The organism is Streptomyces sp. NPDC048506, assembly GCF_040651315.1.
Classification (GTDB): domain Bacteria; phylum Actinomycetota; class Actinomycetes; order Streptomycetales; family Streptomycetaceae; genus Streptomyces.
Genome location: NZ_JBEZIX010000002.1, coordinates 211,674 through 267,654 on the forward strand (window position 1 = coordinate 211,674; position 55,981 = coordinate 267,654).

53 protein-coding genes and 1 tRNA gene (1 of these 54 running past the window's edge) are annotated in these 55,981 nt (G+C 70.8%); 26 read left to right on the plus strand and 28 right to left on the minus strand.

Features of this window, described 5'->3' with window-relative positions; genetic code table 11:
- Positions 1–110: 110 nt before the first annotated feature.
- A complete protein-coding gene (locus tag AB0C96_RS02365; RefSeq protein WP_362912790.1) occupies positions 111–1,022 on the plus strand; it encodes an ABC transporter ATP-binding protein in 912 nt (303 codons plus the stop codon).
- A 79-nt stretch (positions 1,023–1,101) separates the two neighbouring features.
- Entirely contained in the window at positions 1,102–1,821 is a 720-nt protein-coding gene (locus AB0C96_RS02370) for an ABC transporter permease subunit (protein ID WP_362912914.1), read from the plus strand.
- A gap of 59 nt (positions 1,822–1,880) precedes the next feature.
- Here AB0C96_RS02370 and mltG read toward each other — a convergent pair whose 3' ends face one another.
- The 4 genes from mltG to AB0C96_RS02390 form a co-directional block, all read right to left on the minus strand.
- Positions 1,881–2,687, minus strand: a complete 807-nt coding sequence (gene mltG, locus AB0C96_RS02375) for an endolytic transglycosylase MltG (RefSeq protein ID WP_362912792.1) — start codon at positions 2,685–2,687, stop codon at positions 1,881–1,883.
- A gap of 310 nt (positions 2,688–2,997) precedes the next feature.
- Positions 2,998–4,377 (minus strand): diaminopimelate decarboxylase, encoded by a 1,380-nt coding sequence (gene lysA, locus AB0C96_RS02380; RefSeq protein ID WP_362912794.1) that lies wholly within the window; start codon positions 4,375–4,377, stop codon positions 2,998–3,000.
- A 15-nt stretch (positions 4,378–4,392) separates the two neighbouring features.
- Positions 4,393–4,728 carry an SAV_915 family protein gene (locus tag AB0C96_RS02385; protein WP_362912796.1) on the minus strand — a complete coding sequence of 112 codons (336 nt, stop codon included), beginning with the start codon at positions 4,726–4,728 and terminating at the stop codon, positions 4,393–4,395.
- Positions 4,729–5,113: 385 nt separating this feature from the next.
- Positions 5,114–6,631 carry an MFS transporter gene (locus AB0C96_RS02390; protein ID WP_362912798.1) on the minus strand — a complete coding sequence of 506 codons (1,518 nt, stop codon included), beginning with the start codon at positions 6,629–6,631 and terminating at the stop codon, positions 5,114–5,116.
- Between the two features lie 183 nt (positions 6,632–6,814).
- Between AB0C96_RS02390 and AB0C96_RS02395 the strand changes: the two genes are divergently transcribed.
- Together AB0C96_RS02395 and AB0C96_RS02400 are read left to right on the plus strand one after the other, a co-directional pair.
- Positions 6,815–7,846 (plus strand): Lrp/AsnC family transcriptional regulator, encoded by a 1,032-nt coding sequence (locus AB0C96_RS02395; RefSeq protein WP_362912800.1) that lies wholly within the window; start codon positions 6,815–6,817, stop codon positions 7,844–7,846.
- A gap of 20 nt (positions 7,847–7,866) precedes the next feature.
- Entirely contained in the window at positions 7,867–8,676 is an 810-nt protein-coding gene (locus AB0C96_RS02400; RefSeq protein ID WP_362912916.1) for a rhomboid-like protein, read from the plus strand.
- On the opposite strand, the gene AB0C96_RS02405 is transcribed toward AB0C96_RS02400, so the two are convergent.
- The 9 genes from AB0C96_RS02405 to AB0C96_RS02445 all read right to left on the minus strand — a co-directional run bounded on the left by AB0C96_RS02405 (position 8,664) and on the right by AB0C96_RS02445 (position 19,194).
- Positions 8,664–9,494 (minus strand): HAD family hydrolase, encoded by an 831-nt coding sequence (locus tag AB0C96_RS02405; RefSeq protein WP_362912802.1) that lies wholly within the window; start codon positions 9,492–9,494, stop codon positions 8,664–8,666. The two genes, AB0C96_RS02400 and AB0C96_RS02405, sit on opposite strands and share 13 nt — an antisense overlap.
- A complete protein-coding gene (gene serS, locus AB0C96_RS02410) occupies positions 9,491–10,780 on the minus strand; it encodes a serine--tRNA ligase (protein WP_362912804.1) in 1,290 nt (429 codons plus the stop codon). The genes AB0C96_RS02405 and serS overlap by 4 nt, the downstream gene beginning before the upstream one ends.
- A gap of 649 nt (positions 10,781–11,429) precedes the next feature.
- Entirely contained in the window at positions 11,430–12,356 is a 927-nt protein-coding gene (pheA, locus tag AB0C96_RS02415; RefSeq protein ID WP_362912806.1) for a prephenate dehydratase, read from the minus strand.
- A gap of 280 nt (positions 12,357–12,636) precedes the next feature.
- A complete protein-coding gene (efeB, locus tag AB0C96_RS02420; protein WP_362912808.1) occupies positions 12,637–13,938 on the minus strand; it encodes an iron uptake transporter deferrochelatase/peroxidase subunit in 1,302 nt (433 codons plus the stop codon).
- The gene (locus tag AB0C96_RS02425) at positions 13,938–16,133 is read right to left on the minus strand and encodes a copper resistance protein CopC (protein WP_362912810.1); all 2,196 of its coding nucleotides are present in this window, start codon (positions 16,131–16,133) and stop codon (positions 13,938–13,940) included. Before AB0C96_RS02425 ends, efeB begins: the two co-directional genes overlap by 1 nt.
- A gap of 108 nt (positions 16,134–16,241) precedes the next feature.
- Entirely contained in the window at positions 16,242–16,694 is a 453-nt protein-coding gene (locus AB0C96_RS02430) for a copper chaperone PCu(A)C (RefSeq protein WP_362912812.1), read from the minus strand.
- Positions 16,691–17,335 carry an SCO family protein gene (locus tag AB0C96_RS02435; protein WP_362912814.1) on the minus strand — a complete coding sequence of 215 codons (645 nt, stop codon included), beginning with the start codon at positions 17,333–17,335 and terminating at the stop codon, positions 16,691–16,693. Before AB0C96_RS02435 ends, AB0C96_RS02430 begins: the two co-directional genes overlap by 4 nt.
- A 129-nt stretch (positions 17,336–17,464) precedes the next feature.
- The gene (locus tag AB0C96_RS02440; protein WP_362912816.1) at positions 17,465–18,229 is read right to left on the minus strand and encodes a YcnI family protein; all 765 of its coding nucleotides are present in this window, start codon (positions 18,227–18,229) and stop codon (positions 17,465–17,467) included.
- Between the two features lie 122 nt (positions 18,230–18,351).
- Positions 18,352–19,194 (minus strand): hypothetical protein, encoded by an 843-nt coding sequence (locus AB0C96_RS02445; protein ID WP_362912818.1) that lies wholly within the window; start codon positions 19,192–19,194, stop codon positions 18,352–18,354.
- A gap of 247 nt (positions 19,195–19,441) precedes the next feature.
- Here AB0C96_RS02445 and AB0C96_RS02450 point away from each other — a divergent pair, with 247 nt between their 5' ends.
- Complete coding sequence (locus tag AB0C96_RS02450) at positions 19,442–19,933, plus strand: ATP-binding protein (protein WP_362912820.1); 492 nt, start codon at positions 19,442–19,444, stop codon at positions 19,931–19,933.
- Positions 19,934–20,026: 93 nt separating this feature from the next.
- Here AB0C96_RS02450 and AB0C96_RS02455 read toward each other — a convergent pair whose 3' ends face one another.
- The gene (locus AB0C96_RS02455; protein ID WP_362912822.1) at positions 20,027–21,361 is read right to left on the minus strand and encodes a tyrosine-type recombinase/integrase; all 1,335 of its coding nucleotides are present in this window, start codon (positions 21,359–21,361) and stop codon (positions 20,027–20,029) included.
- On the minus strand, positions 21,354–21,671 hold the full coding sequence (locus AB0C96_RS02460; RefSeq protein ID WP_362912824.1) for a helix-turn-helix transcriptional regulator: 318 nt from the start codon (positions 21,669–21,671) through the stop codon (positions 21,354–21,356). The genes AB0C96_RS02455 and AB0C96_RS02460 overlap by 8 nt, the downstream gene beginning before the upstream one ends.
- Before the next feature lie 422 nt (positions 21,672–22,093).
- Here AB0C96_RS02460 and AB0C96_RS02465 point away from each other — a divergent pair, with 422 nt between their 5' ends.
- From AB0C96_RS02465 to AB0C96_RS02480, 4 genes are all read left to right on the plus strand, one after another.
- A complete protein-coding gene (locus AB0C96_RS02465; RefSeq protein ID WP_362912826.1) occupies positions 22,094–22,324 on the plus strand; it encodes a helix-turn-helix domain-containing protein in 231 nt (76 codons plus the stop codon).
- Between the two features lie 652 nt (positions 22,325–22,976).
- A complete protein-coding gene (locus AB0C96_RS02470; RefSeq protein ID WP_362912828.1) occupies positions 22,977–24,164 on the plus strand; it encodes a DUF3631 domain-containing protein in 1,188 nt (395 codons plus the stop codon).
- A gap of 187 nt (positions 24,165–24,351) precedes the next feature.
- A complete protein-coding gene (locus AB0C96_RS02475) occupies positions 24,352–25,080 on the plus strand; it encodes a hypothetical protein (protein WP_362912830.1) in 729 nt (242 codons plus the stop codon).
- A complete protein-coding gene (locus AB0C96_RS02480) occupies positions 25,070–26,764 on the plus strand; it encodes a mobilization protein (protein WP_362912832.1) in 1,695 nt (564 codons plus the stop codon). The genes AB0C96_RS02475 and AB0C96_RS02480 overlap by 11 nt, the downstream gene beginning before the upstream one ends.
- Positions 26,765–26,783: 19 nt before the next feature.
- Here the strand turns inward: AB0C96_RS02480 and AB0C96_RS02485 are convergent, their stop codons facing one another.
- The 5 genes from AB0C96_RS02485 to AB0C96_RS02505 are packed head-to-tail and all read right to left on the minus strand — an operon-like array spanning position 26,784 to position 31,303.
- Positions 26,784–27,308: an ATP-binding protein gene (locus AB0C96_RS02485; protein WP_362912834.1), complete on the minus strand. Its 525-nt coding sequence runs from the start codon at positions 27,306–27,308 to the stop codon at positions 26,784–26,786.
- 38 nt (positions 27,309–27,346) lie between these two features.
- Positions 27,347–28,222, minus strand: coding sequence for a glycosyltransferase family 2 protein (locus tag AB0C96_RS02490; protein WP_362912836.1), 876 nt, complete (start codon positions 28,220–28,222; stop codon positions 27,347–27,349).
- Positions 28,216–29,451, minus strand: a complete 1,236-nt coding sequence (locus tag AB0C96_RS02495) for a hypothetical protein (RefSeq protein WP_362912838.1) — start codon at positions 29,449–29,451, stop codon at positions 28,216–28,218. Before AB0C96_RS02495 ends, AB0C96_RS02490 begins: the two co-directional genes overlap by 7 nt.
- A complete protein-coding gene (locus tag AB0C96_RS02500) occupies positions 29,448–30,152 on the minus strand; it encodes a hypothetical protein (protein ID WP_362912840.1) in 705 nt (234 codons plus the stop codon). The genes AB0C96_RS02495 and AB0C96_RS02500 overlap by 4 nt, the downstream gene beginning before the upstream one ends.
- Positions 30,149–31,303 (minus strand): glycosyltransferase, encoded by a 1,155-nt coding sequence (locus AB0C96_RS02505; RefSeq protein ID WP_362912842.1) that lies wholly within the window; start codon positions 31,301–31,303, stop codon positions 30,149–30,151. Before AB0C96_RS02505 ends, AB0C96_RS02500 begins: the two co-directional genes overlap by 4 nt.
- 112 nt (positions 31,304–31,415) lie before the next feature.
- Here AB0C96_RS02505 and AB0C96_RS02510 point away from each other — a divergent pair, with 112 nt between their 5' ends.
- The 6 genes from AB0C96_RS02510 (at position 31,416) to AB0C96_RS02535 (ending at position 36,808) form a co-directional block, all read left to right on the plus strand.
- Positions 31,416–32,423 (plus strand): helix-turn-helix transcriptional regulator, encoded by a 1,008-nt coding sequence (locus tag AB0C96_RS02510; RefSeq protein ID WP_362912844.1) that lies wholly within the window; start codon positions 31,416–31,418, stop codon positions 32,421–32,423.
- A complete protein-coding gene (locus tag AB0C96_RS02515; protein WP_362912846.1) occupies positions 32,420–32,989 on the plus strand; it encodes a peptide deformylase in 570 nt (189 codons plus the stop codon). The genes AB0C96_RS02510 and AB0C96_RS02515 overlap by 4 nt, the downstream gene beginning before the upstream one ends.
- A gap of 216 nt (positions 32,990–33,205) precedes the next feature.
- Positions 33,206–33,616: a hypothetical protein gene (locus tag AB0C96_RS02520; protein WP_362912848.1), complete on the plus strand. Its 411-nt coding sequence runs from the start codon at positions 33,206–33,208 to the stop codon at positions 33,614–33,616.
- Entirely contained in the window at positions 33,613–34,170 is a 558-nt protein-coding gene (locus AB0C96_RS02525; protein WP_362912849.1) for a hypothetical protein, read from the plus strand. The genes AB0C96_RS02520 and AB0C96_RS02525 overlap by 4 nt, the downstream gene beginning before the upstream one ends.
- Before the next feature lie 1,084 nt (positions 34,171–35,254).
- The gene (locus AB0C96_RS02530) at positions 35,255–35,668 is read left to right on the plus strand and encodes an SHOCT domain-containing protein (protein WP_362912851.1); all 414 of its coding nucleotides are present in this window, start codon (positions 35,255–35,257) and stop codon (positions 35,666–35,668) included.
- Between the two features lie 477 nt (positions 35,669–36,145).
- Positions 36,146–36,808: a TetR/AcrR family transcriptional regulator gene (locus AB0C96_RS02535; RefSeq protein WP_362912853.1), complete on the plus strand. Its 663-nt coding sequence runs from the start codon at positions 36,146–36,148 to the stop codon at positions 36,806–36,808.
- Here AB0C96_RS02535 and AB0C96_RS02540 read toward each other — a convergent pair.
- Positions 36,798–38,258, minus strand: coding sequence for an aminopeptidase P family protein (locus tag AB0C96_RS02540; protein WP_362912918.1), 1,461 nt, complete (start codon positions 38,256–38,258; stop codon positions 36,798–36,800). The genes AB0C96_RS02535 and AB0C96_RS02540 overlap by 11 nt on opposite strands.
- Before the next feature lie 211 nt (positions 38,259–38,469).
- On the minus strand, positions 38,470–40,089 hold the full coding sequence (locus tag AB0C96_RS02545; protein ID WP_362912855.1) for a PP2C family protein-serine/threonine phosphatase: 1,620 nt from the start codon (positions 40,087–40,089) through the stop codon (positions 38,470–38,472).
- 710 nt (positions 40,090–40,799) lie between these two features.
- Between AB0C96_RS02545 and AB0C96_RS02550 the strand changes: the two genes are divergently transcribed.
- Both AB0C96_RS02550 and AB0C96_RS02555 read left to right on the plus strand, forming a co-directional pair.
- The gene (locus AB0C96_RS02550; RefSeq protein ID WP_362912857.1) at positions 40,800–41,510 is read left to right on the plus strand and encodes a bifunctional DNA primase/polymerase; all 711 of its coding nucleotides are present in this window, start codon (positions 40,800–40,802) and stop codon (positions 41,508–41,510) included.
- A 164-nt stretch (positions 41,511–41,674) separates the two neighbouring features.
- Positions 41,675–42,301 carry a hypothetical protein gene (locus tag AB0C96_RS02555; RefSeq protein WP_362912859.1) on the plus strand — a complete coding sequence of 209 codons (627 nt, stop codon included), beginning with the start codon at positions 41,675–41,677 and terminating at the stop codon, positions 42,299–42,301.
- 251 nt (positions 42,302–42,552) lie between these two features.
- Here AB0C96_RS02555 and AB0C96_RS02560 read toward each other — a convergent pair whose 3' ends face one another.
- The 3 genes from AB0C96_RS02560 to AB0C96_RS02570 form a co-directional block, all read right to left on the minus strand.
- Positions 42,553–43,521 carry a DUF5926 family protein gene (locus tag AB0C96_RS02560; protein ID WP_362912861.1) on the minus strand — a complete coding sequence of 323 codons (969 nt, stop codon included), beginning with the start codon at positions 43,519–43,521 and terminating at the stop codon, positions 42,553–42,555.
- A 208-nt stretch (positions 43,522–43,729) separates the two neighbouring features.
- Positions 43,730–44,368, minus strand: a complete 639-nt coding sequence (locus AB0C96_RS02565; RefSeq protein WP_362912863.1) for an ATP-binding protein — start codon at positions 44,366–44,368, stop codon at positions 43,730–43,732.
- 140 nt (positions 44,369–44,508) lie between these two features.
- Positions 44,509–45,306, minus strand: coding sequence for a glycerophosphodiester phosphodiesterase (locus tag AB0C96_RS02570; protein WP_362912865.1), 798 nt, complete (start codon positions 45,304–45,306; stop codon positions 44,509–44,511).
- A 381-nt stretch (positions 45,307–45,687) separates the two neighbouring features.
- Between AB0C96_RS02570 and AB0C96_RS02575 the strand changes: the two genes are divergently transcribed.
- From AB0C96_RS02575 to AB0C96_RS02590, 4 genes are all read left to right on the plus strand, one after another.
- Complete coding sequence (locus AB0C96_RS02575) at positions 45,688–47,241, plus strand: trypsin-like peptidase domain-containing protein (RefSeq protein WP_362912867.1); 1,554 nt, start codon at positions 45,688–45,690, stop codon at positions 47,239–47,241.
- Between the two features lie 52 nt (positions 47,242–47,293).
- A tRNA-Ser gene (locus AB0C96_RS02580) sits at positions 47,294–47,380 on the plus strand.
- Positions 47,381–47,759: 379 nt separating this feature from the next.
- Positions 47,760–48,368: an NADPH-dependent F420 reductase gene (locus AB0C96_RS02585; protein ID WP_362912869.1), complete on the plus strand. Its 609-nt coding sequence runs from the start codon at positions 47,760–47,762 to the stop codon at positions 48,366–48,368.
- A 138-nt stretch (positions 48,369–48,506) separates the two neighbouring features.
- Positions 48,507–48,740 carry a hypothetical protein gene (locus AB0C96_RS02590; RefSeq protein ID WP_362912871.1) on the plus strand — a complete coding sequence of 78 codons (234 nt, stop codon included), beginning with the start codon at positions 48,507–48,509 and terminating at the stop codon, positions 48,738–48,740.
- A gap of 112 nt (positions 48,741–48,852) precedes the next feature.
- On the opposite strand, the gene AB0C96_RS02595 is transcribed toward AB0C96_RS02590, so the two are convergent.
- Both AB0C96_RS02595 and AB0C96_RS02600 read right to left on the minus strand, forming a co-directional pair.
- The gene (locus AB0C96_RS02595) at positions 48,853–49,134 is read right to left on the minus strand and encodes a transcriptional regulator (RefSeq protein WP_362912873.1); all 282 of its coding nucleotides are present in this window, start codon (positions 49,132–49,134) and stop codon (positions 48,853–48,855) included.
- A gap of 32 nt (positions 49,135–49,166) precedes the next feature.
- Complete coding sequence (locus tag AB0C96_RS02600) at positions 49,167–49,658, minus strand: hypothetical protein (protein ID WP_362912875.1); 492 nt, start codon at positions 49,656–49,658, stop codon at positions 49,167–49,169.
- A gap of 805 nt (positions 49,659–50,463) precedes the next feature.
- Here AB0C96_RS02600 and AB0C96_RS02605 point away from each other — a divergent pair.
- Positions 50,464–50,958 (plus strand): GNAT family N-acetyltransferase, encoded by a 495-nt coding sequence (locus AB0C96_RS02605; RefSeq protein ID WP_362912877.1) that lies wholly within the window; start codon positions 50,464–50,466, stop codon positions 50,956–50,958.
- A 133-nt stretch (positions 50,959–51,091) separates the two neighbouring features.
- On the plus strand, positions 51,092–51,850 hold the full coding sequence (locus tag AB0C96_RS02610; protein WP_362912879.1) for a class I SAM-dependent methyltransferase: 759 nt from the start codon (positions 51,092–51,094) through the stop codon (positions 51,848–51,850).
- A gap of 157 nt (positions 51,851–52,007) precedes the next feature.
- On the opposite strand, the gene AB0C96_RS02615 is transcribed toward AB0C96_RS02610, so the two are convergent.
- Positions 52,008–53,096, minus strand: a complete 1,089-nt coding sequence (locus AB0C96_RS02615; RefSeq protein WP_362912881.1) for a bifunctional DNA primase/polymerase — start codon at positions 53,094–53,096, stop codon at positions 52,008–52,010.
- Between the two features lie 616 nt (positions 53,097–53,712).
- Here AB0C96_RS02615 and AB0C96_RS02620 point away from each other — a divergent pair.
- The 3 genes from AB0C96_RS02620 to AB0C96_RS02630 form a co-directional block, all read left to right on the plus strand.
- Positions 53,713–54,021 carry a hypothetical protein gene (locus AB0C96_RS02620; protein ID WP_362912883.1) on the plus strand — a complete coding sequence of 103 codons (309 nt, stop codon included), beginning with the start codon at positions 53,713–53,715 and terminating at the stop codon, positions 54,019–54,021.
- 205 nt (positions 54,022–54,226) lie between these two features.
- The gene (locus AB0C96_RS02625; RefSeq protein ID WP_362912885.1) at positions 54,227–55,561 is read left to right on the plus strand and encodes an acyl-CoA dehydrogenase family protein; all 1,335 of its coding nucleotides are present in this window, start codon (positions 54,227–54,229) and stop codon (positions 55,559–55,561) included.
- A gap of 17 nt (positions 55,562–55,578) precedes the next feature.
- Positions 55,579–55,981, plus strand: the 5' end (the start) of a protein-coding gene (locus AB0C96_RS02630; RefSeq protein WP_362912920.1) for an OB-fold domain-containing protein. Its footprint extends 539 nt past the window's final position; 403 of the gene's 942 nt are visible here — the first part of the coding sequence; it begins with the start codon at positions 55,579–55,581; the stop codon falls past the right edge of the window.

Here is a 55,981-nt window from a genome sequence, read left to right on the forward strand (position 1 = left end):
TGCCCCTTCTTGTCGCCGTCGCCCGCCACCACCCCGGCAGGAACCGCTTCGCGCCGCCTCTTCTTGTCGCCGTCGCCCGCCACCACCCTTCGAAGGAATGGGCCGCGCCCATGAGTACTGTCTCGCTCGACCACGTCTCCCGCTGGTTCGGCAACGTCGTCGCCGTCAACGACATCACGATGACCATCGGCCCCGGCGTCACGGGGCTGCTCGGCCCCAACGGCGCCGGCAAGTCCACCCTGATCAACATGATGGGCGGCTTCCTCGCCCCCTCCAACGGATCGGTCACCCTCGACGCGACGACGATCTGGCGCAACGCCGGCATCTACCGTCACATCGGCATCGTCCCCGAGCGCGAAGCGATGTACGACTTCCTCACCGGGCGCGAATTCGTGGTGGCCAACGCCGAGTTGCACGGCCTCGGCCGGAAGGAGGCGGCCCGGGCGCTGGCCACCGTCGAGATGGCGTACGCCCAGGACCGCAAGATCTCGACGTACAGCAAGGGCATGCGGCAGCGGGTGAAGATGGCCTCCGCACTGGTCCACGACCCGTCCGTGCTGCTGCTCGACGAGCCCTTCAACGGCATGGACCCGCGCCAGCGGATGCAACTGATGGAGCTGCTGCGGCAGATGGGCGACCAGGGCCGCACGGTCCTGTTCTCCTCGCACATCCTTGAGGAGGTCGAGCAACTCGCCTCGCACATCGAGGTGGTGGTCGCCGGCCGGCACGCCGCGTCCGGCGACTTCCGCAAGATCCGCCGGCTGATGACCGACCGCCCGCACCGCTACCTCGTCCGGTCCGACAACGACCGGGCGTTGGCCGGTGCGCTGATCGCCGACCCCTCGACGTCCGGCATCGAGGTCGACCTGGTCGAGGGCGCGCTGCGCATCCAGGCGGTCGACTTCGGCCGCTTCACCGAACTCCTGCCGCGAGTCGCCCGCGACCACGGCATCCGCCTGCTGACGGTCTCGCCCTCCGATGAATCGCTGGAATCCGTCTTCTCCTACCTCGTCGCGGCCTGAGGCCTGAAAGGAGCCCTGACGCATGTCCACGACCACTCCGACGGCCCCGCCGGCGTCCTCCGCCGCCCCCAAGGCCGCCCTGTTCCACCCGACCGTCGCCCGGCTCACCTACCGCGCCCTGCTCGGCCGGCGGCGGGCCCTGATCCTCTTCGTGCTGCCGGCCCTCCTGGTGGTCCTCGCGGTGGCCGTCCGTGCGCTGGCCGGCGCCGACGACTCCACCGCCGGCGGCATCCTGGGCGGCTTCGCGCTCGGCACGATGGTCCCGCTGATCGGCGTCATCGCCGGTACGGGCGCGATCGGACCGGAGATCGACGACGGCTCGGTGGTCTACCTGCTGGCCAAGCCGGTCTCCCGGCCGACGATCATCCTCACCAAGCTGGTGGTGGCGATAGGCGTCACGGTCGCCTTCTCGGCCGTCCCCGTCCTGCTCGCCGGCTACCTCCTCAACGGCAACAGCCAGCAGATCGCGGTGGGCTACGCCGTCGCGGCGGCGGTCGCCTCGGTCGCCTACAGCGCGCTCTTCCTGCTCTTCGGCACGATCACCCGGCACGCCGTGGTCTTCGGTCTGGTCTACGCCCTGGTCTGGGAGGCGCTCGTCGGGAACCTCATCCCCGGTGCGCGCACCCTCAGCATCCAGCAGTGGGCGCTCGCCCTCGGCCAGCGGGCCGCCGCGGACGGCGCGATCACCTCCGAAGTCCACATGCCGCTCGCCATCTGCCTGTTGGTCGCCCTCACGGTCGGCGCGACCTGGTACGCCAGCCGGCGCCTCAAGGCCCTCACCCTCGCCGGCGAGGAGTAGCAGCACACATCGCGGCAGGGGCGGCACGCCCGGGGGGACGGGCCCCAGGACCGTCCGCCCTAGGCTCCCGCCCCGCCGCCCTTCTGCCGGTCGTTGAACTCCTGCACGTTCCGCAGGTGTTCCCGGTAGTCGGCGGTGAAGCGGGTGTCGCCCGGCTTGACGGTGACGAAGTAGAGCCAGTCGCCGGCGGGCGGCGCCCCTGCCGCCTTCAGCGCGTCCGCCCCCGGGTTGTCGATCGGGGTGGGCGGCAGGCCCTGGTACCTGTAGGTGTTGTACGGGCTCTTGGTACGGGTGTCGGCGTGGCTGGTGTTCAGGGTGCTGCGGCCCAGCGCGTAGTTGATCGTCGAGTCCATCTGCAACGGCATGTGCCGGGCCAGCCGGTTCTCGACGACCCGCGCGACCTTGCCCATATCGGCCGGCCGGTCCGCCTCGGCCTGCACGATGCTGGCGATCACCACCGTCCGGTAGGAGGTGATGCGGTCGTCGGCGAGCCGCTGGTCGGCGGTCTTGACCATGTACGAGAGCAGCGAGGCCGGGGTGGCGTCCGGGTCGATCGGATACGTCGCCGGGAAGAGGTAGCCCTCCGGATTGCCCTTGGCCTCGGCCGGCAGCGGAAGGTGCGCGGCCTTGGCGGCCTTCGCGGTGGAGCCGGCGGGCAGGTGCAGGGCCCGGTCCGTGGCGGCGTAGACCTGGGCGGCCCGCTGCCCTTCCGGGAGGGTCAGCTTCGCCCGCTCCGGCCCGCGCAGCAGCCGCGGCAGGACCAGCACGGCGAGGACGACGAGGGCGGCCAGCACGGCAACGAGAACGAGCCGGCCGGGGGTGAGCCGCGGTCCTGGCCGGCGAACGGTGCGCTGAACATCGCTCATGGGGGCACGGTAGGCCACGACCCGGTGGCCGAGGGGCGGCCACCCCCGGATCGTTGCCGACGACGGAGATCGTTCACCCCCTCGTCACGGCGTCCACATCCGCACCGGGGCCGTTCCTGGTCACGGCGCCGATGGTCGATGCCCGCCGATGGTCGATCTCCGCACCGGGGATGTTCCCGGTGCCACGACGTCCACGATCTGCCGCGGGCCCGCCGTTCGCTCCGTGGGAGTTCGACCCGTGGCAGTTCGCCCCGTGGGAGTTCGTCCCGTGGGACGCACCGGCGGGCCCGCCGGTGCGTCCGTACGGCGGTTACAGCCCGATGTCCCGCTCCTGAATGTCCGCCAGGGACTCCCGGCGCACCAGCAGCCGGGCGTGGCCGCCGGTGACCGCGACCACCGGCGGCCGGCCGACGAGGTTGTAACCGGACGCCATGGAGAGGTGGTACGCGCCCGCGACCGGCACGGCCAACAGGTCACCGGGACGGATGTCGCCGGGGAGCTGCACGTCGGTGGCGAGCACGTCGCCGGCCTCGCAGTGCCGCCCGACGACGGTGACCGGCTCCGGCGCGGCGACCGACAGCCGGCCGACCAGCCGCGGCGCGTAGCGCACCCCGTACAGCGCCGGCCGCGGGTTGTCGCTCATCCCGCCGTCCACGGCCACGAACATGTGCGCTCCGGTCCGTTTGACGGCCAGCACCCGGTAGAGGACGACCCCGGCCGGGCCGGCGATGGCGCGGCCCGGTTCGACCGCGAGCCGCGGCACCGGCAGACCGGCCGCCGCACAGCTGCCCGCGAGCTCCGCGCGGATCTTGCCGCCGAGGGCGGCGACGTCGAGCGCGGACTCGCCGGGGCGGTAGGCGACGCCGTGACCGCCGCCGAGATCCAGTTCCGGCAGTGTGACGCCGTGCTGCTCGCGGATCCGGGCCAGCAGGCCGACCAGCCGCCGCACCGCCGACAGATACGGCTTGACGGTGGTGATCTGCGAGCCCAAGTGGCAGTGCAGGCCGACCAGTTCGAGGCGCGGTTGGCTGAGCACCCGGGTGATGGCGTGCTGCGCGGAACCATCGGCGATGGACAGCCCGAACTTCTGGTCGTCGGTCCCGGTACGGATCTTGGCATGGCCACCGGCGGCGATCCCCGGCACGACCCTGATCAACACCTTCTGCCGAGTGCCCGCCGGGACCGCGGCGGCCAGTCGCGCTATCTCCGAGGTGGAGTCGATGACGATCCGCCCGACGCCGAGCCGGAGCGCGGCCTGGAGGTCCGCCGGGCTCTTGGCGTTGCCGTGCAGCACCATCCGCTCGGGCGGGAATCCGGTGGTGACGGCCAGCTCCAGCTCACCGGCGGAGCAGACGTCCAGGCCGAGGCCCTCCTCCTGAACCCAGTGGACCATCGCGCGGCACAGGAACGCCTTGGCCGCGTAGTAGACGTCGGTGTCGGGGAAGGCCCGCAGGTAGGCGCGGCAGCGGCGGCGCACCTCGTCCTCGTCCAGGACGTAGGCGGGGGTGCCGAAGCGGTCGGCCAGCTCGGTGAGCGGGACGCCGCCCACGGCCACCTCGCCGTGCGGGAGGGGTGCGGCGGAGGCCGGCCAGACGGACCCACCGGCGGGCCGCGGCGGCGGCGCCACGGCGGTGGCCGGCGGCGGGGTCGCGGCCTCCTGGGCGGTCCGGGGCAGAGTGCTGTGGCTCATGGTCGTCGCCCTTCCTCAGACGGCCCGAAGGTAGTGGTGCACACGGGGCGTACGGGCCGCAGCGGAAACCTCGGGGGCGAGCCGCGGGTCGACGGTCAGCGCGGTCGCCCCGACCGGCTCGGCCAGCGCCCGGAGCGCGGGCTCGGAGAGCCTGACCCAGGGCTGGCCACCGCCGAGGGCCGCGGTGAGCCGCTGGGCCGAGGTGAAGCCGACGGCGGTACGGCCGCCCAGCGGAGTGCGGAACAGGCGGGCCGTACAGCCCGCAGGGCCCGACCGGACGGGGACGAACAGGGGCCCGGTCGGGACACGATCAGAAGGCTCGGGATCTTCCGCGTAGAGGTGGTGGGACACGGCGTTGCTCCTCGAACAGGACATCGGCGGCCCCGGACCGGTGGATGACGCATGTGCCGGGGCTCGGCTCTGCCGACGCTATGCCCGGGGAACGGGGCCCTCCGCCAGTCGCTGACGCGTCATTGACGGGTTGTGGACAGTACTTGACGCGTTCGCTGCGCTTTGGCTGGCTTCCCACGCTTTGGCTCTCCCGCCGTGGCCTGGCGGCCGGTGTTCTCCCCAGGTTTTCGGCATCGGGTGCGGTGCCGCTCCTGCGGACTTCGTCCTGTGGCGCGGCCCCTCCCGTGAGTGGGGGAAAAGAACCCGTGGGGGTGATCGTGGTGCGTTCACTGCGCGTGCCCGAGGGCTTACGCGCCCCCCCCCGCTCACGGGACGGGCCGCACGGCTACACGCCGGCCGGGGCGCCCGATCGAGTCGGTGCGGGGGCGGAGCCGGCTCCCGGGCCCGTCGTACCGCGCCGTACGACGGCCAGCACCAGCACCCCCGCCGCCAGCGCCACCAGCCCCGAGATCAGCATGATGTCCGTCAGCCCGGACACATACGCTGCGCCGACGGCCCGGCGCGAGGCGGCCGACGGTGTGCCGTGCAGGGCGTCGGCGAAGACCGTGCCGAGGACCGCGATGCCCAGGGCGTAGCCGAGCTGGCGGAAGGTGTTCACCGCGCCGCTCGCCATACCGGCCCGCTGCGGGGGCGCCGCGCCCAGCGAAGCCGAGACCAGCACCGGCATCGCCGTCCCGATGCCGAGCCCGCTCACCGTGAGCCCGGGGACCAGCGTCGCCCAGCCCGAGCCCTCGCCGAGCAGCGCGAACGGCAGCAGGGCACCGACGCCGACCAGCAACAGTCCGACGCCGATGGGGAGTTGGGGAGCCAGCTGCTGGAGCTTCCGGCCGCCCAGCGCACCGACCAGCAGGGACGTCAGCGCCATCGGCGTCACCGCGAGGCCGCCCTGTACGGGGCTCAGCCCCAGCACGTTCTGCACCCACAGACCCACGAAGGTCAGGTACGGGAACGCCGCGGCCTGCAAGAGCAGCGCCGCCGCCATCAGCGCCGCGAACGAGGGGCGGCGGAGCAGCCCCAGGTCGAGCAGGGGCCGGCGGACCCGCCGTTCGACGACGACGAACACCAGGAGCGCCAGGACCGCGCCCCCCAGTGCGGCCAGCGTCCCGGCCTCCGTCCAGCCCCGCTCGCCGCCGCGCATCAGCCCGTACGTCAGCGCGCCCGCGCACACCGTGAAGGCCGCGGCGCCCGGCCAGTCGATGCGTGACAGGGGGCTCCCCCCGACCGAGTTCGTTCGGGCGTGGGGGAGGTCGCCGTACGACTCGGGGACCCGGCGCAGGGTGATCCACACCGCCACGGCGGTCAGCGGCAGATTGACCAGGAAGATCGCCCGCCAGTCCACGTACTCGGTGAGCAGGCCGCCCAGCACCGGGCCGATCGCCGCCGCGGCGCCGCTGGTTCCGCCCCAGACGCCGAACGCCACACCACGGTCCCGGCCCTGGTAAGCGGCCATCAACAGCGGGGTGTTGGTGGCGAACATCGCCGCCGCGCCCGCGCCCTGGACGGCCCGGGCCGCGACCAGGACGCCGGCGTCCGGGGCGAGCCCGCAGGCCAGCGAGGCGAGCGCGAACAGCGCCAGCCCGGCCACGTACAGCCGGCGCCGCCCGAAGAGGTCGGCCGCCGAACCCGCGACCATCAGCAGCGCGGCCAGCGCCAGCGCATAGACGTCCATCACCCACTGGAGCGCGGTGAAGGAGGCGCCCAAGCCGTCGGCTATCCGGGGCAGCGCGCTGTTCACGATGGTCACGTCGACCAGCAGCAGGAAGTTGCCGAGGGTGATCGCGACCAGCGGCCACCACCTGCCCGGTCCGGCGGGCGCGCCCCGCCCGTTCTGGTTGCTGTGCATGACGGGTCGTCCTCCGTTGTGGTGGTGCGGATCGCTCACTGCGCCCGCCACACGGTGCGAAAGGGCGGGTGCCGTGGTGACGGCCGCCGTGTGGGGGACGGGTACACGGTCCGTTCCGGGGGCGGCCGAGTCCCAGTCAGTTCGGTGCCGGCGGCGCAATCCGACGCGCGCTAGCCTCTAACGGTGAAAACCGACGGGAAGACCGTCCCGAGCGGCGACGGCTTCGACGCCCTCGACCGCCGGATCGCCCAGGCGCTGCAACTCGACGGCCGCGCGCCGTTCAGCCGGATCGCGGCCGTGCTCGACGTCTCCGACCAGACCGTTGCCCGGCGCTACCGCCGGCTGCGTACCACCGGCGCGCTGAGGGTACTGGGGCTGGCCGACGCGCGGGCGCTGGGCGAGGTCGAATGGTTCGTACGGGTCCAGTGCACGCCGGAGTCCGCGGTGACCGTCGCCGAGGCGCTGGCGCGGCGCCCGGACACCTCCTGGGTCAGCCTGATGTCCGGCGGCACCGAGATCGCCGCGGTCTGCCGCGCGGCGAACAGCGAGCACAGCGACGCACTGCTGCTCCAGAAGCTGCCGCGCACCCCCAGCGTCGTCGGCGTCACCGCGCACTGCCTGCTGCACGAGTTCTACGGCGGTGCGCAGAGCATCCTCAGCAAGTCCGGTGCCCTGACCGACGAGGAGACCGCCCTACTGCGCCCCGCACTCCCGGAACGGGACCCTTCGGCGGCCCCGGCGACGCTCGGCGACGCCGACCGCCGGCTCTTCGAGGTGCTGGCCCGTGACGGCCGTGCGCCGCTGGCCGAACTGGCCGCCGTCACCGGCTGGTCGGCCACCACCGTCCGCCGCCGGCTCGCCGAGCTGCGCGCGGCCGGCGTCCTGTACTACGACGTCGACTACGACCTGCGGCACTTCGGGTACGGCACGATGGTCGCGCTGTGGCTGTCCGTCGCGCCCGCCGAACTCGCCGCCACCGGCGAGGCGTTGGCCGCGCACCCGGAGGTCGCCTTCGCCGGAGCCACCACCGGTGCGAACAACCTCTTCGCGTCCGTGCTGTGCCGGGACGTCGGCGCGCTCTACACCTATCTGACGACCCGGGTCGCGGCGCTGCCCGGCGTCCGGACGATGGAGAGCGCGCCCCGCATCCGCCAGATCAAGGGGCCGGGGCCGATCGCGGCCATGCCTCCCGGTGCCCCGGGGAGGCGCCGGTGAGCGCGCGACTGCGGCCGCTGATGGAGCCACCGCGGGACGGCCGGCCGTGGCGGTCCGGCGGCAACCCGCTGGGCTGGGTGAGGAACTGGGTGCGCTCGACGCCGGGCACCCACATCTGGTTGTTGATCATCGGCGTCACCAGCCTCGTCATCGCCTCGGCCTCCGAGGGGCTGGAGCAGTTCCTCGTCCACCGCACCAGCAGCAACATCCACGAGCTGAACGAGCATCCGCTGCCCTCGCTCCTGATCAGCGGCTTCTGGATCGAACGGCCGGGGTCGTTCCTGCTCTACGTGGTGATGTTCGAGCTGGTGCACGCCAACGTCGAGCGCTGGATCGGGACCTGGCGATGGCTGCTGACCGTCGGCGGTGCGCATGTCGCCGCCACCCTGGCCAGCCAGGAGCTCGTCCTGCTGGCCATCGAGGGCCACCAGCTGCCGCGTTCGATGACGCACGTCGTCGACATCGGCGTCTCCTACGGGCTGGCGGCCGCCGCCGGGCTGTTGACCTACCGCCTGCGGCCGCCCTGGTGCTACGTCTATCTGGTCGGGCTGCTGGTCTTCTTCGGCATTCCGCTGACGACCGGTGCGACCTTCACCGACTTCGGCCATGCCATCGCGCTGACCATGGGCTTCGCGGCCTGGCCGCTGACTCCGGCGGCGGCGCTCAGCGCCGCGGACGACCGGGAGGGGGCCAAGGACGCGGGCGCGGAGCAGGCCCGGCCTCCGGACCGCGCGGCGGACCAGGGGCCGGACCACGCGGTGGACCAGGGGCCGGACCGCGGGCCGGAGCAGGAGCCGGACCGCGGGGCGGACGGCGGTCAGCTGCCGTAGAGCCGTTCCAGTACGAGCGCGATCCCGTCGTCCTCGGAGGAGGCGGTGATCTCGTCCGCGACGGCCTTCAGCTCGTCGTGGGCGTTGGCCATGGCCACGCCGTGCGCGGCCCAGGCGAACATCGGGATGTCGTTGGGCATATCGCCGAAGGCCAGGGTCTCCTTGGCGGTGATGCCCAGACGGCGGGCGGCCAGCGACAGCCCCGTCGCCTTCGTCAGGCCCAGCGGCAGCAGCTCGACGATGCCCTCGCCGGCCACCGTCACGCCCACCAGATCGCCGGCGACCTGGCGCGCGGCGGCCGCCAGCGCATCGTCGTCCAGCCTCGGGTGTTGGAGGTAGACCTTGTTGAGCGGGGCCGCCCACAGGTGGCTGGGGTCGTCGATCATGATGTTCGGCAGCGGGCCCTCCTGGACGCGGTAGCCGGGGCCGACCAGCACCTCGCCGTCCAGGCCGTCCCGGCTGGCCGCGAGGAACAGCGGGCCGACCTCCGCCTCGATCTTGGACAGGGCGAGGCCGGCCAGCTGGCGGTCGAGCGTGACCGACGTCAGCAGGCGGTGCTCACCGGCGTGGTAGACCTGCCCGCCCTGGCCGCACACCGCGAGCCCCCGGTAGTCCAGGGCGTCGAGGATGTGTCGGGTCCAGGGCACCCCCCGGCCGGTGACGACGATGTGCGCCGCGCCCGCCGCGGTGGCCGCGGCGAGCGCCTGACGCGTGCGCTCGGAGACGGACTCGTCCGCGCGCAGCAGCGTGCCGTCGAGATCCGTCGCGATGAGTCGGTACGGCAGCGGCGGGACGGCCGCCGGAGCAGACGGGCTCACTTGGCGACGGGCTCCAGGATCTCCCGGCCGCCCAGGTACGGGCGGAGCACCTCGGGGACGCGCACCGAGCCGTCCGCCTGCTGGTGGTTCTCGAAGAGCGCCACGATGGTCCGCGGGACGGCGCAGAGCGTGCCGTTGAGCGTCGCCAGCGGCTGGACCTTCGGCTTGCCGTCGACGGTCTCGCGCATCCGGACCGAGAGCCGGCGCGCCTGGAACTCGTCGCAGTTCGACGCCGAGGTCAGCTCGCGGTACTTGCCCTGGGTGGGGATCCACGCCTCGCAGTCGAACTTGCGGGAGGCCGAGGCACCGAGGTCACCGGTGGCGACGTCGATGACCTGGAACGGCAGCTCCAGGGAGGTCAGCCACTGCTTCTCCCAGTCCAGCAGTCGCTGGTGCTCGGCCTCGGCGTCGTCCGGCGCGACGTAGGAGAACATCTCCACCTTGTCGAACTGGTGGACCCGGAAGATGCCCCGGGTGTCCTTGCCGTACGTGCCGGCCTCGCGGCGGAAGCACGGGGAGAAGCCGGCGTAGCGCAGCGGCAGCTTGGCCGCGTCGACGATCTCGTCCATGTGGTACGCGGCGAGCGGGACCTCGGAGGTGCCGACCAGGTAGTAGTCGTCCTTCTCCAGGTGGTAGACGTTCTCGGCGGCCTGGCCGAGGAAGCCGGTGCCCTCCATGGCGCGCGGGCGGACCAGCGCGGGGGTCAGCATCGGCGTGAAGCCGGCCGCGGTGGCCTGGGCGATGGCGGCGTTGACGAGGGCGAGCTCCAGCAGCGCGCCGACGCCCGTCAGGTAGTAGAAGCGCGAGCCGGACACCTTGGCGCCGCGCTCGACGTCGATCGCGCCGAGCAGCTCGCCGATCTCCAGGTGGTCCTTGGGCGTGAAGCCCTCGGCGGCGAAGTCGCGGATCGTGCCGTGGGTCTCCAGGATCCGGAAGTCCTCCTCGCCGCCGACCGGTACGTCGGGGTGGACGAGGTTGCCCAGCTTCAGCAGCAGCTGCTGGGTCTCTTCCTTGGCCTCGTCCTGGGCGGCGTCGGCGGCCTTGACGGCGGCGGCCAGCTCGCCGGCCTTCTTCAGCAGCTCGGCCTTCTCGTCGCCGGTGGCCTTGGGGATGAGCTTGCCGAGCGCCTTCTGCTCGGCACGCAGCTCGTCGAAGCGGACGCTGGACGACCTGCGCCGCTCGTCGGCGGAGAGGAGTGCGTCGACGAGCGCGACGTCCTCTCCACGGGCGCGCTGGGACGCGCGCACACGGTCGGGGTCCTCACGGAGCAGGCGAAGGTCAATCACATCCACCAGGCTACCGGGGCCGCACCCCGCCCCTCGACGCGATATTCCCCGGCGCGACTTTTGTCCGCTTTGTGAGGTTCATTCCCTTAAGGCGCCGGCGGGCGAGAGGGGGGTGGGAGTGGGGGCGCGGAGGAAGTGTGGGGGAATTCGCGAAGTCCGCGGCGAGGCTTTCCCGATGCCCGAGATGAGGCTTTCGCGGCGCCCCCGGCGAGTGATCCACTATGTGGACGGCGGGAGTTGGGGGCCCGGTTTTCCCCGGGGATCTCTCAGTTGTCCACAGGCTCAGGGGGTTCTCGGATTCTTATCCACAGGCTGTGTGTGAGATCTGTGGAAGTCGGAGGTGATCATTCCGCTCCTGAAATGCTCGACTATGGATTCCCTGTCCAAACCCCGTTCACGCACTCTTTCGTGTGGGATTGCCTCGCCCTAAAGGATTCATCACGGGAATTGTGCTGACGGGGTCCACGGTGGGGCGCTGTGGAGGGGTGTGGAGCGATGTGGTGTCAGTAGGGCGATATGTCGACTCTGTCCGACTCCCATGTCGACTTACCCACAGGTCGAGAACCGTGCCTGTGGATAACTTTGTGGACAACCCACAGCCCTCCCCAAAGCCGCAGGTCGTTGCCCGACCCCGAAGCGCTGTGGCGGCTCAGGCCCGCCCGTCCAGGCAGCGCGTCAGCCAGTCCGACGCCTCGGTGAACGCCGAGTCGGTCATCTGCCGGCGCACCGTCGGCGTCGTCTCGTCCGCCCGCGGATACGAGCCGAGGAACCGCACATCGCGGCAGATCCGCTTGAGGCCCATCAGCACCTCGCTGACCCGGCGGTCGGTGATGTGCCCCTCGCAGTCCACCGAGAAGCAGTAGCGGCCGATGCCCTCGCCGGTCGGCCGGGACTCGATCCGCATCATGCTGACGCCGCGCACCGCGTACTCCTGGAGCAGTTCCAGCAGCGCACCGGGGTGGTCTTCGGCCAGCCACAGCACCACCGAGGTCTTGTCCGCACCGGTCGGCGCCGCGGGCCGGGCCGGGCGGCCCACCAGTACGAAGCGGGTGGCCGCGTTCTGCGCGTCGTGGATGTCGGTGACCAGCGGCGCCAGGCCGTATGTCGGCGCCGCGAACTCGCCCGCGAAGGCACCGTCGTAGCGGCCCTCCTGCACCAGCCGTGCGCCGTCGGCGTTCGAGGCCGCCGACTCCCATACGGCCTCCGGGAGTTGGGCCGCCAGCCACTTGCGCACCTGCGGCTGGGCAACCGGGTGCCCGGTCACCGTCTTGACGTCGTCGAGCGACGTACCGGGGCGCACCAGCAGCGCGAAGGCGATCGGCAGCAGCACCTCGCGGTAGATCATCAGCGGCTCGCCGGCGGCGAGTTCGTCGAGGGTGGTGGTCACCCCGCCCTCGACGGAGTTCTCGATCGGCACCAGGGCGGCCGCGGCCTCACCGGCGCGCACCGCATCCAGCGCGGCCGGCACCGACACCATCGGCACCAGCTCGCGGGTCGCCGCCTCGGGCAGGCTGCGCAGCGCGGCCTCGGTGAACGTGCCCGCGGGGCCGAGATACGTATAGCGGCTGGCCGACATCGTTGAGCACTCCCTCGCGTAACTGCGGGGGCACCCCGCCGATCTTCTCCCTGCCCTGCCACGATACCGAGCCGCCCCGGCACACGGCCGGCACACGGGAATACCGCCACCCCCGACCCCGTTGTGGCCCCGCAGGGGGGCCTCCCTTCCCCTACGGCATCCGTTCGACTCCCCCTTAGGGCCCCGCGACGCCCCTATAAGGCGCCGCCACCCCCGCCAGGCCCCAGGACGTCTACGCCTCAGGACGTCTACGTCCCTGGACGTCTACGTCCCCGGACGTCTACCCCTCCAGCAGCGGCTGACCGACGTAGCCGTCCGGTTCCGCGGCCGGCGGGACCGCGAACAGCCCGCTCGCCTCGTGCCGCAGGAACGCCGACAGCGCGTCCCCGCGGTCCAGCTTCCGCTGCACCTGGGTGAAGGCCCGCAGCGGGTCGGCCTGCCAGCAGACGAAGAGCAGTCCGGCGTCCGGGGCGCCGTCCTCGCGGAACCCGTCGTGGTAGGAGAACGGGCGGCGCAGCAGGGCCGCGCCCTGGTTCGACGCCGGCGCCGCGATCCGGGCGTGCGCGTTGGCCGGGATGACCGGCAGCCCGTCGGGGCCGGTGGCGTCCAGCCGCATCGGGGTGGTCTCGGAGCCTCCGGTCAGCGGCGCACCGTCGTCCTTGCGGCGCCCGATGACCCGCTCCTGCTCGTGCCGCGAACGCTTCTCCCAGTCGTCGAGCAGCATCCGGATGCGCCGTACGACGGCGTACGAGCCGCCCCGCATCCATGCCTGGTCGGCGTCCCGCCCCACGAAGATCCGCTGGTCGAAGTCGTCGTCCGACGGCTTGGGGTTGTTGGTGCCGTCGACCTGGCCCATCAGGTTGCGGGCCGTCATCGGGTGCGCGGTGGCGCCCGGCGTGCGGTTGAAGCCGTTCATCTGCCAGCGCAGCCGGGCGCTGCCGGCCGCGTCCTTCTGTAGCGCCCGCAGCGCGTGGAAGGCCACCAGCGCGTCATCGGCGCCGATCTGGATCCACAGGTCGCCGTTGCTGCGCCGGGGGTCCAGCGCGTCGGCGGAGAAGTCGGGCAGCGGGTCGAGCTCTACGGGGCGCCGCTTCTCCAGGCCCGTACGGTCGAAGAAGCTGTGGCCGAGGCCGAAGGTGACGGTCAACGAGGACGGGCCGGCGTCGAGCGCGACCCCGGTGTCGGCGTCCGGGGCGCGCCCGGCCATCAGCTCCTCGGCGGTCCGCGACCAGCGCCGCAGCAGCGTGGCGGCGGCCTTGCGGTCCGCGCCCGGCACCAGGTCGAAGGCGACGAGGTGCCCGTTCGCCTGAAGGGGAGTGGTGATCCCCGCCTGGTGCCCGCCGGGTGCCGGGCGGAACGGCACCTCGGTCGCGCCGACCGTGCTCAGCGCCTTGGGGGCGCCCTCGTCGGTGGCGGAGACGCCGATGGCGGCGCCGGCGCCGCCGACGACCAGCCCGGCCGCGCCCGCCGCGCCGACGGTGCCGAGCAGCCGGCGGCGGGAGAGCTCTATGGAGGTCTGCGGGCCGGACGCCGTGGGAGCGTCGGCCCGGGGGGCGGGGGCTTGCTCGGTTCGCTTGCTCATCAGCCGATCTTCACGTTCTTGATCTCGGTCACCTGGTCGATGTCGGAGGTCCGCACCAGCAGCGAGAGCTGCCACTGTCCGGGCACCGGCAGTTGGACGCCGCTCGCGCGCCAGTGTCCCCGGCTCACGTGCCGGGGGACGACCGTGAGCGGCCCGAGCTTCTTGGCCTTCTGGGTGAGGGACACCTTCACCTCGGGCACGTCCATCGCCTTGCCGGACGGGTCGGAGAGCCGCAGCCGCAGCTCGTTGGCGTTGCCGCTGCGCCCGGGGTCGAGGTCGAGGCGGGCGGTGCCCTTGCCGTGCGGGCCACCGGTGTCGAACGGGATGCTCAGCACCTGCGGCTGGTTGGCCGCGACGGACTGTCCGCCCGAGGCGGCCTTGACCGCCTCTTCGGTACGGGCCGGCTCGGTGGCGGTCAGCACCGTGGTCACCACCAACAGGACGACCGCGACCGATGCCTCGGCGAGGACGGACCGCCGCAGCCCCAGCCGCTCCGGGTCCGCATCGCGCAGCCGCTTGACGCGGGCGGTGCGCAACGCGGCCTGCTGACGGGCAAGTTGGGCGGCGCGGGTGGGGTCGGGGCGGTCGGCGCGGGTGGGGTCGGGGCGGTCGGCGTGGGGGGTGTCCGGGGCGTCCGGGGAGTCGGTGGCGGCAGCCGCGGCGGGGACGCCCACGGTGGCCTTCTCGGCCTCCTTCTCAACCTCCCCGTTCTCGGCCTCCTTCTCGGCCTCCTTCTCGACCTCCTTCTCGATCTCCCTCTCGATCTCCTTCTCCGGTGCCGGTGCCTCTCCCAGCCGCCTCGTCCACCGCCGCGACACCCAGGCGATGCCGACCAGGACCACGACCAGCCCCACCTTGAGCAGCAGCAGCTGTCCGTACGCGGTGTCGGTCAGCGCGCGCCAGCTGCCGACCTGCCGCCAGGACTGATAGACGCCGGTGGCGACCAGCACCACGACCGAGCCGAAGGCGAGCCGCGAGAACCGGCGTACCGCGGTCCGCTCGACCGGCGGCCCCCAGTACAGGGACACCAGCAACGCCGCCAGCCCACCCAGCCACGTGGCCACCGCGAGCAGGTGCAGCACGTCGACCGGCATGGCGACGGCCGGTTGCAGCCCGGTCGAGGCGTGTTCGGCCATCGCCCAGGTCGCGGCGAGGCCGGTGGCGACGATCAGCCCGCCGATGCCGAGCCCCAGGGTGAGGTCCTTGTGCCGCCGGGCCTGCTCGTCGGGGTCCACCGGAGTGCGGTCGTCCCCGTCGTCGTCCCCGTCGTCGTGCGCGTCGTCGCCCTCGTGGTCGCCCTCGTGGTCGTCCTCATGGACGCCCCCGTCGTCGTGCGCGTCGGATCCCTCGCCCTCGCCGTCGCCCTCGCCCGCCCCGTGACCGGCCTGCTGCACCCGCGCGTACGCGCCGAAGAGCACGGCCACGAACAGTGCGGCGGCGGCGAGCAGCAGCAGTCGCGAGACCAGCGCCGCCCCCGGCTTGGTGATCAGGACCTGCCGCAGCCCGCCGAGGTCGAAGACGTCGGCCAGCTCGCCGGACCCGGTGTACGGGGTGCGCAGCAGCAGCATCGCGACGGTGGTGGCGGTCAGCACCGCCCAGCCCTGCACGACCAGCCGCTGTACGGACCGTACGCGCGCCGCGGCCGGCCGGCAGGCCACCACGAAGGCGGAGCCGCCGGCCAGCAGCACGAATCCGGCGTAGGCCAGGTAGCGGGCGATGCCGTACAGCACGCCCACCAGACCGCCGCCGGCCTCCTGTTGGGGTAGCGGGGCGGCGGTCTTGGAGGGCGCCCCGATCGAGAAGGTGAAGGCGCCGGAGACCGGGTGGCTGTCGGCGGAGACCGCCTGCCAGGCGACGGTGTAGGTGCCGTCGCGCAGCCCCGGTGGCAGCCCCGTGCCGTACTTGACGGTGCTGCCGCTGCACAGGTTGCGCAGCTTGCCGCGGTCCACCCGCTTGCCCTTGGGATCCAGGACCCGGATGGAGTCGTCGCCCATCGCGACGCCTTCGGAGAAGGAGAGCGACACCTGCTCGGGCGCCCGGTCCAGCACCGAGCCCTGTGTCGGCGTGCTGCCGGTCAGCGCGGCGTGCGCCGAGGCCGGGGCGGCGGCGCCGAACAGCGCGCCGGCCAGCGCCACCACGACGACCAGAAGGCGCAGCACGGCGGACCGTCGGGGCCGAAGCCCGATGGTGACCATGTGATCGCTCCCCTCACTCCTGTAGGTGTCGGCACTCCGACGGGCATCGGCCGCGCCGGATACCCGCTATGCCCTCGTATGTCCCCGTGTGTTCCTGTGCGTCCTCGGCTACTTCTTCGGCTCGTAGTTGACGGCCTTGACCGGGACCTCGACCGTGATCGGCTTGGCGGTGGCGAAGTGCAGCTCGATGGTGACCTTGTCGCCCTCGACCGGCTTGTTCTTCAGGCCCATGAACATCAGGTGGTTGCCGCCGCGGGCGAGCCGGAGCTCGCCGTTCGCCGGTATCGCCAGCGAGTTGACCTGCTCCATCTTGGAGCCGTTCGTCGTGTGGATCGAGATGTCCTTGGACAGGCTGCTGGTGACCGAGGTGAGCTTGTCGGTGCCGCCGCCGCTGTTCTTGATCGTGAAGAACGCGCCGGCCATGTCCTGGGTGACCGGCTGCGGCATGTACGCGCCGGAGACCTTGAGGTGTGGGGCGGCGTCGGCGTCCCCGTTGCAGCCCGCGAGCGCGAGTCCGGCGGTGAGGGCGAGGGCGGCGGCGAGGGTGGTGCGGCGGTTCACGGGTTCTGTCCCTTGATGATCTTCGGAAGTGCGGTGGTGTAGTTGTCGGAGGTGGCCTCCTGCATGCCCATCCAGTGGATCTTGTCGTCCTTGGGGGAGCTCAGCAGGACCTGCGCGCCATGGGTCGAGACCACGTCGCCGTTCTTCTTCTTGACCGGCTTCTCGATGCCGATGTTGACGCTGCGCGCACCGGCCTGGATGGTGTCGAACTTCCCGGTCAGGCCGACGAAGTCCTTGTTGATGCCGGCCAGCCACTTCTTGAGGGCGGCCGGGGTGTCCCGCTCCGGGTCGGAGGTGACGAAGACGACCCGCAGGTCCTTCTGCTCGGCCGCCGGCAACTGCTTCACGGCGACCGCGATGTTGGCCATCGTCAGCGGGCAGACGTCCGGGCAGTTGGTGTAGCCGAAGTAGATCAGCGTCGGGTGGCCCTTGGTCTTCTCCAGCAGGTCGTACTTGGTGCCGCTGGTGTCCGTGAGGACCAGGTCGGGCTTCTCCATCGGGTTGTCGAGGGTGACGATCGGCTTGGCCGCGGTCCCTCCGGAGACCACGGCGGTGGGCTTGCTCTCGTCGCCGCCACAGGCGGTCAGGCTGAGGGCGGCGGCCGTCGCGAGGGCGGATGCGAGCAGGGTCCTTCTACGCATTGCAGATATATCCCATGTGTGCGGAAGTCCCGGTCGGGGGCCTTTCGGCGGGACGGGCGTCCCGTCGTCCGGCCCGCGTGCCGGGGGAGGGGGCCGGGCCGGCGCGGTCGGGCGCCGGCCCTGCGGTGGTCAGGCGCTGCGGCGCCGGCCGGCGAAGACGCCGAAGCCGATTCCGATGATGCCGACGACGATGCCGACGGCGCCCAGGACGCGCGCCGTGGTGTCACCGGTGGACGTCTCCGCGGCCGCGGTGGTCTTGGCGTCGCCCTTGTCGTCGGCGCCCGCGCCGGAGGCGCCGTGGTGGTCGCCCTCGGCCGCGGTGAGCTTGAGGACCGGCGCCGGGTTCTCCGGCTCCGGGGCGCCCTCCTTCGTCGGCTCGATCCAGCGCACGACGTCCTTGTTGCTGTACGTCTGGAGGGCCTTGAAGACGAGCTGGTCGGCGTCCTCGGGCAGCTGGCCGACGGAGAGCGGGAACTGCTGGAACTGGCCGGGCTCGACGCCCTTGTCCTCGGCGGTCCAGGTGATCTTCGAGGGCGCCTCGGTGATCTTCTCGCCCTCCATCTCGATCGGCTTGGGGAGCTTGGCCTTGGTGATCGAGACCTTCCAGCCCGGCACCGGCTGCGGCATGACCGACGCGAGCGGGTGGTCGGTCGGCAGGGTGACCTCGACCTTCACCGTCGAGGCGTCGTCCCGTTCGTTGGGCACCTTGAAGTTGACGGTCGCCCAGCCACCCTTGGGGGCCTCGCCGGGCTGCACGCTGACGTGGGCGAAGGCCGGGGCGGCGAGCAGCAGCACGCTGCCGGCCGCGATACCGCCCACGAGCGGCAGCCGCGACAGCACGGTGCGCGAGGTGGACTGGGACGACTTCTCCGACGACTTCGAGATCTTCGGCATCTGAAAACGCTCCACAGGAAGGAGTGGGGTACTGGTGAGCACCGATGACGGTGGGGGTGGCGTGCGTGCGGCGACGGCGCGCGAGCCCGTACCTGTCCTGTGGGAGCGTGCTTCGCGTGACGTCAGGCCGCGAGGGCCAGGGTGGGCGGCCCTCGCCTGATGACACTGTGGTGGAGCTCGACGGTCTTGGGGCCGGGTTTGTCATCCCCGTACGAAACGGGGGCGTGCAGCGCCTCGTCGTGCACCGTGGCCAGGCCCGCGAGCAGGGCGCGGACCAGCGCGAGCGCCCCGCGCACCGCACCGACCACCGCCGCCACCGCGATCTCGCACGCCGCCGGGCCGGACAGCCGGACCAGCCGCCACAGGGCCGCCTCGCCACGGCGCAGCAGCCAGCCGACGGCGAGCGCGGCCAGCAGGTGCACCAGCAGCATGGGCAGCGACGGCACCATGCAGTGCACCGCCGCCGGATCGGCGGCGGCCGGGGTGTCGGCCGGTGCCGCGACCCCGGCGGCGGAGGCCATGTCGAAGCCGCCCAGGCCGAGGATGTGCCGCGCCTGGGCGCCGTCCACCTGGCCTGCGTCGAGCCCGCATGTCAGGTGCCGGGCGAGGGAGACCACGGCCTGGTCGGAGAGCCTGCCGGACCCGCCGCCGCTGCCCGCCATACCGGGCATCGGCATCGTCGACGCCGGCTGCTGCCCCCAGGAGAACAGGGAGTGCAGCGCGAGCTGGCCGAGGGCGAGTCCGGTGGCGATCCCCGGCAGTGAGCGTTCCCGTCCGGCCAGCGGAGCCGCGACGGCGAACACCGCCACGCCGGCGACGCCCAGGGTCCACAGCGGGACGGCCGCGCAGGAAGCGATCATGTGCCCGGCCGCGGACAGCACGACGCAGACCGCGGTGAACACCGCGGCCCTCAGCAGCCGCAGATCGGCGGCGGCGCGTGCGGTGGAGACGGGCGGGGCAGACATGGCCGCGCCATCATCCCACTGCCGGTACCCGCGGCCCACGGCAGGGCGGTGCGCAAGGGGAGCCGCCCGCCGTGTCAAGGGCGGCCGGTGGGGCGCGCGACGGCGCATGTGCAGCGCTTCGCTTACACCGATGCGCTTGGTCTTCGCATCCGCCGAATGAGCGGTATCACGGTCCGGACATGCTTACGGACCTTGAGGCACGGCAATAGGTAACGATATGTCGAGCCGCGGCCAGGAGGCTGGAGCGATGAGCATCTGGTGGTCACTCCATCTGCGGCGTGAGGCTGCGAGCGTGCCGCTCGCCCGTCGTCTGTTGTTGGGCACGATGGAGACGGCGGGCGTCGACCCGGACATCTGTTACGACCTGGCGGTCGCCCTCTCCGAGGCCTGCGCGAACGCCGTCGAGCACGGCGGCGACGCGGCCAGCGAGGACTACCGCGTCACGGCCTTCATCGACGGCGATACCTGCCGCATCGAGGTCACGGACTCCGGCCCCGGCTTCCGCGGGGCACCCCCGGCCCCTCCCCATACCGATGCGGACCGCGCCCTCACACCGGCCCCCGTGCCCACCCCCGCGCGCGCTCCCGCGTTTGCCGAGGAAGGCCGGGGGCTCTTTCTGATCGAGGCCCTCACCGACCACGTCCGCTACCGCAACCGCACGGGCCGTCCGGGCGCGGTGGTCAGCTTCGACAAGATCCTCAAGTGGCGGGAGGGCGCGGCGCTGCCGATGGCGTCGTAGCCGGTCGGCTACGGCCACATGGCTTTGACCTGCTGAAACCCGCTCACCGGAGATGACAGCCGGGCTCTCTTGGCTGCCCCTCACAGCCCGGATTCAGGCGGCCAGGGCACAGGCAGGGCACATGGCGGAGGAAGTCGCCGTGCGAGGTGTGCCCTCAGGGGGCGGGGGCGCTGCGGTCGCGGCATCTGCGCCCGCCCGAGTGAACGCGGCATCCATCGCCCGCCGCGTACGCGACTCGCTGTTCGGCATCAGGTGCGTGTACGTGCGCAGCGTGAAGCCGGCGTCCGAGTGGCCGAGGTACTCGGACAGCGCCTTGATGCTCTCGCCGGCGTCGAGGAGGACAGACGCATAGGCGTGGCGGTAGGCGTGCATGCCGTCGTCGGGGGCTGCCGCGTAGCGCGGCGAGCCCTTCTCGCGAGGCGGGATGACTCCCACCTCTGCGAGGGCGCCCTTCCAGATGTATTGGTTGAAGACGCTGCGGTGGTAGGCACGCCCCTGCTCGTCGGTGAAGATCAGCCGGTACGTGCGCGGCTCACCGTCGGGTTCGATCCACGGCAGCGTCACGAGGACCGGTGGGTACTCCTTCATATGGGTCTTGATCGCGGCAGCGAGCTGGTCGGCCATCGGCACAGTGCGGAGGCGGTTGCCCTTGGGCGGGGCGAACACCATCGTCGAACGGACCAGCTTGATCTGCTGGTTGATGTGGACCACACCGCGGTCGAAGTCGAGCGCATCCTCGTCGAAGCCGAAGACCTCGCCCTGGCGCAGGCCGCAGCCGAAAGCCAGCTTGCCGCCGCACTGGAAGCGGTGGGGCAGTGCGGCGTTGACCGCGTGCACGCGGTCCAGGCTCCACGGGATGATCTTCCGCTTCGGCTTGCTGGGTAGCTTGACCGAGCTGGACTTGCATGGATTCTTGGGCAGCAGCCCGTCCTCGACGGCGGCGTCCAGCATGGCGGAGAGCACGGAGTTGACCAGGCCGATGGTGGACGCCTCAAGGCCCGCGCCCTGAAGTTTCTTCACCCAACTCTGGACGAGCGAAGGGCGGTTGAGGGCGCGCAGCTCCAGGTGGCCCAGGTGCGGTTCGATGTGGTTGCGGACGATGCCCTTGTACGCGTCCACCGTGCCGATGCCAGCGGTCGCGTCGTCGAGCCACTCGCGGGCGTACGTCTTGAGCGTCTTCTTCGCCGCTGTGGGGTCGACGTACTTGCCCTGGCGCAGGTCGTTGTCGACGGCTGCCGCAGCCGCCTCGGCGTCGACCTTGCGGTCGTAGTTCTCCTTGCGCTGCTTGCCGAGCGGATCTCGGTAGCGCAGCTGCCAGCGCTTGCCCTTGCCGTGGTCGGCCGTGGGGACCTTGCCCTTGTGCTCCGGGCACTCGTCGTCGCCTTCCTTTGGGAAGGTCTTGTGCCATCGGTCGTACACCTCAGCCAAGGAGGGCCCCCTGTATGCGGTTGAGGGTCCGGGCCGTGGAGTGAGAGACGGCGCCGTGGGCTGTCCACGAGGGCAGCAAGGCAGCTGGCGGCACGCCGAGGGCGGTGGCGATGGTGACGAGGTCGTCTACGTCGCAGCGGCGTCGGGAGCGTTCGGTGCGGCTGAGGGCGGTGTTGGTCAGCGGGCGCCCGAGGGCGGTGCAGCGCTCGGCGAGCTGCTGCTGGGAGAAGCCGCGCGCGAGGCGTAGGCGCTCGATATTGCGCGCGGTTCGGATTCCGGCGGGGCCTATTTCAATTGGTCGAGTAGCCATGACGGATAGCTGTAACTCGAAAAGACCGGCCATGGCAAGGGGTTGCTCAAGCAACCTGGAAAACTTGTTGGCGCCAGTTATTCGGACGGTTCGGTGAAGCCGGATTTCCATGATATGGTCCCGCGCTGCGAAATCGGGGAGGCGTCTGATGGCCTCTGGTCTGGGGGATCGTGGTGGTTCTGGCCTGGTGCTTCGGCGTCGGCTGGCATGCCCCGTGGCGTGGAGATGATCCGGGAAGAAACCGGGCAGAGCCTCTCGCTTTCCGGCGTGATTTCGGCAACCGGGGATTCGGGTCTACGGTTTTGGTCCCACTCGGCGAAGTGCCGTTTGGTGCGGCCGTGGAATTTCCGCACAATGCCGCTGGACGCCGCAGACAACCTGTGGCTGTCTTGTCCATCCCGCCATTCCTGTGAAGGAGCCCCATGCCTCGAAACCCCCGCCCCGCAGCCGATGCCGGTGGTGCGGGCCGTGCGCCGCTGGCCACGCCGGAGGAGGTCGCGGCCTACCTCGGCGTGCCGGTGAAGACCCTCTACCAGTGGCGCCACCGCCGCATCGGCCCCAACGTCCTGAAGGTCGGCCGCCACCTGCGCTACCGCTGGCTGGAGGTGGACGAGTGGCTCACCGCCCAGTCCGCGTACGACCTCACGGCCTGACCTGCGCGAAAGCGATGCGGCCCTCGGCGCGCCAACGCCGAGGGCCGGAGATTCCCCTGCACAGCACCCATCCCTGAACGAACGAGCCTGCAAGGGGCGGGACCTAGCCCGTCCTGCCCCTTGCCAGAGAGGAACGTCTATGGAGGACTCTACGTCCCCCACCACCACGAACACATCCTCCAAATCCGTCTGGCCCACGGCCGCCGTCCCCGGCCAGGGCATCCCCTATCGCCGCGCGGACCAGGCGGACACACGGTCCCCTGCCGCGAGGACCGCGGAACAATCGTCGGGCGTGGAAGCGCGCGGGGACCAGCGCCCCGCTGACGCGCCGGATGGGGACCGTCCCCACGATGTCCCTGTTCCCAGGTCGCCACAAGCCACGGTCCCGATATCCACACCCCCTGGAAACGTGCAGGCCAGCGGCGTGAAAACGGGGACTGGTCCCCAAGACACGGGCGTTGCACCAGGGGACCGCAATGGGGGCCGTGATCGCGGTCCCCTCCGGTCGCTGGGGACCGACGGTCCCGTGGAGACCGCCCAGCAGGCCGGGACCGGTCCCGTCGACTCACGGGGACCGGATCAGGGTACCGGTCCCCAGGCTCCCAAGGGGCCGGGAGACCACGCGAAACTGGGTTCCGGTGAGGGTGCACAAATGTTGGATGAGTTGCGGGCGGCGATCGGCAAGTACGTGGTGCTGCCCAGCGAGGAGGCGCTGATTGCTGTCACCCTGTGGGTGGCGGCCTCCCACATCCAGACCGTTCTGCAGCACGCGCCCCGCCTGGCGGTGATGAGCCCGACGAAGGGCTGTGGCAAGTCCCGGGTTCTGGACGTGCTGCACGAGACCGTGCACCAGCCGATGATGACGGTGAACACCTCCCCGGCTGTCATCTTCCGCATCATCGGTAAGAACCCGCCCACTTTGCTGGTGGATGAGGCCGACACCATCTTCGGGCCTAAGGCGAGTGGCGACAGTGAGATCCTGCGCGGCCTGCTGAACGCCGGGCACCAGCGCAACCGGCCCGCCTGGCGCATCTCCGGACCGGAGCACAAGCCCACCCCGTACCCGACCTTCGCCATGGCCGCGATCGCCGGGATCGGCGACCTCCCGGACACGATCACGGACCGGGCCGTCGTGCTGCGCATGCAGAAGCGCAAGCCTGGTGAGAAGGTCGCCCCCTTCCGCTCGCGGTACGCGGTGCCCGAACTCAACGCGCTGCGCGACCGGCTGGCCGCCTGGCTGGGACCGCTGCGGAGTACGGCTGCGCGCATGGTGCCGCCGATGCCGGTCGAGGACCGGGCTGCGGACACCTGGGAGCCGCTGGTCATCATCGCCGACCTCGCCGGCGGCCAGTGGCCCGCGAGTGCCCGCGCCGCCTGCCTGACCATGACCCGGCACGAAGCGGCCCAGGACGAGCAGACCAGCTTGAAGACGCGGCTGCTGCGCGACATCCACCGCATCTTCGAGAAGGAGGGCAATCCCGAGGCCCTGCCGACCCAGGATCTGGTCGCCGCCCTGATTCAGGACGCTGATGCCCCGTGGGCGGAGTACGGCACCAAGGGCCTGAATGCCTACCACCTGGGGAACTTGCTGCGGGACTTTGGCATCGGCCCGGCCAACTACCGGTTCGACAAGGGCAGGCAGGCCAAGGCGTACATGCGCAATCGGTTCCTGGATGCGTGGGCTCGTCACTGCCCCGACCTCGTCGAGACAGCGTCGCCTGATCCCGTACAAGGGGGCGCGCCCGCCCGCCCGGCCCACCGGCTGCCGCCCGCCGCCCCGACGGGGTCGCTGCCCATCGGCCCCCCTGGCGGTACCCCGGGCCCCAAGCGCACCCGCTAACCCGGCCTTCCCTGGGTCCGTATCAATCCGTCGCGTCCGTCCCCGCGCAGGTCAGCGCGGGGACGGACGTCCTCACTGGGACGGACTTCTCCGTACCAGCACTCGGGTCCGTACCTGCTCTGACCAGCCCTGCAACGGATGCGACGGACGTGACGAAGTCCCGCCCACATACCACCGGAGCACCACCATGCATGACACTGACACCGACGACGGCCACCCCGCTCCCCGCCGCAGGGGATGGTTCGGCCTGGCCCGACGAACAGCAGCAAGCTGGAGCGAACGAGCCTCTAACGAGGCTTCGTCCGCGCTTGCCCCCGCCCCAGGGGTGGCGGAGGAAGAGGAGGCCGGGCGCCAGCGGGCACCCGAGCCGGAGGAGGGGAAGGCCCAGCCCAACGCCGCGCCCCGCGCCGACAGCACCGAGCACCCCGCCGCCCCGCACACTGAACCGCTCGCCGATGGCCGAACGCCCGTCGAGCAGCCATCGTGGCGTGAGCCCGACGCCCCGAGTCTGCCCGCGCGGATGAACCGCAAGCGCACCACCGAAAAACGCGACCGGGACAAGACCATCCGCTTCACCCCGACCGCCGTACAGATCATCGATGACGCAGCCAAGCAGCGCGGCCAGACCTTCGCCGGGTTCGTCGGCGACGCCGCCCTCGCGGTCGCGCTCGGCAAGACGAACATGGTCGGCAGCCCGGAGGACGATCCGATCCGCCCGCTGGTGGAAGCCATCGAGGCGCACACCAAAGCGCTGAACCGGATCGGCACCAACCTCAACCAGATCATGGGCGCCATCCACTCCGGCGCGATACCCGAGCGCACCGAGGCTGTCCTCGACCGCATCGAGCAGGCCGCCGAGGCCAGTTACGGACTGATGGACCAGCTCCTGGCGGAAGGAGCCGGCCATGGTGCCTGACGTCTCCACCGGCTCCGACACCCGTGGACTGATTGTCTACCTCTTCGGCCCCGGTCGTCGGGACGAGCACACTGACCCCCACATCGTCGCCGCCTGGGACATGGCTGGCGCCCCCGACCCCGGCCGCGACCCCACCGCCACCTACACCCAGCTCGCCAAGCGCCTCGACCACCATGTCGACCTGCGCACGCGCGAACTGGGAGGCAAGAAGCCGCCGAAGCACGTGTGGCACTGCCCGGTCCGCATCGCTCCCGGCGACCGCTACCTGACCGATGCCGAGTGGGCCGAGGTCGCCCGCCGCGTCGTGGCCGCCACCGGAATCGCCCCCGAAGATGACGACGAGGCGTGCCGGTGGATCGCGGTCCGCCATGCCGACGACCACATCCACATCCTCGCCACCACCGTCCGCGCCGACGGCCGCCGCCCCCGCACCAACCGCGACGGATGGCGGGCCCAGAAGGAATGCCGAAAGATCGAGGCCGAGTTCGGGCTGCGCCGCCTGAAGTCCGGCGACCTCACCGCACCCCGCACACCCACCGGCGCGGAGCGCGCCAAGGCCGACCGCCAGGGCCAGGAGGTGACCGCGCGGGAGTGGCTGCGCGAGCAGGCATACGCGGTCGCCGCAGCCGTACACAGCGTCGACGACTACTTCACCGTGCTGAGCTCGCTCGGTATCCAGGTCAAGCCGCGCATCGGCCCCGAGACCGGTGAGGTGACCGGCTACAGCCTGGCCGCCCCCGGTGACACCAACGCCCAAGGCGGGCCTGTCTGGTACGGCGGCTCAAGCCTCGCGCCAGATCTCTCCTACAACCGTCTGACCGAACGCCTCACCACCCAGGAGGTGGCCGACCGCCCCCAGCAGGTGGTGGACCCGACCGACTCGTGGCGCCGCACCGAATCCGCCGTACACGTCGCTGGCACCGTCCTCGATGCGGGCGACGACGCCGTGGCCCAGGGCCACCTAGAAGCCTTCGGCGACACCCTGCACAACCTGGCCCGCGCCACACCCGGCCCCCACCAGGCCGAACTGCAAGCAGCGGCCCAGGCGTTCAACCGGGCCCGCCGCTCAGCGATCCGGGCCGACCACCAGGCCGCCACCGACCTGCGCCAAGCCGCCAAGGAACTCACCTATGCCTCCAGCATTCCGGGCGGACTCGCCATCGCCCTCGTCTTCGCCGCCCTCCACCTGGCCCGCGCCGCCGCCCACTGGCACGCACAGCGTGGCCACGAACAGCAGGCAGCGGCAGCCGAACAAGCCGTCCGCCACCTGCAGGCCAGCTACCGCCAGGCGGCCGAGCCCGTCCTGGCGGACCTCACCCGCCGCGCACCCCGCCCTGCCACAACCCGGCGATTCGAGGCCGACGTGCGGACAGCCATCCCCGACCACGCCGACCGCATCCTCACCGACCCCGCCTGGCCCGCCCTGACCACAACACTCGCCCGCGCCGAGACCGCCGGCCACCGCCCCCGCCACCTCCTGGCCGAAGTGGCCGCCCGCCGAGAACTCGACACCGCCGAGCGGCCCGCCGAAGTCCTCAACTGGCGCATCATGGCCCAGCCGAACAGGCGCGCACAGGCAGCCCGCGCCAGCAGCACCCGCCACACCGCGCCCACCGCGCCCGTATCGCAGCCCGCAACCGCAGCGATGAGCGAACGGCCTGCGGATCGCCGTCGAAGTCGATAGCGATCACGGCCGTGATACTTCAGCTCGGCCTGGCAGAGGAAAGTGCCATCACGAGCTGGCCCGGATCTCCGGTGTAGACGATCACCTCTTCGTCGTCGTCCGGGGGATCGAAGCGGGCGAAGAAGTCGTCGAGGGCTTCCGGGGTCACGGTGAGGGCATTGGCATCTTCGCGCTGATTGCGCTCGGCGAGGCGCCGGAGCAGTTCCTCCTTGTCGGCGGGGAGGTAGACCACGAGGGGGTGGCCGCCCGCTTCGCGGGCGGCCTGCCTCCAGGCGTCACGTTCGCTACGACGCCACAGCCCGTGGTCGAGGATGACGTCGTGCCCGGCCTCGATCTCCTTGATGAAGCGCTCCCGGGTCGCCTCGACGACGGGACGTTCGCGCTCGAAGTAGGTGTGCTCGGGGTAGTCCACGCCGTACCGGCCGTGGAGGCGGTGCACCTCCTCGTCCACGGACAGCCGGACGTAGTCGTGATCGGCCAGGGCCTGGGCGACGGTGGTCTTCCCAGAGCCGGTGATGCCGGCCAAGAGAACGGCGAGGGGCACGTGGTCATCCCTTCCGCGACGAGCCTGCGCGAGCGTGGTCATTGTCTCTGATCCTGGCCGGTGTGTGCGTAGGGTCGCCAGGTCGTGTAGATGCTGCGGGCCTCGCTGGGCCAGCTGAACGGCATCCGGTCCGGGTGCACCCGGCGGAAGGCGAACCGAGGATCGCTGATGTTGATCACGCCGTTGTGCTGGCCGACGTGGGACAAGAGGCGGCTGGCCTCGTCTCTGACGGCCGGGGTCTGTTCCTGCCAGGTGCCGGACGAGAAGTGCTGGACCCTGCGCCGGAGGTCATCCAGGACGCCCGAGCGCCACTTGAAGTGGTGCACGGCGCAGATGCGGTCCGCATCGGGCCGGTCGCCGGGGGCCCGGTGGTTGCCGGAGGCCACGGTGACGTCGTGGCGGGCGAGGACGATCTTTCTGGGGTCGCCGTGCAGGAGCCGGTGGGTGAGGTGGCCGCCGAGGGGATAGGCGAAGTCGAGTCCGCCTTCGGGCCTCCAGCCAGTCAGGTGTCCGCTCGCAGCGACGCGGTCGAGCATCAGCCCACCCACGACACGGTGCCCGGACGTCTCGGCCTGGGCGATGACCTCGGTGAGTGGGGCGGGGTACTGCTGGAACTCGTCAGCATCGGCGAGCAGGTGCCAGCCGGGCCCGGCCGCCTGGCGGAGAGCGTCGCGGATCTGGGTGTTGGTGTGCTCGTGCCACGGGCCCGTGCTGGTGCTGGTGGGGATGACGCCCAGCTCGCGGCTGGCGGCCTGGAGTTCGTGTTGCCGCTGGTCGGGGACGTGCTCGGGGAAGTGGAAGGCGATCAGGAACCGCTCGATGCCCAGCCACCGGTAGTGGCGGACCCAGGCGGCCAGCAGCGGAGGTTCGACCGGGCCGACGACTGCGATCAGGGCGGGAGGCGTGCTCAGCATCGTGACTCCTTGGCCCGCAATGAGGTGAAGGATCGGGTGAGGAAGTCCGCTTGCTCTGCGGCGGTCCGCATGCCCAGCAGGCCGGGAGCCTCGGGGCCTGGCCGCTCGGGCGGCTGGCGGACGACGGTATGCAGGGCGTCAGCGAGGCCGTCGGGGTCGCCGACGGGGAAGGTCTGGGCCCAGGGATGACCACGGAGGCAGGCAGTGAGGGCGGGATCGTGGTCGGAGACGATCAGAGGGACGCCGAGGCGGGCGACGTCCATCACGAGCCCGGATTCCTTGCCGACGCCGGGATGCCGGGTGACCAGGGCGGCGTCGGCGGCGCCGTAGACCAGCCGCAGCACGTTCTCCGCGATAGGGCCGGGCACAGCGTGCAGGTGGAGACGGGGCAAGGTTCTCCACCGAGCCAGTACGGATTCGTCGAGCGGCGTGCCCGCGACCACCAGGTGCAGCGGTTCCTTCAGGCGGGCGAGGGCGGCGTCGATAACGTCGATGTCCTTGTACGGCCACCAGCCGCCCACCAGGCACACCACGGCTTCGACGGCAGGAATACCGAAGGCCGTCCGGCCGCCCTCGCGTTCGGCGTCGGTCAGGCGGCGGCCGTCGTCGACCGCGAAGGCCCGCACCACCGCAGGCAGCTCGGGGAAGGCCACAGCGAACTGATCACCTACGGCCTGCGTCGGGTACACCGCGATCACCCGTTGCTCGCCTCGACGGGCGAGTCGGCCGAGCAGACGCACCACGCCGCCCTCGGTGGTGACCTGTTCGTGGACGAACCGCAGGTGCGGCTGGCCGCCGAGGAGGGTGGCGGCCCCGTGGAGGGCCTCGCTCGCCGTGAGGAGCACCACCGCCTCACTGTCGGGTTCTAGGCGGCGAGTGGTCCGCAGGGCGGCTGCCTCGGTCAGGCAGCGGGCGATCAGGGTGATCTGGTGGGGCAGCCGTCGCACGCTCCGGTGCCAGCGGCGCGAGCGGAAGACCCACTGCCCGGCCTTGGAGAGCCTTGACGCCAGGCGGGAGGCGCCGAGCAGGACCCCCGCCAGGCGCCCGGCCGGAGCGGTCACCAGCTGGGCGCCGGCCTCGCCCAGGGCCGTGGCCGCCTCGCGGGCGATCCCGTTCGGGGCGATGACCAGGCTGCCGGGCCGGGCCTGGGCGAGTGCCACCAGCGTGCGCTGGTGGTGCCCGCCCAGGCGGTCGGCATACGGCTCGATGAGCACGAGAGGGCAGGTCATCCGGAGACCACCCCGTCCCCATGGGCGGCGGTGAACCGGTGCCGCAGCCACGAGGGGTCGTTGAGATGGTCGAACTGCTGCGGGTCGCGGGCGGCCTCACGGGCGAAGGCGACTCCCTCACGGGCCCCGGCGGCGGCGTACGTGGCGAACTCACCATCCCGGCTCGTGACCCATGCCTTCACGCGGTGGCGGGCGTCGTCGTCGGCCATCCCGTACTCGCTGCCGCGGGCGAGCATCGCGCACTCGCGGAAGCCTGCCTTCCAAGCGTGGAAGGGACTTTGGTTGAACCGCGTGATGCCTGCGGTCCGGTCGGCAAACTCGATGCTGCCGGGCAGAGCGGCGAGTACGTCCACGGCCTCACCCATCGCGCGCAGGGCACTGCGGCGGATCAACTTCAGCCCGCCGTAGCCGTAGGACAGTCCGTTGACCGGGTTGACCGCGCGCCACACCCGCATGGACACGCCCTCGTCCAGCGGCTCCACGGCGGCCGGGTCGAAGGCCGTGTCGATGCCGAAGTCGCCATCGGCGAGGAAGAACTGCTCGCGGTCGACGACCTCGGCGCACAGCCGGTAGGCCCGGCGCATTCCGTGCACGCCGTGCAGGCGCTTGACCGTGCCACCGAGCGTCCGTTGCACGCGGGCGTGGAGGGAAGTGGCCATCGGCTCGTCGTACGAGAGGAAGACCGCGTCGAAGTCAGTCACGACAGGGCCTCCAGGTAGCGGTCGGCGACCAGAGCGGGCGCGAAGTCGGCGGTAGAGGCGTAGGCGCGCTTGGCATGCAGGGCATGGAACTCGTCGTCCGTTGCCAGCCGCTCGGCCAGGGCGACCGCCTCCTCCGGGGTGGCGAAGCACAGTTCGGGATCGATGTGCTCGGCGAGCCAGCCCAGGCGCGGGGAGATGACCGGTAGGCCCATGCCCTCGCAGTCGATCACGCTCATGGACCAGGGGCAGCCGGGGCGGAACGGAGCGATGCCGAAGCGGGCGCCGGCCAGAAGGTTCTTGTAGCGGACGCGATCGCCTCGGTCGGAGACGATCTCGACGTGCGGCATGGCCGCGAGCTGGTCGCGCATCTTCTCGGGGCTGTCGTCCAGCCCCGTGCGCTCGGCGCGGCGCTTGCCGAAGAGGTCCATGACCCGCAGCCGAACGGTGGAGGCGGCCAGACCACGGGCCAGGTTCACGAATTGGTCGGTGCCGTAGTGCGCGTACAGCCGGTGGTTGTAGATGCCGATCGCCCCATCGCCGGACGCGGGCGGGGCGGTGGCGGGGTCGCGGACCAGGCGTTCATCGCGTGGGGCGGGCACGACCCGCAGCTTCTCGTCGAGGTCAACGGTCGTGCGGACGGCGGCGGCCGACACCCACGAGGCGGCCGTGGAGGAGTGGACCATTACCCGGTCGCAGGCGGCCAGCCCGGCAGCGAACGCCAGCAGCACGGGCCGCCCCAGCCCCGCGTCGTTCAGGGAAGGGTCGAGCAAGAGCTGACCACCGCCGGTGAAGGAGAACGGCAGGTAGTGGCAGTAACCGGCCAGCAACGCGTCCGAGCCGGCCTCCAGCAGGGCCGTGCGGATGGCCGGGGCCTCCTCGATCTGATTGGCCACCACCACGTCGGGCCTCTCGGCCCGGATCAGTGCCACCAATTCGTCGATGTCCGTGGAGAAACGGGCCCGGTACTTCGTACCCGGGACCTTCGTGCGGTGGAAGCCGCAACGGACATCCCCAGCTGCAGCCGGGGCCGCTACCGTCACCTCAGCCCCGGCGTCCGCCAGAGCCGGGGCGAGCAGGTCCGCGAAGATCCATCCCGAGTCGGCCGAAAGCCGGTCGGGGTTGGAGATGTTGAGCAGGTACAGCACGCGCATGATGCTTCGCCTCCCTCGTCTGCCCGGAGCGTCGATCCGGGTCGGTGAGGGAAGGAAAACGGCGACGCGAGCCGTGACGGGATGGTGAACTGGGATCACTCACGGTTCATTCATGCTCACCAACGATGACGCGGGCGGGGCTTCGATGGAGGCGCAAGGCGAGGAGATCACGGTCGAGCAGGCGGCCGAGGACTTCGCGGCCGAGGTGGCTCGCTGGCGGGAAGTGCGCGGCATGTCCAAGAGGGCGTTAGCGCTGGCCATGGGCTTCGACCCGTCCTACGTCAGTCATGTGGAGTCGGGCCGCCACAAGCCCAGCGAGGAGTTCTCGCGCCTCGCCGACGAGGCCCTGAACGCCGGGAAGGCGATCTGGCGGCGCTGGTGCGACTACGAGCAGGCAAAGGCTCGTACTCGGCGGCCAGCGGCGACGCCGCCCGCCCAGCGCAGGCCAGAGCAGCCATACGCGACCGGATCGGCCCTCGTCGTGGAACACGACGCAGCACGGCTCCACTACGACGGCAGCAAGTACCGGCTGACCATGCGCCGGCGGCTGCGCAACACCGGCGACGAGCCGGTGACCCGCTACCTGATCCGCATCTCCGTCGACCGCTACCCCGGCCACCCGGAGCGGTCCAATGCGCACTACCGTGCCCACCCGCTGACCTGGGATGAACTCGACCTGACGGCCACCTGCCGGGGCGAGACGATGCGGTGGCAAGCCAAACACGACCGCGACGCCTTCAAGGAAGTCTGGCTGCTCTTCGACAACGACCAAGGCCGCTTCCCGCTCTACCCGGGCGAATCCGTATGGATCGAGTACGCCTACACCGTCGGCGACGACAAGTGGGGCAACTGGTTCCAGCGGGCCGTCCGCCTTCCCACGGAGCGACTGGAAGTCCAGCTTGTCTTCCCCGCCGCCCTCGACCCGGTGGTGTGGGGAACCGAGACCTCCATGACCGCCGAGGCGACCCCACTGCGAACCCCACCCGTACGCACCGACACGGGTGAGCAACGGCAATTCACGTGGATCACGACCACACCCGCCCTGCACGCTCGGTACCGTCTGGAGTGGCGGTTCCGGGCACGGCCAGAACACGAGACGGATCAAAGGGAGTTCAGGTGATTGACGTGCGGCCCAGCCAGCAGATGCGTGACCTCGGGGTCGTCCAGCAAGGCGCTGGCATCCTCACCGAACCGGCCCGCGCCTTCGACCTGCCCACCGAGCGCGACAAGGCCGAGCACACCGTGGACGAGCTGTTCGCCGCTATGGAGCGGATCGGACAGGTCCACCCCTTCGCCAAGGGCATGGGGATCGCCGCCCCGCAGATCGGCATCGCACGTGCTGTCGCCGTCGTTCAGCCGCCCGGCGCCGCCCCTGCCATCATCCTGCTCAACCCGCGAATCACCGCCTGCTCCGGCGAGACGGACGAGCAGTACGAGGGATGCCTGAGCTTCTTCGACGTCCGCGGCCTCGTCCGCCGCCCCCTGAAGATCACGGTGGAGACCACGGCCCTGACCGGCGAGACTGTGACCACCGTGTACGACCGCGGCCTCGCCCGCCTCATCCACCACGAGATCGACCACCTCGACGGGCTGCTGTACACCGCCCGAATGCTGCCTGGAACCGAGCCTATCCCCGTGGAGGAGTACCGGCAGACCGGCCGTGCCTGGGTATATGACGGTGCCTGATCCAAAGGCCGCTGCCCATGCATCACACGTATGTCAACGGCCACGAGGCCCGTCGGACAGGCACCGAGCCTCAGCCATGAGGTGCCCATGCAGTAGTTCCTTCTCGGAGGTGAGACTTTTGGTTCGTTGATCACTTGTCTGAAGTGCCAGCCCATATCCCAGAGTTGCTGATTCACTATCAGTCGAATGTGCGGACACAACCTGGGAGGGGACACCGTGGACCCGACGCTCATCGCCTTGGCCAGCGCGGGCGGTACCGCCGTGGTATCGGCCATGGCAACGGATGGATGGAACACGCTTCGATCAGGTGTCGTCACTCTGTGGCAACGGTTTCGCCCCGCCTCCGCTGGTGAACTGGAACGGGATCTCGACACGACCCGTTCGACTCTTCTCGCAACTCCGGCCAGCGACGTCGAACAGGTCCGTCAGGCTCTTCAGTCCGCCTGGCAAGGGCGGATGCTAACTCTCTTCCTGGAGGATCCGGCGGCCGCAGCGGAGTTCGAAGCCCTGCTGTCGAGGCTCGGGGAAGCCAGCTCGCCCCGGACGAACACCAGCTTCCACGCCGAGGTCCGTGATCGCGGCCGCGTGTACCAAGCAGGCGGGAATCAGTTCATCAGCGAGCGATGAGCACAGGCCACTGGGATCACGAAGACGACGCCTCTTGGCACATGCGTGCCAGCGCCGAGGATGAGGGGCGCGTCTACCAAGCAGGCGGCGACCAGCACATTACGGAGTATCACTTTCATGGCTCAGCCCCCGACATAGACGACGATGACGACGAGGATGGAGATGACGACTGGGGCTACTACGAGACGGGAGGCAGTTCCTGGGACACGGTCTGGGAGACGCTGCTTAGCGTCCTTCTTGCCTTGGTCCCACTACTTCCACTCGCGATCGCGGGCGCCAGCACGCGCGCCGTGTGGTCCGACAAGTCCGACCCATCGACTTGGTGGGCCGTGCTCTACTCGCTGGGAGCCGTCATCGTCGGTGCAACAGCCTTCATCATCATTCGTGAACGCCTGTCCTACAGGTCGCACCTGATCGACAGGCTTTCCTGGCTGTACGTACCTGTGAGCATCGGCGTCTTCGTCTACTACGTCATGGGGGATCCCGCCGGGCTCCAGCTCAAGTTCATCGGCGACATCGGCCTGGAGCTTGCTCGTAAGCTCGGCCCTCTGTGATCCCGCCCCAAGCAAGTGCTTGCTGTCCACCAGCATCAGGAGAAAGCAGCAATGAAGGCCAAAGGCCGGCGCGACGAAGAACACTCCCGGTGGAACATGCATGCCCAGGCCGAGGGCGAGGGTCGCGTGTATCAAGCCGGTGGCGACCAGCATCTGACGGTTCACGTTCACGGGGTGGAGCCAGACTCCGGGTCAGAACCGTACAGGCTGGCCGCACTAATGCCGCTCATCAGACTGGCCCAGTTTGTATTAGTTCTCGCCTTCGTCGTCTGTGCCGTGGCCACCGGTCTGGTCCTCTACAGTGGCGGCTTCACAGTCGAGTTCCTTAAGGGCCTAGGGCTCACCTCAGGAAGCTTGGCGCTGCTGATGGTCGTTGAGCGAATTACGACGGGCCGCTGGCACAGGTGGTCACGCCCCCGCCAGCGAGCAGCGCGCCGGTAGGTGCCTGTCCGTGAACTGATCGTTCGAGGGACGATACCGCGTCTCCTATACGGGCGTTCCGGGGGCTTGGGGACTATGGGCTGGTCGGCCTTCCGCGGGCACACCCAGGGCACAACACACCGAAAAACCCTGCGGACCAGTGAGAACTACCGAGCGTAGTTTTCCCTGGTCCGCAGGGTTTTCACGGCAAAGTCGCAGGTCAGCCCCACCCTCCTGCCATTCGATCCTCAAGTGGCGGGAGGGCGCGGCGCTGCCGATGGCGTCGTGACCGGCCGGACACTGGGAACTGGGCGCTGAACCACCGAGACCGGCTGTGCCGGGATGGCTGTGATCGTTACTGATCGAGGGCCGCTGCCCGTCCCGCTCCGTGTCCGGAGGGAGCCGCTCGGTCGCCGGCCGGCCCGGGTCGGGGCAGGTCACCCGCTGCGGGCGATGCCGTTCCGGGCGGAGCGGGGTTCCGTGGAAGTGGCGCCGATGGAGCGTTCGGGGCGTCCGGGTCGTCCGGGTTCGACGGGGTGAGGGTGATCCATCCGGGAACCGACCCGGCGATGCCTCCCACGGGAGGCATCGCCCCGAGCGCTCCGGTCGCGTCGGCGCCGCGGATCGGCAGGCACGCGCGGAACGGCAGCTTCGGGAGAGAGTAATGAGCGGTTATGTGAACCTCGCCTACGACTACCCGGTCCTGGGTGCCTTCTGGACGGCGATGTGGGTCTTCCTGTGGGTCCTGTGGATCATCCTGCTGTTCAAGATCATCTTCGATATCTTCCGGGACGACTCCCTCAACGGATGGGCCAAGACGGGCTGGCTGATCTTCGTGATCGTGCTGCCGTTCCTCGGCGTCTTCGTCTACGTCGTCGCCCGCGGCAAGGGGATGGGCGAGCGCGAGGCGGCGCATGCGAGGGCCCAGCAGCAGGCGTTCGACGCGTACATCCGGGATGCCGCCGGTACGACGGGCCGGAACGAGGCGGACCAGCTCGCGAAGCTCGCGGAGATCCGCGCCAAGGGCGACATCACCGAGGAGGAGTTCCAGCGGGCGAAGGAGAAGATCCTCCACTGACCACCGCGCGGCACACGCCGCGCCGCGCACACCGCGCAGCACGGACCGCACACCGCACAGCTGCTCCGTAGGGGAGCCGGCTGTGCGGTGGATGTGTGTCAAGTGCGGCCGCGGGCGCAGGTCTTCGTGGGGCGGGCGGTCGTGGGCCACGACGGGACACGGCCGTCCGCCGGGCGGTGCCGTTCCGGAGTCGGCGTCAATTCGGCGTGGCGAGGCGGGAGATGTCGATCCGCGATGCGGCAGATGTCGATCCGCGATCCGGGAGATGTCAATCCGGGTGAACGTCGGCCGCTCGACAGCTGGCCGGTAATCGTCCCTGGAGAAGGTGAGCAGCGCGGTCTCGCGGGCGGGAGGACCTCCCCCGCGGCGTCCCCTGTCCCTACGAGACCGGCGCGCACCAGGACAAACGCGAAGTGCTTCGCGTTAGTCTTCTCGGACAATACTTGGCGTGAACCCGCACTGCAATACGGAGCCGCCGTGACGACACCTCAGCAAGCCCCGGGCGAGACCCGACCCGGCGGGCGAACGGCCCGTACCCGCCAGGCGGTTCTGGCCGCCGTCTTAGAGGAGTTGGACGAGGGCGGCTTCGGCGAGCTCACCATGGAGAAGGTCGCGCAGCGCTCGGGAATCCACGTGGCCACGCTCTATCGGCGCTGGCGCTGCATCGAAGGCCTGGTCTGCGAGTCGCTGACCGATCTGAGCGGCAGCGTGCCGCTGCCCGACACCGGGACGCTGCCCGGCGATCTGCATGCGCTGGCCCGCTCGATCGTCGCGTTCTACGGGGAGCCGCGGATGCGCCGGCTGATCGAGGCGGTGGTCTCCGCGGCGGCCCGCGACCCCCAGGCCGCAACGGTCCTGCGGACCTTCTTCGAGGAACGGCTGCCGCTGGCCGGGCGGATGGTGGAGCGCGCCGTCGAACGCGGCGAACTGCCCCCGGAGACCGACCCGGTGGAGGTGATGTCGGCCCTCGGCGCGCCCTTCTACTACCGGATGCTGATCGCCCGTCGCCCGGTCGACGGCCGCCTCGCCGAGTCCGCCGCCACGGCCGTGTGGGCAGCGGCCCGCGCGGGTGCGTACACGAAAAAAGGCAGCGGGCCGGTGGACGACGCCACCGGCCCGCACGCGGGGGCTACTTCTTGAGCAGACCCGCCATCCACGCCTCGACCTCGTCCGACCGGCGCGGCAGCCCGTCCGACAGGTTCCGGTTGCCGTCCTCGGTCACCAGGATGTCGTCCTCGATCCGCACGCCGATGCCGCGGTACTCCTCGGGCACCGTCAGATCGTCCGCCTGGAAGTACAGACCGGGCTCGACCGTCAGCACCATGCCGGGCTCCAGCGTGCCGTCGACATACGCCTCGGTGCGGGCCGCCGCGCAGTCGTGCACGTCCAGACCGAGCATGTGGCCGGTGCCGTGCAGGGTCCAGCGGCGCTGGAGACCCAGCTCCAGCACCCGCTCGACCGGGCCCTCGACCAGGCCCCACTCGACGAGCTTCTCGGCGAGCACGCGCTGCGCCGCGTCGTGGAAGTCGCGGTACTTCGCGCCCGGCTTGACCGCCGCGATACCCGCCTCCTGGGCCTCGTAGACCGCGTCGTAGATCTTGCGCTGGAGGTCGGTGTACGTGCCGTTGACGGGCAGCGTGCGCGTCACGTCGGCGGTGTACAGGGTGGTGGTCTCCACGCCCGCGTCCAGCAGGAGCAGGTCGCCGGAGCGGACCGGACCGTCGTTGCGGACCCAGTGCAGGGTGCAGGCGTGCGGGCCGGCGGCGCAGATCGAGCCGTAGCCGACGTCGTTGCCCTCCACGCGGGCGCGCAGGAAGAACGTTCCCTCGATGTAGCGCTCGCTGGTGGCCTCGGCCTTGTCGAGGACCTTCACCACGTCCTCGAAGCCGCGCACCGTGGAGTCGACGGCCTTCTGGAGCTCACCGATCTCGAACTCGTCCTTGATCGCCCGGGCCTCGGAGAGGTAGACCCGCAGCTCCTCGTCGCGCTCGGCGGTGACCTTGTCGGTCAGCGCGGCCTCGATGCCGGCGTCGTGGCCGCGCACCACACGGACCGGGCCGGTGGCCTCCTTGAGCGCCTCGGCCAGCTCACGGACGTCCTTGCACGCGACACCGAGCAGGGCCTCGGACTCGGCGAGGCTGTGCCGGCGGCCGACCCACAGCTCACCCATGCCGCTCAGCCAGAACTCGCCGTTCTCACGGTCGGAGCGGGGCAGCCGGTGGATCGTCGCCTCGTGGCCGTCCTCGGTGGGCTCCAGCACGAGGACGCTGTCGTCGGTCTGGTCGCCGGTGAGGTAGACGTACTCCGTCGAGGCGCGGAAGGAGTACTCGGTGTCGTTGGACCGGGTCTTCAGGTGGCCCGCCGGGATCACCAGGCGCTCACCGGGGAAGCGCGCCGAGAGCGCGGCCCGGCGCCGGGCGGCGTTCGGGGCCTGCTCGATCGGCTGGAGAGCGCGCAGCTCGGTGTCGGCCCAGCCGCCCTTCATGTTCTCCGCGAGCTCATCCGAGACGCCCGGGTAAAGGCCGTTCTTGCGCTGCTTGATCGGCTGCTCGTCCGCATCCGGGGTCTCCGGAGTGAGCTCGTCGGTCACCATGCCTCCTCTTAAGAGTGAACCGCATTCCATCGTATGTGTGGATGGATTGCGGTCCAGAGGGCAAAACGTGTGACCTCTCAGGCATTACGGCCATAGGGCGCACGGCCGCGGCGGTGCGGAACTCCGTGCGCCGCCCGGCACTACTCTCCGCCGCTCCCCGCTACAGCGCGCTACGGCTCGCCGCCCGCGTTGTGCCGGCTACTCCTCCCTACCCCTCGAAGTATGTCGCCAGCAGCACCACGTCCTCCTCGGACGAGGGATCGTCCAGCCCCTGGGGCAGCATCGCCCGCACGATGTGGTCGACCACCGCCTCCGGATCACGACGGCTGGCCCTGGGCACGCTCGCGGCGGCCGTGTGCAGCCGGGCGAAGGCGCGCTCCATCGGCTCGCCCGTCCGGTGCAGCAGCCCGTCGCTGTAGAGCAGCAGGGTCTCGCCGCCGGCCGGTTCGATCTCCACGCTCGGCGCCTCCCAGCAGGCCAGCATGCCCAGCGGCGCGGAGAGCGAGGTCTCCACGAACTCGGTCCGCAGATCGCCGAGGATCAACGGCGGACAGTGGCCGGCCCCGGCGAGCACCAGCTTGCGGGGCATGGGGGCGCTCCCCCAGCCGCCGGGGGGCGTGTCGGCCACACCGTCAAGGAGCGGGTCGCCGTCGCCGAGGCCGCCCGCCACCGGCGGCCCGCCCGGCGCACCGGGGGGCGGCTCGGTGAAGGCGAACAGTGCGGTGGCGCTGCGGGCCGGTTCGGTCAACCGGAGCAGCAGTTCCAGATCGGAGAGGACGGCGACCGGGTCCTCGCCCTCCATGACCGCGTACGCGCGCAGCGACGCCCGCAGCCGCCCCATGGCGGCCACCGCGCTCGGCCCGGATCCGGTCACCGAACCGACGGCCAGGCCCAGCGCGCCGTCGGGCAGCGGTAGCGCGTCGTACCAGTCGCCGCCGCCGCGCGGGCCGGTGCTGTGCCGCACTGCGAGGCGTACGCCCGGGATCCGCGGCAGCCGGCGCGGCAGCAGCTCCTCGTGCAGGGTCTCGGTGGCCTGCCGGCTGCGGTGCAGTTCCAGGAGGCGGGCGAGGTGCTCGGAGGCGTGCGCGCGGTAGAGCCCGACGAGGTGGCGCTGGCGCTCGGTGGGCTCGGCCGGCTCGTCGTAGAGCCAGACCGCGGCGCCGATGCGGCCGATGGGGGCGGCGGTGAGCGGGACGGCGTAACTGGCGGCGTACCCGAGGCGGGCGGCGACCTCGCGCAGGCGCGGGTCGAGGTCCTTCTCGCCGGGGATGTCGGGCTCGCTGATCTCACAGGTGTCGTCGCCGGTGGAACCGGGCTCGGGGAGGCCGTCCAGGATCCGCGCGTACGACAGGGCGCGGCGCGGGACGGTCTCGATGTGTCCGATCTCGGCGTGGCCGAGGCCCAGGCCGACGGTGGTCTCCGGGCCGAGTCCGTCTGCGGGGGCCAGGACGACCATGCCGCGGCGCGCGCCGACCAGGGCGGCGCCGGCCCGCAGCAGCTCGTGGAGGGCCTGCTCCAACGTGCGGGTGCGGGCGAGCTGCTCGGTCAGTTCGTGCAGGGTGCTGAGGTCGGAGATCCAGCCGGCCAGTCGGTCCTGGACCGCGGCGAGTTGGTCGATGGCGGAGAGGTCGGGGGAGAGGCCGGACGCGGAGTCAGGAGCGCCTTCGCGGGCGGCTTCGGGGGTGTCGGACGGGCCGTCGGACGGGTCCGACGGGGAGCCGGCACCGGGGTCCGCGGGGGTCTTCGCCCCGTGCGGGGCGACAGTGTGCGCGGGCGTGGGGAGTGCTGGTTCGATTCCAGCCACTTTCGGTACGTGCGGGGCAGTCATGGCTGGCGACCATCGTCGCGCAAGACATCGCACCAGGTCAGGCCACCAATGGGAAGGGAGTGCGGCCATTTGCTGAGTGGTGCTGTGCGGGAATTTTGGGCGCTCAATTTCCTCAATAGCATCGCAAACCCCCATGTCATGCTGCTCCGCTATCAATGCCTCCACATGTACACGCACCAACGAGGCGATGTCCAGCATTGTCCCGATGGGGTTTGTGGTGTCAGCGAGGTCTGTAGATTGGCCTGAAAAGAGCCCCACGAGCGTCAATTTGAGGTCGACTGGCGCCGATCGACAGCGCGTCATCACCACCGCGGCGGGTACGTACTCGGAGAGGTGCGGGGCAAGTTGGGACCGCACCGGAACTCTCCGGCGGGCACCGGCGTCTCACACGACGACGACCGCGACGCACTCTCCCGAGTGGCGGGGACTGCACTACGGAAGCGCAAGCGCCATGCGCGCGCCACCCCCCGCCACGTTCCACGCTCGGCGTACGGCGTGATGCGCTGCCTTGTACACGCGGTGACCAGAGATCCACGTGGCGTGATCGATAGGGATCGACCCCGGGTCGCAGGGCCGGGCCGCAAGAGACGCCACACCACGGCATCGAGCGGCGCGGCGCGAAGCGAACGCGAACCGGCAAGCAGTGCCCTGTAGTGCGATGTAGTGCGATGGACAAAGCCCTCGGCGTTAACGGAAAGGAACGAGCGCTCATGCGCGAGATCCTCGGAAGGCGACGCAAGCTCCTGTTCCGGCGCAGCGGAAGGTCGGCGCTGCTCGGTGCGGCGCTCCACTGCGCCACCGAGTGGCAGTGGCCAGTACTCCCCGGCGTGGGACTCCGCTCCGCCGGTCGGGCAGCGGCCGGTGCCCGGCTCGGCCTCGGTGAGCGGCCCGCTCGCCAGTGCAGCTGCCCCGACCCCGACTGTGTGGTGCCCGGCGCGCACCCCTTCGACCCGGGCCTGCTGGCGGCCACCACCGATGCCCGGATGGTGCGTTGGTGGTGGACCAACCGCCCGGACGCCCCGATCGTCCTGGCCACCGGCGGCCGTGCGCCGTGCGCGGTGAGCCTGCCCGCCGTCGCCGGCGCCCGCGCCCTGGCGGCGCTGGACCACTTCGGCGTCCGCCTCGGGCCCGTCGTGGCCACCCCCACCCGCTGGTCGCTGCTCGTATCGCCGTACGACCTGCCGGAGTTGGGCGAGCTGCTGCACTCCCAGGACTGGGTGCCGAGCTCGCTGCGCTTCCACGGGGAGGGCGGCTATGTGGTGCTGCCGCCGTCCCAGACGGGTGCCGGCCGGGTGCGCTGGGAGCGCCCGCCGGCGTCCACCCCGGCGGCGCCCTGGCTGCCGAAGGTGGCGACGATCGTCGACGCCCTGGTCATGGCGAGCACCAGCACCCCCGACGGCGACAGCAGACTCGCGTACTGAGCGGCCCCGGGCGACGCGCGGGCGGTTCACCCGTCCGGGTGTGACCGGCCCGGATCACTACGGGAAATGGGTGTCCGGACGGCCGGGTGCCCCCTCACCTGCCGATAGGTTCGCCCCACCGTCATATGCCGTCGATCGACGGCGTCTCAATCGCAGGTGGGGCCATGCAACGCGCGCAGAAGATCCGCATGACCGGGCTCGCCGGTGCGGCGGTGCTCGCCATCGCCGTGCCGCTGGGGGCCGCCACGGCCGGTCCGGCAGATACCTTCATGTCGGATACGTCCGGAGCGACGGCCACGGCTGAAAATAGTCGCTCGGCGGAGAAGGGCATCAAGGGGGAAAGGGGTGGGAAGGCGGGCAAGGGCCGTACCGGTGCTGCCCGCTCGAACGGCCCCGTCGACCCCCTCGCCGACCTCGGCCTCCCGCTGCTCTACGGCCGTACCACCCGCTGCGGCCCTTCACTCGCCTCCGCCCGGGGCATCGAGGCCCAGACCTGCGTGCTCGCCGAGAGCGGCCGCACCTGGGCGCGTACGTACTACCGCAACATCACCGGCGCCCCGCTGCGCGCCGTGCTGACGCTGCTGCGCCCGGACGACAGGACCGTGCAGGTGAACTGTGAGATCCCGGCCGCCGACCGGCCGGGCGTCTGCGAGACCCCGGCCGCGCCTACGGTGCGCAGGGCCAGGACGGCGTACGGGGCGGTGGCGGAGATCTCCGATGCGGCGGGGAAGCGGCTTCTGCTGCGCTCCGGCGGCAACTCGGCCTCGGGTGAGAGCGGTTCGCTGCTCTGACGGCCGGGCCCGGTCCGGCGAAACCGACGATCCGATCGGAATGCCTGGTTCCGGACATGGAAGCGCCCGGTCGCTGGCGACGGGGGATGCACCAGCGACCGGGCTTCCAGAACCGTAACAAGAGATCGGCGGTTAGCAAATTCGATCGTGGATTTCCGGACGCTTATTTACCGGCAGGTACGGGGAGTTGTGACCGGTGTCACGGAGGTGTCCCGAGGGGCGTACGGGCCGCACGATCGACGGCGCCACCGTTAGCTCAGCGTGATCTGACGGTTGGTGAGCCCGCCGCGCGCCCGGCGCTCGTCGGCGGTCAGCGGGGCGTCCGTGGCCAGCGCCTTCGCCAGCCGCTCGGCGAACGCCTCGGCCGGCTTGGCGACGTCGTCGGCACCCATCGACGAGGGCAGGTCCCAGACCGGAACGACCAGCCCGTGGGCGCGGAACGAGCCCACCAGTCGGGTGCCTTCGCCGAGCGAGGAGGTGCCGGCGGCGTGCAGCCGGGCGAGTGCGTCCAGCAACTGCTCCTCGGGGTGCGCGGTGACCCAGCGCAGGTGGTTCTTCTCCGGGGCCTCGCACCAGTACGCGCCCTCCAGGCCAGGGATCCGGGCGGTGGGGATGGCCGCCGCATTGGCCCGCTCCAGGGAGGCGGCGACCTCGCCGGTGGCGTTCTCGGCGTTCTCCACCCAGAACTCGAAACCGGTGTGGACGGTCGGCTCAAAAGGTGCGTCCAGGTCGAGCAGGTCCTGGAGTCGAGGGCCGTCGGCGGTGGGTCGCCCGGCAGCGACCGGACTGCCCGGTTCCGCAGCCAGTGCGCGCTTCAGGGTGTCCGCGAGGTCGCGGCTGATGTCGCCGGAGGCGGTGTCGTTCTGGAGGCCGAGCAGCACCGCACCGTTCTCGCGGCGCAGCGCGGGCCAGGCCATCGGCAGGACGGTCGCGAGCGTCACGGAGGGCACGCCCTCGGGCAGCCCGCCCTTCAGCGTCAACTCGGCGGTGGCGGCGGGCACCAGCTCCCGCAGCGCCACCCAGTCGCACTCCCCGGGCAGGCCCTCGAAGGGGCGCTGCACCAGTTCCGTGACGGCGTGTGCCGCCTGCCGCCCGTGACACGCCTTGTACCGGCGGCCGGATCCACACGGGCAGGGCTCGCGAGCGCCGACGACCGGCACCTCGCCGTCCTTGATCTGGGGTGCTGCGGCGCGGGGCTGGGGGCGGCGCTTCTTGGCCATGGCGGCGGTGTCTCCTGGTCGATCCTGGGCGTACGGACGCTTTTCGGCGCGAGCCTAGAGGATCGCGTGCGAGGTCGCGCCTGCCTGTGGACAAGGCCGTGTCGGGGAGGGCGGACATGGCGTGCCCGCCGGTGGACGGGGCCGGGTCCCGCCAGGATGTCGCACCGTCAGATCCAGCACGGCGTGTCGACAGCGCTCGGGCACCGCCCTACAGCAGGTCGTCGAACTCCGCGAGGCCCGGCCCCAGCGGCCGTCCGCCGCCCGTTGCCGTGCGCGGTGCGAGCGACGGCGGCAGATCGGGCGCCAGATCCACGCGCGTAGCGAATGCGCCTTGAAGCGAGAGGACGGCCCAGACCGTCACCTCACCGGTGGCGGTGTCGCGTACGCCCCAGTCCTTGGCGAGCGACCGGATGATCGCCAGGCCGCGTCCGCCGTGCGCCGTGACCGACGGGGTGGCCGGGAGCGGCCGGGTCGGGCCGCCGCCGTCGGTGACCGCGACGGTCAGCCGCCCCTGGGCGTCGATCCGCCAGGACGCCTGGACGGACGCCGACGGAACGCTCCGGGACGCGCCGGCGGCGCCGTCCTTCGCGAGGTCCGCGGACGGGTCCCGCGTCGCGGCTCTCAGGGAGCCCGGCGACCCGTCCTCGTATATCGGACGCGCATGGCGACACGAATTGCTCAACAGCTCCGAAAGGATGAGGACCGCGTCATCAATGACACTGTCCTGAACTCCACTTGCCAACAGCTCTTCTCGCATGCGCCGCCTGGCCATGCCCACACCCGCTGGACCATGGGGTACGGCCATGATCGACGACGTCGGCACCTCTTGTGCCACCACCAACGCCACCCCCGAGACCTCCTTTGCCCCACGCCACGGGATGAATGCCCCAATGGACTGGACCGGAAACCGGCCAGAAGGCACACAGTGACGCACTAGACACAATCGAATACGAGCCGAATGCGCCGGTGCACACCCTGTGATGAGCTTTAGCCAAGGCCTAGTTGCATTCGCACCTGCTTGGGGCGATTTGTAATCACTGCATCCACGCCCAACTCCTGGCACAACTCGACGTCGGCCGGTTCGTTGACCGTCCACACGTGGACCTGGTGGCCCGCGCGATGGGCCTTGTCGACGTACTCGGGATGCGCGCGGAGGATCCGGATGCCGGGGCCCGCGATGCCGACGCCGCTCGGCAACCGGCCGTCCCGGTACCGGGGGGTGAGGAATTGCATCAGGTAGACGCCGGGGATGTCCGGTGCGGCGGCCCGTACGCGGTGCAGCGAGCGTGCCGAGAAGCTCATGACCCGGACCGGCGACGTCCAGTCGGTGTTCATGGCCGGTTTCGTGTGCCCGAACCGGCCGAGCAGCTCGACCAGTCGCTCCTCCACCTGTCCGGCCCAGCGCGTCGGATGTTTCGTCTCGATGGCCAGCTCGACCCTGCGGTCCGCGTCCGCGACCAGCTCCAGCAGCCGCTCCAGCGTCAGCACGGACGTCCGCTCCGGGTCCTCGTGCTGCCAGTCCGGAGCCTCGTTCCCGTAGCCGTCCTCCTTCCACGACCCGAAGTCGAGCGTGGCGAGGTCGGAGAGCTCCAGCGCGGAGACCGCACCGCGCCCGTTGGAGGTGCGGTTCACCCGCCGGTCGTGGACACACACCAGATGACCGTCCGCGGTCAGCCGGACATCGCACTCCAGGGCGTCCGCACCGTCCTCGATCGCCTTGCGGTAGGCGGCCAGCGTGTGCTCCGGGGCGTCGTCGGAAGCGCCTCGATGGGCCACGACGGACATTGCGGGACGATCCGAACGGGCGTCCTGGACAGGGCGTGCATAGGTCACCGCGTTATCGTGCCATCCGCCGCCGTCGCCGGGCCGCCGGTGCGTACCCCGAGACGCGGAACCGCGGATGCGCCAGATTTGTCCGGCATAAAGGATGGGGGGACAGTCACAGCCTCGGCTTACGGCGCCCTGACGCGCGGTGGGAAAGGCTGGGACGGAGACTCGCCCGTATCGCCCGGATCCTGAATCCTGGAGTACCGGCTTCCGCATCCGCGCGACTGTCGGGTTACGGGAACCGCGGGGGCCCCGAGAACCGTAGGACCTATAGGCACACCGAAGGAGCCCCGCCCCCGGGGCCGTGGGCGCCGACACCGTGAAGCTGAGGAGAGAGCCGTGAGCACCGAGAACGAGGGAGCCGCCGTCCCGCCGGAGGCCAAGCCGCCGACCGGGCCGCAGTCGGACAGCGCCCCCGCGTCCGCCTCCGGCGCCCGGACTCCCGACGCCCCACCCGCACCCGCCACGCCCCCCGCGGCACCTCCGCCGCCGGACTTCGCCCCGACCTTCACCTCGACCTTCGCGTCGGCTCCCAGCGGCCCCGGCGGCCCCAGCGGCCCCGGCGGCACCCCCGGCCACCCGCAGTACCCCACCCACCCCGGTGACGGCGCGGCGCCCGGTGACGGCGCGGCGCACTCGGCCGAGCACACCGCCCAGCTCCCCACGTACGGCGCGACAGCCGGCCACGGCTCCTCCGGCGGCGGCTGGGGCCAGCCCCCGTACGGTGGCGGCCACCCCTGGGCGGCGCCGGCCGGCACCCCCGCCCCCAAGCGGCGCAACGGCGGCCTGATCGCCGCCGTCCTGGTGGCCGCGCTGGTCGCCGGCGGGGTCGGCGGCGGCATCGGCTTCTGGGCCGCGGGCCAGAACGACAACTCCTCGACCACGGTCTCCGCCCCCGGCGACGCCGGCGCGCTCAACCGCAAGCCCACCTCGGTCTCCGGGATAGCGCAGAAGGCGCTGCCCAGCGTCGTGACGATCGAGGCCCAGGGCGCCACCGGGGAGGGCGGCACGGGCACCGGCTTCGTCTACGACAAGCAGGGCCACATCCTCACCAACAACCACGTCGTCGCCAGCGCGGCGGACGGCGGCAAGCTCACCGCGACGTTCTCCAACGGCAAGAAGTACGACGCCGAGGTCATCGGCCACGCCCAGGGCTACGACGTCGCCGTGATCAAGCTCAAGAACGCCTCCGACGCCACCCTCAACCCGCTCCCCCTCGGCAAGTCGTCCCAGGTCCAGGTCGGTGACGCGACCATCGCCATCGGCGCCCCGTTCGGCCTGTCCGGCACGGTCACCACCGGCATCATCAGCGCCAAGGACCGCCCGGTGGCCTCCAGCGACGGCGGCGGCACCAGCGCCTCGTACATGAGCGCCCTCCAGACGGACGCCTCGATAAACCCCGGCAACTCCGGCGGCCCGCTGATGGACGCCGCCGGCAACGTCATCGGCATCAACTCCGCCATCCAGTCGGCCGGCAACGGCGGCGGTCTGGGCGGCGAGTCCAGCCAGTCCGGCAGCATCGGCCTGGGCTTCGCGATCCCCATCGACCAGGCCAAGCGGGTGGCCCAGGACCTGATCAAGACCGGCAAGCCGATCTACCCCCAGATCGGCGTCCAGGTCGGTATGCGGGACAGTGGCGACGGCGCGACCATCGCCCAGACCGGCAACAACGGCTCCGACGCGGTCACCCCGAACGGCCCGGCCGACAAGGCCGGCCTCCAGCCCGGCGACACCATCACCAAGCTCGACGACACGGTCATCGACAGCGGCCCCACCCTGATCAGCGAGATCTGGCAGCACAAGCCCGGCGACACGGTGACCCTCACCTACAAGCGCGCCGGCAAGGAGCACACCGCACACGTCACCCTGGGCCAGCGCACAGGCGACAAGTGACGCGCTAGTCTGATCCCGCGACACCCGCGTCACGCACGCGCCGGTGCCGCGGGGAGGCTTGCCCGAGCGGCCTAAGGGAACAGTCTTGAAAACTGTCGTGGCGGCAACGTCACCGTGGGTTCAAATCCCACAGCCTCCGCAGGTGAAGTACTGAGAGCGGCCCCTGACCGGGAAATCCCGGTCGGGGGCCTTCTCCGTTCCCGGTTGTCGTGCATCGGGGGCTGACCGTTCCTGACCGCGCTTTACCGTCCCGTCCGGCACCGATCTGGCACGCGCTGAGGGCCTGACCCAGCCCAGCCCAGCCCAGCCTGGACGTGGCGGGGCGTTCGGTGCTCTGTGCCGGCAGCCTCGCGGGGTGTACGACGCCCAGGTGGACGACTACGCCGAGCACAAGGCGACGCCATCGCAACAGCACGCAGATCTTCCACGTGACCAGCACATTCCTCCGCGCCCACCCATGAAACCCGGCTGGCCCCGGCCGGGAAGCAGCAGCCCGGAGCGCGTGCGACGGTGAACTCATGAGAGTAGGAATCATCGGGGCCGGCCGTGTCGGCACTGCCCTGGCCCGGCACTTCACCCGGGCGGGGCACTCCGTGATGCTGGCGAACTCCCGCGGCCCGCAGACCCTCGCCCCGCTCGTCGGCGAACTCGGCGAGAACGCGACGGCCGGAACACCGCAGGAAGCGGCCGACTTCGGCGACGTCGTCGCCCTGGCCGTCCGATGGGACCAGAAGGAGGACGCGGTGGCCCTGGTCTCCTCCTGGGACGGCCGGGTCGTCCTCGACCCGATCAACCCCAACCGGGAGACGGCCGACGGCCTGGAACGGGTCGACACCGGCGGCCGACACACCAGCGAGATCGTCGCCTCACTCGTGCCGGGCGCCCGCTTGGTGAAAGGCTTCAACACCTACCCGGCGCAAGTCCTCGCCAAGGACCCCGCCGTGAACGGCGCACGCCGCGTCGTCCTGCTCGCCGGCGACGACCCCGAAGCCAAACGGAAAGTCGCCGAACTCGCCAACAGCTCCGGCTTCCAGGCAATCGACACCGGAACACTCGCCGAAGGCGGACCCCTATTCGAAACCGGCGGCCCACTGAGCGGCCCACACACCGCACTGACCGCCCTCTGAACCCGCCACGCCCCGAGCGAGCACGGTCTGCGGTCCCTCCAGCTCACGGCCCGATTCGGTGCCCTGACTATGCTGACCACCGCGCGGTGTGTGCGAGACGGTTGCGCCACTCCGGTTGTTCTTGGGAGAGGTGAGGGTGTGGCCAAGCCTGTACGTGCGGCTGTCGGGAATGTGTGGGTCAAGTGCACTTTCTGCCAGGGCGATCAGTTTCGGGACCGTGAGGTGAAACTCAACAGCACCGGCATGGAGTTCATGAACTTCGGCTGGGCGAACGAGTCGGCGACCGGGCTGATCTGCTGGGACTGCGGCCATGTGCAACTGTTCGTGAACAGGGATCTCGCGCTGTACAAAGTGAAGAAGGACAAGGGGTGACGTAGGTCCCCCGCGCAGGTGGTCGTCGCCTCGTCGCTCCTGGTGGCTTAGGCGTCCGGTGGGGGCACCCAAGGGCGTCATTGTCGGCAACGAAACGCAACGCGACGCAACCCTACGGTCCGACGATGGCGCGGAGGGCGGCAAGATGCGCCTGGTAGGCCCGTCGTCCTTCGCCGGTCAGGCGCAGCCACACGCGCTGGCGGGTGTCGCGCACGGCCTTGCGCTGCTCGACATATCCGGCCTCCATCAGCACCGTGACGTGCTTGCTCAACACCGAGGCGGAGACGTCGAGTTGCTTTTGCACCACCGCGAACTCGGCTTCGCCGGCGGTGTCGAGCAGAGCGCAGACGCGCAGCCGGTTCGGGGCGTGGATGGTGGCATCGAAGCCGTCCATCGGGTCGATTGCGCTGTCACGCGTGCCGGGGTTCACGAGCCCTGCCGGTGCAGGCGGACGAAGGCGAGGTGGAAGGCGATGGACACCGCGGCACCGATGCCGGAGGCGGCGAACAGCCAGACGGGCTGTCCGGTGCTGCGGAAGGCCACCGCCGGCCCGACCAGCAGCGTCGGCAGCCCGATCATCAGCGGCAGCGTGGCCCGCTTGGGCAGTACGTCCAGGCGCAGCGCCACGCCGGTCTTCTTGCGCCAGTCGGCGGCGGCGAAGGCGAACAGCGCCAAGTAGCCCGCGGTGGCGATCACCATGATGGCGGTCCAGGCGAGCTTCGGTAGCAGCCACTCAGGACTTGCCGTCATACCGCCGAAAACCAGTGGGATTGCGGCGATGTACAGCGTGAGGGCGACGGCGAACCAGCGCGGCCACGGGGTGGCGGACAGGGCGGCGGTGGAGGCCTGGACGTGTTCGAGCTCGGCCAGGGCGGCGCGGGCCTGCTGCGGGGTCGGGCGGACGGCGTTGCTTTCCATGTCGGAAACAGTAGCTGTGTGTTTCCGATGCGGCAAGTCTCGATTTTCCGCTATGGAAAGTGTCTGCCTCGCGCCGGGACGGCGTCCCTCCGGCGCGGCGACGTGGCAGGTCGGGGCGGCGGCTGCCGTGCCTGCGCGCTCGGTGGCGACGTCATGGTGTCGCCGTGGGTTCGAGTCCCACGGCCTCCGCGGAGGTCGGTGAAGTGCCTGGCGGGTTGGGTGCAGCCGGTTTGGGTGCAGCCGGTTTGGCACCCGATCGACCTGGCGGCAAGCCGGCCCAACCGGTTTCATTTGTTTCTTTTGCTTGGCGGGGCTGCGGGGCTGTGGGGAGGCGTCCCGTCATATTTGGGCGCGTTCGGGAAAACGTGCGGGGCGGGGAGGGGTGCGCTTCTGGCGTGGGTGTCATGGGCACTCAATAGTCAACACGTGACAGGTATTACAGCGTGGTGACGGGTGACATGCTGGCTGTCATTGCTGATCGTTTCCATGCGAGCGTGAGACAGCTTCAGATATGGAGCAACCTTTTGGGTTCCAATATCACTGGCATCGCGCGTCGCGTCGTACACCAACTGGCAGCGCGTTATTGGCTTCTCGGGAGCGCAGGCGGACGGGTGGCCGCGGAGAAGTCCTGGGATCGGCTCCGGGTTCCGTTCCCGGATGAGGGGTGGGGTGCCGACTGGCTGACGCCAGGAGGGGAGGGGTTTTCGGGCCCCGGCTGTGCGATGCTTTTGTCTGGCGGGGATGCGGTTTTGTGAGTGGTGGTTTTGTGAGTGGTGGTTTTGTGGGTGCTCGTAGGGCGGGGAACGTGGCTGCGGCGCATCGGGGCGATGTGGTGATTCGGCGGGCCGAGGGGCGGGATGCCCGGCGGCTCACCCGGCTGGTGCGGAAATCCGGAGCGTATGCGGGGCAATATTCCGCGATGGTCGACGGATATCGGGTGGGGCCGGACTACATTGCGGTGCATGAGGTGTTTGTCGCGGTGTGTGATGAGGGCGACGGAGGGCCGGAGCGGATTCTGGGGTTCTATTCGCTCGTCGTCGAGACCGCCGAACTCGACCTGATGTTTGTTGCGGACAGCGCGCAGGGGTACGGGATCGGGCGTCGGCTGATCGACCACATGAGGGGTGAGGCGCGACGCGGCGGGCTCGACCGGGTGCGGGTGGTCTCCCATCCGCCTGCCGAGGGCTTCTACCGCAACATGGGCGCTCGCCCCAGCGGTGTGGTGCCGGCCAATCCGCCGGCGGTCATGTGGGACCGGCCGGAGTTCACCTTTGATCTGACGGGGGCTGGTGTGGCCTGAGGGGTGGGGGACTGGGGACTGGGGACTCTTGAGTGGCCCTGTGGCCCTGTGGCTCGGTGCCCTGTGGGGGCTATAGGGGCTGGCCGGGGAAAAGCGCTGGCGGGGCGTGGGGACTGTGGTGATCGTGGTGTGTATGGCGCGATCGTTTGAGGAATTGGTGGCGGAGGCCGAGGCCGTATCGGTCGAGGGCTGGGACTTCTCGTGGTTGGAGGGGCGGGCCACGGAGGAGCGGCCCTCGTGGGGGTATCAGCGGGCGATGTCGGAGCGGCTGGCGCGGGCGTCGGCGGCGCTGGACATCCAGACGGGCGGCGGAGAGGTGCTCGCGGGTGCGGCGAAGCTGCCGCCGGTGATGGTGGCCACCGAGTCCTGGCAGCCGAACGTGGCCAAGGCCACCTCGCTGCTGCATCCGCTCGGCGCGGTGGTGGTGGCCGATGCGGATGAGCCGCCGCTGCCGTTCGGCGATGCGGCCTTCGATCTGGTGACGAGTCGTCATCCAGTGACCGTGTGGTGGGAGGAGATCGCCCGGGTGCTCACGCCCGGCGGAACGTACTTCTCCCAGCAGGTCGGTCCGGCGAGCGTGTTCGAGCTGGTGGAGTACTTCCTGGGGCCGCAGCCGGAGGAAGTGCGGCGGGCCCGCCATCCCGAAGACGCGCGCCGGGCTGCGGAGGCGGCCGGGCTGGAGGTCGTCGACCTGCGTGCCGAGTCACTGCGGACCGAGTTCTTCGACATCGGGGCGGTCGTCTACTTCCTGCGGAAGGTCGTGTGGATGGTCCCGGGGTTCACCGTGGAGCAGTACCGGGAGCGGTTGCGGGAGTTGGACGCGTTGATCCGGAGGGACGGGCCGTTCGTGGCGCATACGACGCGGTTCCTGATCGAGGCGCGGAAGCGGTAGGGAGGCAGCAGAGTCGGAGTGGGTGGGAGGGAGGGTGGGAGTGAGCGAGTGGGAGTGAGCGAGTGGGAGTGAGCGAGTGGGAGTGAGCGAGTGGGTGGGAGGGAGGGAGGGGGTGGGAGGGAGGGGGTAAGTGGGCTTAGGGGGATGGGGAGTTGGACTAGCGGCGGTGGGCTGCGGAGGCGATCGTCGCTCGTGCCTCGCCTTCGGGCAGGCCGGCATGGCAGGCGGCCTCTACCAGCCTGGCGGCGAGTTCCTGGCCCAGGCCGGATTCGTAGGCGCGGCAGGCCGCCCAGAACAGGCGGGCATTGCGCTGGCCGTCCGGTGAGGTGCGTACGAAGCGGACGAGGGCCGCGGCCTGCTGGGGCGGGACGGCGGACGGGGGCGTGGAAGGGGATGTGGGCAGGGGTGGGGATGTGGGCGGGGCCGGGCGGTGAGCGAGTGGGGGTGAATGCGGGGGCGTGAGCAGGGCGAGGAGGGCGTTCGGTACGGGGGCGGGGGAGTCCGGTCCGTCCGGTGCGAGGACGTAGCGGCCGCGGGTGGTGAGCGAGCCGGGGCCGACCAGATAGCCACCCGCACCGCGGACGTCGATGCCGGGGGCGAGCCGGCCGACCGAGTTGGGGACGGGCGGGGACGGCGGGCCGGTGAACCAGAGGTGGCGACCGCCGCTGGGCGTGCGGACGACCACGGTCGGCGGGATCACGAAGTCGTGCTGCTCGGCGAGGAACCGGAGGGCCGTGAGGCCGTCGGCGCCGTTCTTGGTGTCGAGGTCGACGCCGATGAGGTGGTGCGGGGGCAGCCCGCAGGCGAGGCCGTAACCGGTGGCCCACGGCGCGGCGGCGAACAGCCTGCGAATCATGAGCGGGTCAGTGCTCGCGTCATGGACGCCGTGTCCGATGCGGCCGCATCCGCCGCGGCAGGGCGGGACCTCGGGGTGGCCGGGGTGCGGGGACCTTACGGCGGGGAGTTTGCTGCGGGTCAGCGGGATGACCGGGTAGCCGCGCTCGGCGGCGCGCAGGGCGTGGGCGAGCGCGGCGGAGTGCGGGTCGGTGGGGAGGGCGGTTGGGGTGGTGGGTGCGGTTGGGGCCGTTGGGGTGGTTGGAGCGGTTTGGGTGGTGGGGGCCTTCTCTGAGGGGTCTGCCGTGGGGGCATCCGGGTGGGCATCGCCAAGGTGCGCGGACCGCTGGTCGGACCGCTGGTCGGGCCGGGGTGCGGTCGGTGTTTCGGCATGGCGTCGGTGCATGGCCATGGCTCCATTTTCGTACGAATGTTCGACGAAGGGAAGGGGGTGCGTGTAGGGGTGGCCCGTGCGCCGGGTCGGTCGGTCAGGTGGATGGAGTCGGTAACCCTTGCGGGCGAAGGGTTCCGGTGGGTGGTGACGCAGGTGCGGGGGGTGTTCAGGGGGTGCTGTGGTGTGGCAGGGGTTTACCCGGGGTTCCTCATGCTTGCGAGGGAATCGCCCCATCGTGGCGGGTTCGCCGGGGATTCGGTGGGCAATCCTGAGGTCGCGGCGTCGTGGCAAGCATCGTGGTGGTCGGCCAACTGCCCGATGGAGGAGCAGGGTTCGTGGAGTTCGTGGAGTTCGTGGAGTTCGTGCAATCCGGAGCGTGATGAGCGAGATGGGCGGGTCGGGGGAGCAGGTTCGGCAAGCGCGTGAGACGCGTGACAGGCGTGCGTTGAGGGCGCGTGTCGCGTGAGAGCGCGTGAGAGTGCGGGGCCTGTACGTCGATCCGGCAGTTCCGGTCGTTTCGGACGAGCGGTTCCGGCAGAACGGATCTCCAGCGGAACGGCTCCAACCCCCAGCAGAACAGCTCCAACCCCCAGCAGAACAGATCCAGAGTCTGTGTTCCGTAGGAGGAATAGACATGGCAAGCACCCGTACAGCCCGCGTCTTTGCCGTGGCCGCCGCGCTGCCCTTTGCGCTCGCGCTGCTTTCCGGTGTGGCGCAGGCCGATAACGGCGGCTTTGCGGACCATGGTTCGAGCTCGGCTGCTACGAGCCAGGGCGGGACTGTCATCGGCCACGACAACCACGGCAACTCGACCACCGGTCAGCAGGTTGCCAACGGCGCCGGCGCCTCCAACCAGAACAACACCGCGAGCGTGAACGGCTCCGGGTGGACCGCCATCGACCAGGACAACACCTCGGTCGGCTTCGGGAACAACATCGGCTGACCCGGAGCCGCCGTGGGGAGTGGCGGTCGACCGACAGGTGATGTGTCGGGGTCGGCGCGGAGAGCAGTGGGGCTGCTCTGGGGTTCACTGCGCCGACCTTGACAGCGAGCGGGTTTCTGACGGACAGTCAGAAACCTGCTCGCTCGTTCGTACGCCCGGAATCCCGCGCACCGGACGTACGGCCACCAGAAGGGGAGGCCGCCGCGTGCACCTCGCCCCCACCGCACGCCAGGAGCAACTCCGCGCCGAACTCCGTTCCTACTTCAAGGCGTTGCTGGCGAATCGGAGTCCGAGCCCGAATCGGAGTCCGAGCCCGGATCGGAGTCCGAGCCCGGATCGGAGTCCGAACTCGACGGATCGCGGTCCGAGCTCCGATGGCGGTCCGGGCCCGGATCGCGGTCCGAGTCGGCCCGGTGTCGTCGACGATCCCGCGGCGCGGCGTGCGGTGCTGCGCCGTATCGGCGCCGACGGCCTGCTGGGTCTGGGGTGGCCGACCGCGTACGGCGGACAGGGTCGCGGCCCCGATGAGCAGTTCGTCTTCTTCGACGAGGCGTACCGCGCCGGCGCCCCGGTCTCGATGGTCACCCTCAACACCGTCGGCCCGACCCTCATGAAGTACGGCACCCAGCAGCAGAAGGACTTCTTCCTGCCGCGCATCCTGAGCGGCGAGATCGTCTTCGCGATCGGCTACACGGAACCGGAGGCCGGTACCGACCTCGCCGCGCTCCGCACCCGCGCGGTGCGGGTGTCGGACGACGAGGGCGACCACTGGCTGATCGACGGTGCCAAGTCGTTCACCAGCAACGCCCACCAGGCCGACTGGATCTGGCTGGCCTGTCGGACCGACCCCGACGCTCCCAAGCACAAGGGCATCTCGATCCTCCTCGTGCCGACCGACGCGCTCGGATTCTCCTGGACGCCGATCGAGACGGTGGGCGGGCTGACGACCACCGCCACGTACTACGACGGGGTGCGCGTCCCGGCCGGAAACCTCGTCGGCGAGGAGAACGCCGGCTGGAAGCTGATCACCAATCAGCTCAACCACGAGCGGGTGGCCTTGGCGGCGATCGGGATGCAGGCCGAGGACGCCTTCGAGGCGGCGCTGGGGTACGCCCGTACGCCGGATCCGGCGACCGGCGAGCGCCCGGCGGACCGCCCCTGGGTGCGGTCCCGGCTCGCCGAGGCGCACGCCCGGCTGGCCGCCACCCGGCTGCTGAACTGGCGGTTGGTGGGCGATGTGGGCGCCGGCACGCTCAGCCCCGGGGACGCCAGCGGCGTCAAGTTCGCGGGCACGGAGAGCGCCGTCGAGGTCTACCGGATGTGTCAGGAGGTGGTCGGCGATACCGCCCTGGTGCGGGCCGGTTCGCCGGGCGCCTTCGGGGACGGCGAGTTGGAGCGGATGAATCGCGCCGCACAGATCAACACCTTCGGGGGCGGAGTGAGCGAGGTCCAGCGGGAGATCGTCGCGACGATGCGTCTGGGGATGGGGCCGGGGACGAGGTCGGGGACGAGGTCGGGGACGCGGAGGGGGCAACGGTGAGCGGGCCGGGGGCGGACGTGGGCGGCAGCGACGGGAGCCCTGGTGCGCGTGGTGCGGGTGAGTTCTTCCAGCGGTTGAAGGCGTACGAGGGCAGGCCCACCGGCACCGTCGGCGTCGGCAAGGACCCGGTCAACCTGCCGATGATCCGGCACTGGTGCGAGGCGATGGGCGACGCGAACCCGGCGTACGACGGACCGGACGCCGTCGCGCCGCCGACGATGCTCCAGGCCTGGACGATGAGCGGCCTGTCCCGGCACACCGACCGTTCGTCCGCGTACGACGAGCTGTCCGGGCTGCTCGACGACGCGGGCTACACCTCGGTGGTCGCGACGGACTGCGAGCAGGAGTATCTGCGGCCGCTGCGGCCGGGCGACGAGATCACCTTCGACGCGGTGATCGAATCGGTGTCGGAACGCAAGA

What these genes read in the sequence shown, in the direction of transcription:
- AB0C96_RS02365 (WP_362912790.1), top strand. Translation starts at nt 111, where the DNA reads ATGAGTACTGTCTCGCTCGACCACGTCTCCCGCTGGTTCGGCAACGTC.
- mltG (WP_362912792.1), bottom strand. Translation starts at nt 2,687, where the DNA reads ATGAGCGATGTTCAGCGCACCGTTCGCCGGCCAGGACCGCGGCTCACC.
- lysA (WP_362912794.1), bottom strand. Translation starts at nt 4,377, where the DNA reads ATGAGCCACAGCACTCTGCCCCGGACCGCCCAGGAGGCCGCGACCCCG.
- AB0C96_RS02390 (WP_362912798.1), bottom strand. Translation starts at nt 6,631, where the DNA reads ATGCACAGCAACCAGAACGGGCGGGGCGCGCCCGCCGGACCGGGCAGG.
- AB0C96_RS02400 (WP_362912916.1), top strand. Translation starts at nt 7,867, where the DNA reads ATGGAGCCACCGCGGGACGGCCGGCCGTGGCGGTCCGGCGGCAACCCG.
- pheA (WP_362912806.1), bottom strand. Translation starts at nt 12,356, where the DNA reads ATGTCGGCCAGCCGCTATACGTATCTCGGCCCCGCGGGCACGTTCACC.
- efeB (WP_362912808.1), bottom strand. Translation starts at nt 13,938, where the DNA reads ATGAGCAAGCGAACCGAGCAAGCCCCCGCCCCCCGGGCCGACGCTCCC.
- AB0C96_RS02425 (WP_362912810.1), bottom strand. Translation starts at nt 16,133, where the DNA reads ATGGTCACCATCGGGCTTCGGCCCCGACGGTCCGCCGTGCTGCGCCTT.
- AB0C96_RS02435 (WP_362912814.1), bottom strand. Translation starts at nt 17,335, where the DNA reads ATGCGTAGAAGGACCCTGCTCGCATCCGCCCTCGCGACGGCCGCCGCC.
- AB0C96_RS02440 (WP_362912816.1), bottom strand. Translation starts at nt 18,229, where the DNA reads ATGCCGAAGATCTCGAAGTCGTCGGAGAAGTCGTCCCAGTCCACCTCG.
- AB0C96_RS02445 (WP_362912818.1), bottom strand. Translation starts at nt 19,194, where the DNA reads ATGTCTGCCCCGCCCGTCTCCACCGCACGCGCCGCCGCCGATCTGCGG.
- AB0C96_RS02450 (WP_362912820.1), top strand. Translation starts at nt 19,442, where the DNA reads ATGAGCATCTGGTGGTCACTCCATCTGCGGCGTGAGGCTGCGAGCGTG.
- AB0C96_RS02460 (WP_362912824.1), bottom strand. Translation starts at nt 21,671, where the DNA reads ATGGCTACTCGACCAATTGAAATAGGCCCCGCCGGAATCCGAACCGCG.
- AB0C96_RS02465 (WP_362912826.1), top strand. Translation starts at nt 22,094, where the DNA reads ATGCCTCGAAACCCCCGCCCCGCAGCCGATGCCGGTGGTGCGGGCCGT.
- AB0C96_RS02470 (WP_362912828.1), top strand. Translation starts at nt 22,977, where the DNA reads ATGTTGGATGAGTTGCGGGCGGCGATCGGCAAGTACGTGGTGCTGCCC.
- AB0C96_RS02475 (WP_362912830.1), top strand. Translation starts at nt 24,352, where the DNA reads ATGCATGACACTGACACCGACGACGGCCACCCCGCTCCCCGCCGCAGG.
- AB0C96_RS02480 (WP_362912832.1), top strand. Translation starts at nt 25,070, where the DNA reads ATGGTGCCTGACGTCTCCACCGGCTCCGACACCCGTGGACTGATTGTC.
- AB0C96_RS02490 (WP_362912836.1), bottom strand. Translation starts at nt 28,222, where the DNA reads ATGCTGAGCACGCCTCCCGCCCTGATCGCAGTCGTCGGCCCGGTCGAA.
- AB0C96_RS02495 (WP_362912838.1), bottom strand. Translation starts at nt 29,451, where the DNA reads ATGACCTGCCCTCTCGTGCTCATCGAGCCGTATGCCGACCGCCTGGGC.
- AB0C96_RS02505 (WP_362912842.1), bottom strand. Translation starts at nt 31,303, where the DNA reads ATGCGCGTGCTGTACCTGCTCAACATCTCCAACCCCGACCGGCTTTCG.
- AB0C96_RS02510 (WP_362912844.1), top strand. Translation starts at nt 31,416, where the DNA reads ATGCTCACCAACGATGACGCGGGCGGGGCTTCGATGGAGGCGCAAGGC.
- AB0C96_RS02525 (WP_362912849.1), top strand. Translation starts at nt 33,613, where the DNA reads ATGAGCACAGGCCACTGGGATCACGAAGACGACGCCTCTTGGCACATG.
- AB0C96_RS02530 (WP_362912851.1), top strand. Translation starts at nt 35,255, where the DNA reads ATGAGCGGTTATGTGAACCTCGCCTACGACTACCCGGTCCTGGGTGCC.
- AB0C96_RS02545 (WP_362912855.1), bottom strand. Translation starts at nt 40,089, where the DNA reads ATGACTGCCCCGCACGTACCGAAAGTGGCTGGAATCGAACCAGCACTC.
- AB0C96_RS02550 (WP_362912857.1), top strand. Translation starts at nt 40,800, where the DNA reads ATGCGCGAGATCCTCGGAAGGCGACGCAAGCTCCTGTTCCGGCGCAGC.
- AB0C96_RS02555 (WP_362912859.1), top strand. Translation starts at nt 41,675, where the DNA reads ATGCAACGCGCGCAGAAGATCCGCATGACCGGGCTCGCCGGTGCGGCG.
- AB0C96_RS02560 (WP_362912861.1), bottom strand. Translation starts at nt 43,521, where the DNA reads ATGGCCAAGAAGCGCCGCCCCCAGCCCCGCGCCGCAGCACCCCAGATC.
- AB0C96_RS02570 (WP_362912865.1), bottom strand. Translation starts at nt 45,306, where the DNA reads ATGTCCGTCGTGGCCCATCGAGGCGCTTCCGACGACGCCCCGGAGCAC.
- AB0C96_RS02585 (WP_362912869.1), top strand. Translation starts at nt 47,760, where the DNA reads ATGAGAGTAGGAATCATCGGGGCCGGCCGTGTCGGCACTGCCCTGGCC.
- AB0C96_RS02595 (WP_362912873.1), bottom strand. Translation starts at nt 49,134, where the DNA reads ATGGACGGCTTCGATGCCACCATCCACGCCCCGAACCGGCTGCGCGTC.
- AB0C96_RS02600 (WP_362912875.1), bottom strand. Translation starts at nt 49,658, where the DNA reads ATGGAAAGCAACGCCGTCCGCCCGACCCCGCAGCAGGCCCGCGCCGCC.
- AB0C96_RS02610 (WP_362912879.1), top strand. Translation starts at nt 51,092, where the DNA reads ATGGCGCGATCGTTTGAGGAATTGGTGGCGGAGGCCGAGGCCGTATCG.
- AB0C96_RS02615 (WP_362912881.1), bottom strand. Translation starts at nt 53,096, where the DNA reads ATGGCCATGCACCGACGCCATGCCGAAACACCGACCGCACCCCGGCCC.
- AB0C96_RS02620 (WP_362912883.1), top strand. Translation starts at nt 53,713, where the DNA reads ATGGCAAGCACCCGTACAGCCCGCGTCTTTGCCGTGGCCGCCGCGCTG.